Genomic DNA, 57671 nt, shown 5'->3' on the forward strand with positions numbered 1-57671 from the left:
CACGTATGCGGCTGGTCGGCACATTCCGGCATCCGCTGGCAGTGGCGGCCTCCCTGCACCGCCGCAACGGCTTGACAATGGCGCAGGGACTGGAGCTCTGGCGCGAATATAATTCGCGTCTGGTCGAGGCCCACCGGCGCACGCCATTCCGGTTGATTGCCTACGATCTTGCTGATCCGGGGGCCTATCGGGCTGCGCTGGCCAAGCTTGCCCGTGCGGTCGGCTTGCGCCCGTCGCGCTTTGGTTTGTGGCGGTTCGTATCTTCTAGATTGGATCACGAAGTGGCCGCGCGCAATGCGCAGGTTCCCCCAGCCTGCGCGGCGCTTTACGACTATCTGTTGCACCATGCGGGTCCGCAAGAGAGTTCAGCATGATTCCGGATCGTCTCCGCAAACGTCTCGAGCGGGCAATCGACAACGGCAAGTGGCGCTATCGCATGCTGCCCCGCTGGCGTCCGGAAGCTGCGCCCGACATACCCATCACCATCCTTGTGCGCAGCTGGAACCGGCCGTTGCACTTGTGGGCATCGCTCGACTCGCTGTGGCGCGAGTCATCGGCCTCCTGCCGCTTCATCCTGATCGACAATGCGTCGAGTGACCCGCTGACGCACAAGGTCATCGACGCGTTCGAGCGCCGGGGCATGTTTGTCGCCGTATATCGGATGTCGGAGAACCAGTCGGATAACCAGCAGGTCATCTACGATCGGCACCGGGCCGAATTCGGCCCGTACGTGGTGCTGGCCGATGCGGATGTCATCTTATGCCCGAGCTCGGGCGATTGGGTGCGGCGGATGCGCCGCATCATGGCGGCGCGGCCGAGCCTGGCCTTGCTTGGATCGGTGGTGGACCCTGTAGATTTCGTAACGCTGGAGCAGGCGCGCGCCCTGGAACCAGACTTGCCCGAACCGGTCTTGCGCGAACTGATCAAGGCAAACAGCGCGGAACGACGCCAGCCCAGGCGCATGCTGGCATCGGTGATCAATCCATATCCCCCGGCGGGACGGCTGCTGATGGCCCGCACCGCCGTGCTGGACCAGACCGGCGCAATCATCGGAGCCCGGCGGCTGTGCGAGGCGATCGAAACGACCGGCCATGATGTGGGAATTACGCCGCGGGTGGTGCACCGCCACCTCTCGCTGCTCAATCTGTTCGATTATCCCGCCTACGACTACGATCAGCTCTATCAATATCTCGGCCATGCCGCACCGGACAGGCAGGCAGGCTAGCCATGCTCCCCAATTTCCTGTGCATCGGCGCGCAGAAATGCGGTACGACGACGCTCTGGCACATGCTAGATGCTCATCCTGATATCTGCATGGCGCGCCCGCGCGAAACCCGCTTCTTCAGCGAGGATGTGCGCCATGCCGAAGGCGTGCCCGCCTATGAGCTCCGGCACTTTGCCCATTGGCGGGGTGAGCGCGCCGTAGGTGAGAAGTGCCCGGAATATCTCTACCTGCCGCATGTGCCGGAACGAGTCCTGCGGGCGCTGGGCGGCGAGCTGAAATTCCTGATCTGCCTGCGCAGTCCGGCACAGCGGGCCTATGCGCATTATCGGCACAATATCGCGCAATTGCGCGAAGCCCGGCCTTTTGCAGATGTGCTGGAGGATGAAGTGGCAACAATCCGCGCCGGCGGCTTCGTGGCACCACCGTTCGGCTATATCGGCAGGGGCGATTATGCGGCGCAACTGGAGCGTTATTTCGATCTGTTTGGCCGCGAGCGATGCTATGTCATCAACTTCGAGGAGATTGTGGCCCGTCAAACGGCCGTGGCAGCCGGCGTCTTCCGTTTTCTTGAAGTGGAGCCTCGCGCGCTGCCGCAGCATTTTCATGCCGGCCATGCCTCGTTCGGCGACATGCGCCTCTGGGTTGACAATCTGCAAGGCGCTCCGCGTGTGCATTTGTTGCAAGGTACGAGTGCGGTGACCAGCGGCGGCTTGCGGGGACTCTGGCGCGCATTGAGCGGGCATGGCGCGGTTCCCGGCGCGCCCGTGCAAGTGCGCGCGCCATCTCCGGAGCTGCAAGCGTTCGCGGGCAACTTTGCAGCGTTGCGTGAGCTCCCCAGACGGCTGTCGCAGGACGATGAGTTGCGCATTAACCAATGCTATTTTTCCGAAGCGATAGAGCGATCAGCGGCCCTGCTCGGCACTGGCTTCGCGCGTTGGCTAGAGGCGGGCGAAGCGTGGGTGGATCGTCCATGACCGGTCCGTGGACTTTCAACATCATCTACACGCCGGGCACGGTGGCCTATTTGGCGCCGTTGGTGCATTCGCTACTGCACCACTCGGATGCCTGCTTCCGCCTGGTCGATAATGGGTGCATGCCGCCCGAGCGCGACTTGTTGGCGGCGCTGGCTGAGGCTTCGCCGCGATTAGCATTCCACGAGCTCGGCGCTTCACGTTGCCTGCCCCATGGCGAAGTGCTCGACGCCCTACGGTTGCTGCCAGTCACCGGTCCGTTCGCATTTATGGATTCCGATATCGTGGCTTCAGGCCCGTTCATGGCGTCGCTGCATGCGGGGTTCGAGGGATCTTCAGCGGTGTTTTCCGGGCCGCCGGTGTGGCTGGGAGAACGTGATGGCGTTTTTCGGAAGGGCTATCGCCGGCTTGATGGCGAATATCTGTGGCGGCCTACGGGTGAATGCCTAGGCTGCACGTATGTTGCGGCCTACCGGCCGGACGCGCTGGCCGGGACGATTTCCCGCCATGGCGCGGGATTTGCCGAAGCAGCATGGCTGGACCTTCCTCAGGAAACCCGGCAGGTACTGGTTGGGCGCAGGCTAGAGGCCGGACATTTCGACACTGGCAAACTGGTCAACGCGCTGCTGCCGGGCACGCTGACGATGGCCCGTACGCCGACGCTGCACCATATCGGCGGCTTCAGCTTCGTGGCAGGGACACAGCCGAATAGTGGCAGCAAAATGCCGGGCCTGCTCCGAGCGTTGCTGGGCGCATGGCGCTATCGCCACGGCCGCAGTCAGCGCGAGGCCGTGGAGACGGCCCGCCGCCGGATCGATCGCCGCGATCGGGTGCGGCGTTATTTCGTTGAATTCCTGCGCGCGCAGGCCTGCGGAGCGCCCGAGCCGACACCGCCTCCGAACTTGCCCGCCGACATCGCCACGCGCCTTCACGAGGCTGCCGATGCGCTTCGTGCCAACCATATTCTGGCGCAGGAACTGCGCCCATGACGCCACTCAGCCGCCATATCGCTTATGGCCTGCAGATCGCCTCGGAGATTTCATGGCCATTGCTGGCGCCGGGCGCGGAAGGCCCGGCCGATGTCATTGTGAAGGTGGGGCGGGGGCCACGACCCAATCGTGCAAACTTCTGCGCACCCGTCTATCGCAGCCCCGGCCATAACGCCGCTGGCATGCCGTATCTAGACGTAGCCATGGCTGACGCGGAGGGAGGTTCACCATGGCTCATCAGACACCATGGAGAAGCCGGATCGATAGATTTCCTGCTCGATGCCGGCAACTCGATTACAGTATGGCGCGATACTCAGGTGGCGCCCTGTGATCTTGCCGCCTATTTCACCGGTCCGGTTTTGGGCCATCTGCTGCGCATGCGGGGGCAGGTTGCGCTGCACGGCGGATTTGTCTCGCATCGCGGCCAGGGGGTGGGCGTATTGGCAGGCAAGGGCGGTGGCAAATCCACGCTGGTGGCAGCTCTCGCCAAGACCGGCGTGGCGGTGCTGGCTGACGACGTCGGCGCGTTGGCCCGCGATGGGCATGGCGGATGGCAGGTGGCATCGGGCTATCCATGCCTGCGCGTCTGGGACGATACGCAGGCTGCAGTTGGCTTTCAGCCCGACGAGCTCGCTGGCCCAGTCGTCACTTTCGAAGCCAAGCACTATGTTGCGTTGGACGAAGCACCACTGCGTTTCGAGGCGAACTCCCGACCGTTGCGGGCGTTGGTCGTGCTTGGCGAGCGCCAGCACCGCGAGGATGCAGTGATCAAGCGACTGGCGCCGGGGCCGGCGATTGCCGCGTTACTGGCCAATGTCTATGCGCCGCGGGCGGGCGGCATCGCCATGCGCGGGCGGGATCTGGCCTGTGCGGGGGAATTGAGCCAGTCGATCACGATCTGCAAGGTCTCGCTGCCTGAGGGGATTGGCTGGTTGCGACAGCATGCCGCTCGGCTGCTCGACAGGGTGCTGGGTCATGGCTGAGACCAACGGCTGCGCCCACCCCGAACGCGCCGGGGAAGTCGTGCTGGCACTGATGTCGCCAGTAGCGCCGCTGATGCAGGCAGATATCGATGTGCTGGAAGAGGCCGACTGGGGTGAGATCGCGCGCCTGGTCAATGCGCATCGCCTGCAACCGCTGCTCCACTGGTCGCTGGAAAGCTACCGGCCAGCACTGGTTCTGCCGGAAGCCGTGGTCCGCGACTGGATGATGGTGCGGCGGCAGCAGGCCATGCGGGCGCTGGCGATCAAAAGCCTGCTGGGGCGCATCGCCAGCCTGTTCGACACAGCGGAACTGCCTTGGCGAGCACTCAAAGGTGCATATCTCGCCTTTCACACTTACGATGCGCCGGAACTGCGACCGATGCGCGATCTCGACCTCCTCGTGCCCGAATCGCGGGTCGGTGAGGCATTTGCAATGCTCCTGGCCAATGGAGGCAGTCGTTTGGCCAACATCGCTGGTGAGCCCGAGGCATTTCTGGCGACCAATCGCAAGCACATGCCGCCGATCCTGTTCGCCAAGGCCGACATTTGTGTTGAACTGCACACCCATCTGCTTGCGCCCGCGCAGGCAACGCCAGGGCTGGCGAGCGAGGCGGTACTGGCCTGCGCGCCCCTTCGCGAGGCCAGCGATCCGATCCCTTATATCGATCGCGAGCGGCTCGTGCTGCATCTAATCATCCACGCAGTCTATGAGCACAAGTTCGACAATGGGCCACTGGCCTTCACCGATATCGCCAGCGTCGTCGGTAGCCAGCCATTCGATTGGGCGCGATTCTGGCGGATGTGTCGCGAAGGAGAGCATGAGCGCGGCGCCGTGCTCGCGCTCCGGATTGCCGAATATATCTGCGGGCAGCCCCTAATCGATCGGACTCTGGACGACGCCCCAGATCGCGTCGCCCTTCCCGACGTTCCAGATTCATGGATCGTCCGGCTACTGCCCGCGCTGACCCGGACCCAGGAAGATCGCGTGGAATATGCGTTGTCCAACCAGATCAGCGGCGGGAACGGGAGTGCATCGGCCGCGCGCATGCTCAATGGCCGCCTGTTCCGCAGCCGCCAGGAACTGATCTCGGAATTCGGCGAGGACGGATCGCGCTATGTCGTGCTGTGCGCTCGACTGTGGAGCCGGCTGTTGCTCAGCAGATTGCCCAGCATCTGGCGCTTCATTCGCCGCAGCAACCACGCCCCCCGGACGGTACGGATGCGCGAAATCGATGCCTGGCTGGCCGGCGGTGCGAGCGAGCCGTCGTGACCGCCCGGCCGCCATTTCGGGCTCGGCTCGATGCGTCCGAAGTCGCCGCGGTCCGCCGCTGGCCACCGGCTTCGGGAACGGGGCAGGTCCCTTTGATCTCGGTGATCATCCCCTGCTTCCGCGTCACGCGGACCATCGCCGGCGCGCTCGACAGCATCGAGACACAGCGCCTGCCGAGTGACGTCGCCATCGAAGTCATTCTCGTTGTCGATGGATTGAAGGCAGATGCCGATGCCATTGCCGGCCTGTTCGATGCTCGCGCTACGCCGTATCGGTTTGCTGCAACGCTGGCGATACTGCGGCGAAACCTGGGGGCGGGCATGGCCCGATCGCATGGTTGGGCGCTGTGTTCGGGCGAACTGGTGGCGATGCTTGACGACGATGATGTATGGTATCCTGACAAGCTGGCTCTGCAATTGGCCCTGCACCGAAGCTATCCCGAGCAGATCGCGAGCGGGCACCAGTATGGCAGCCGGCCTCCTGGCTTGGCGGGGATCTTGCCCCGCATCATGCATGCGGGCAGGCCGCAGCCGGTGTCGTTGCGACAGTTGTTGTGGCGCCCGCGCTTCATCCCCACCACGGTGATGATCCGGCGGGCGGCATGGCCGCGGGGGCCGGAGCGTTTCCGGAACGGTGAAGACATGCTGATGAATTTCATGATCGCGGCGCACCAGCCGATGCTGGGGCTGGCGATCGATCTGGCTGGTCGATCGCCGCATGCGCCACCCGCCCACGCCGACCGGGACAGCCTGTCGCGCCGCCGATTGCGATCCCGACTGAGCCAGATGCGCAATTACGTCCTGCTCGTCTGGCGCGGCCAGCTCAATCCGTTGGTGCTCCCACCCCTGCTGGTCTGGAGCATAGCTCTCGGGCTGCGGCGCTATCTGCTGGATGGGGCCGAGTTTATCGGACGAATCCTTGCCCGAAACTGGGCACGGCCGGATGCTTGACTCGCTTGGGGGTGGGACCTAACCGAGGTCTGATCATGACCTTGCCTCTCCAGTGCCGTCCAAACCCCATGGTCCTTGCCACGATCGTCAAGAATGAGACGATACTGCTAGACACCGCGCGCGAGCATTATTTCAGCCTGAATGCAGTGGGGGGGCGGTTCTGGTCGCTGATTGCCATGGATGGATCCTCCGAGCGGGCGGTGGCCTGCATCGCGCAGGAATTCTGCGCGGATGAAGCGGTGGTGCGCGCCGATCTGGTGCGCTTGTGGGACCAACTGTGCGCCAACGGCCTGGCCAGCGCGGCTTGCGAAGACGGTCGCGAAGACGCGCGATGATCGCGAAGCCGTCTGCCTTTCCCGACAGTGTTCGCGGCCTGGCGCTGCGGCTGCTGGGCATCGGCACGGCACCACGGAATTTCGTGGTATTCATTGGCAATCCGCGATCCGGCACGACCTTGGTGCGCAGCCTGCTCAATGCCCACCCGAATGTGGTGATCGCCAACGAGTTCAATATTCTTGCCGCATTCCAGCAAGGGGAGCGTGACTGGCGCCGGGTACTGGGCGGAATACGCCGCCATGCCGCTTGGTTCGATGCCAAGCCGGTCTGGCAGGGGTATGACTATCGCATAAATGCAAGGCGCAAAACGCCTGCCAGCGCGATCCGGGTGATCGGTGACAAGAAGGCGGGGCGCACCACTTTGCTGTTCGCCCGGCATCCCGAGCTGCTCGAGGCGTTTCTGGCATGGTGCCCGGTCCCGGTGAAATTTATCCACTGCGTACGCCATCCGCTCGACGTGATCGCCACCAAGACCGCGCGCAACGCGATGACGCTCGATGAGAACATCGACCTCTATTTCCAGCGCGAGGCGGAGACCGCGCAGATTTGCGAGCGAGTAGGGCCGGACGCTTGTCACAGCGTGTATCTGGAGGAACTGATTGCGCAGCCCCGGCGAACGCTGGCCGAGCTCGCGCGGTTTCTGGGAATCGTGGCCGATGGGCGCTATGCGGAAAGCTGCGCCGGGCTGATTTTTGCAGATGCGCGGCAGACCCGCGAGGGCCTATCCTGGTCGCCTGACCAGCTTGACCGGATCGCTCGGGATAGCGCGGCCATCCAGGCGCTGGCGGGTTATGCGATGCCCGTGCCGGCTGGCATCGAAGCATCGAGCCAGGTCGACGCCAGCGAGCCCGGACGCGGGCGGGAGGTCTTGTGATGACGATGCCCATCCCGCTGTTCAAGCGGCTGCTTGTGGAATTGCAGTCAAACTGCAATCGCAACTGCTTTTTCTGCAATCGTGAATTCGACACCTCGGGCAAACGGTATGACGCCGATCGCCGCAAGGTCATCCGGCGCATGCCGACCGAACAGGCGATCTCGATCCTCAACCAGGCGCAAGCCATGGGCTTCTCCGGAAATGTAGCCTTTCACCACTATAGCGAGCCGTTTCTGGACGATCGCATCATCGACATGGCTCATGCCGCGCGGGAACGGGGCATGGTGCCCTATGAGCACACCAACGGTGACGTGCTGCGGCAGGACAAGGCACTGAGCCGGGCCGCAGCCGAAGTGTTCGATCACATCGTAGTTGGCCTCTATGACTACAAGTCGGAGGACGAACTGCGCGAGGAGATGGCATTCTGGGAAGATCGCCTGGCCGGGACGCGGTTGCGGTTCAGCCTCGGCGGGGATGTGTTTCCCCGGGTGATGACCCCGCATGACACGCGCATGTTCCGGGAAAAGCAGACGTACCCGGGCGCGCCCTGCCTTCGACCGCTGATGCGTTTGATCGTGCATTACGATGGCATGGTGCCGCTCTGTTGCGAAGACATGGAAACCCGCTTCGACCTCGGCAACGCCTTTTCCACGGGCATCGCCGATCTGTGGTTTTCCGATCGCCATGTCGAGATCGTCAAGGCGCTGAAAAAGGGGGAGCGCCACCGTTTTGCCTTGTGCGCGCAATGCCCGATCCCGCCTGTCTCATCGCCGACACTGCTGTCCCGTCTGCGCGGTCGGGTCAAGGCGGCACTGCCTGCGTTTGTGGTGCGGCACTGACATGCGGGGCAACTTGCCCGCCTTGCTGCGCGCGCCGGGGCGGACGGTGCTGCGCACAGGCCAGCTGGCGCTGATCCTTGGCGTGCATGCTGCCATACATCGGTTCGGACTTGCGGCGGTGCGCGGTCTGCTGGAAAAGTTCCATCCCTTGGCACCCGCGCTCACGACCGAGCGCGAGGCTGAGATCGTGCGAGGACTTGCCTTACATTGGCGCTGGGTGAGGCAGCGCGCACCTTCTCGGTTTCGTGGCAACTGCCTGTCCCAATCGGTCACCTTGTGGTGGCTGTTGCGCTTGCGGGGAATCGATACGAAACTGTGCATCGGCATTGATCGGCGGTCGGAGCAATTCAGTGCCCATGCCTGGGTCGAACATCGCGGCCTGGCCCTCAATGCGGGCGCTGCGGTGCGCGATAACTTCGCGACTTTCGGCCATGATTTCGCCAAAGGGTAGGCCCTTGCCGCGGCCTAGGGCAACATGAGCCTGCTGGGGGTCAGTGCCGGCCCAGACGGGGCGGTGCTGGAAATCGAGGCCGCGTTGGTTGCCGCGCAGGGTCTGCATGCATCCTATCGCCTCGCCGAACCATTCCCGCATGTGGTCATTGATGATTTCCTCGATGCTACCCTGGCTTATGCCCTGCACGCAGCATTTCCGCAGCGGGAACGAGCCAGCGTAGTGCGCGAGGGGGCTATGCAGAACGGCAAGTTCGGATACCGGCCCAAGACCCTGGCGGGACAAGAATCGTTGCGCTTGCTCGAATTGTGCAATTCCGTTCCGATGGCCCGCTTTCTCCAAGCATTAACTGGCCATCGCGATCTTCGACCCGATGCCGAAGCGATTGGCGGCGGGTTTCACGAGACAGTGCAAGGCGGGCACCTGTCCATTCATGCCGATTTTAGCAAACACCCCAAGCGTCGGCTGGCGCGTCGGATCAACCTCCTTGTCTATCTCCAGCCCGATTGGGACGAAACTTGGGGAGGAGAACTTGAATTGTGGCATCCGGATATGCGCGGCCTTGCCGCGCGCATCATGCCGCGCTTCAACCGGGCCGTGATCTTCGACACTACCGCCACTTCATTTCACGGCCATCCGCAACCGTTGACCTGCCCCACCAACCAGTCCCGCAAGTCGCTGGCACTCTATTTCTACAATCATCCAAAGTTTTGCGAGCGCTTGACCACCCACACACTGTGGCGGCCTTGAGGTGGCAGGCCGGAATTTCTGATGACGGGCTAACTAACGATGTGCTGACCGGTGCGGACATGGCGACCATGACCGACGTAGCGCTGCGGCAGAGGCTGGACAGCGTGAGCGTTTGCGCTCGGATCATGCCTGACCAGAAGCTGCGGCTGGTAGAGGCGTCCAAGGCACAAGGCGGCATCGTGGCGATGACCGGCGACGGGGTGAATGACGCGCCATCGCTGAAGGCGGCGCATATCGGCATTGCAATGGGCGGACGCGGCACTGACGTCGCGCGCGAGGCGGCTTCGGTTGTGCTGCTCGACGATGATTTCGGGTCGATCGTGACCGGGGTTCGCATGGGGCGGCGCATCTACGACAATTTGCGCAAGGCGATGGCGTTCATCGTTGCGGTCCATATCCCGGTGGCGGGGATTGCACTGTTGCCGCTTGTCACCGGCCTTCCGTTGTTGCTCGGGCCAATTCATATCGCGTTTATCGAAATGATCATCGACCCGGTCTGTTCGCTCGCATTCGAGGCGGAGACCGAGGAGCGAGATGTGATGACACGACCGCCGCGTGCCCGCACGACGCCGCTGGTTTCGCGCAGCCTTATCGCCTGGTCGGCGCTGCAGGGGATCTGCGTGCTGTTGATGAGCGCGTTTTGGACCGCCGCGCTTGTGCGCAGCGGAGCGGGTCAGGAGGTGGTGCGCGCAGGCACGTTCATGGCGCTGGTGCTGGGCATCATAGGCCTGATTTTGGTGAACCGGCGTTTCAGTCCTTCGGTCAGCGCGGCGCTGGCCCGGCCCAATCCGGCGCTGGCATGGGTTCTGGCCGTGGTCGCGGTCATTGTAGCGGCGACGCAACTGGTGCCGCAAATTGCAGTGCTTTTCCGCTTTGCGCCGGTGGGCTGGCCGGTGATCCTGCTGATCGTGGGCAGCGCCCTGGCCTTGCTGTTCGGGCTGGAGCGGTTGAAGCGGCTGTGGCGTGGGGGACTGGTGGCCTGAAACGGTCAGAACGGAGTTTGTCCTGGCGCAACGGCGGCCCATTGAACCAGCCCAGCACAAAACCATCGCTGCACTGCAATATAAACGACCCCAACCTGCAACATCGGCCTCCTAATTGCGCGGCACTTCGAGTCCGCAGGGGAATTCATTGTGCGCAAGGGTCAGTTCAATCCGTTTGTTTCGTCCGCAGCTATTGCCTGCGCCCTTCTCTATCCCAGCCTTGCCCTGGCCAACGATGCAGAGGTTGCCGAGGCCTCGGTAGATGCCGAAATCGTCGTTGCCGGCTCCATCAGTGAATCGCAGGCGGCATCGGTCGAGGAAAAGCGCAAGGCGCTCAATCTTGTCGATGTGGCTGCCGCCGATGCCGTCGGGAGGTTTCCCGACCAGAACTCTGCAGCCGCCCTCTCGCGCCTGCCGGCAGTCGCGGTGCAACGCGATCAGGGGCAGGAGCGCTATATCCAGGTTCGCGGTGCGCCCAACCGTTGGACCTCCGTGATGATCGACGGCGTTCCGATGATAGGCGTGGACGAGGGCGGCGATTCCCGCGCTTTCCGGTTCGATGCGGTGCCAGCCGTGCTCCTGTCGTCCATGGTGATCAATAAATCCCTCACCCCGGCGCTTCAGGCCGATGCCATCGTCGCGACAATCGATCTGCAGACCTATTCGCCGCTGGCCCGCAAGGGCCTGCACATTGATGGCGACATCGGCTACGGCTTCATGGACCATGGCAACGGCGAGCAGCGTCAGGGATCGTTGCGGCTGAGCTGGGCCAACGATGTGGTCGGGATTGTTCTTGGCGGTTCGCACTATCGCAGGAAGCAGCTTACCGACAACCGTGAAGTAGGCCTGTATGACGAGCCGACAAGTCCGTCCGACACCACCTTCGGCCCGACCGAGATCGATATCCGTCAATACCAGATCGAGCGATGGAACAACGGTCTGTTCGCCGGAATCGAGTATGAGCCGGCTGCCGGTCAGCGCATCTATGCCAAAGCTATCTTCACGGAATTCAGCGACGACGAACAGCGCAATCAGTATGAATTGCGGCTTGACCGGGCCGCTTCCGGCTTTCGCAACCTTTCCGCCGGTGACCTCGTATCGGTGCCGGTGCGCGGCTCGTTCAATTACGGCGAGTACCGGAACCGGAACTATATCGGCACGATCGGGGGCGATCTGGAAACCGACAGTGGCCTGAAGGTTTCTGCCAAGCTGAACTACGCCCGCACCGATAACCAGACCTACCTGCCGCTGGTGCAGGCCAGCACTGGTTCCGGCTTGGGCTCACCCTCGCTTACCTATGACCGCAGCGACCCGCGCTTCCCCGTTGTCACGTTGTACAACACCATTGCGGGGCCGACTGCAGGCACCTTCGCCCGGGGCACCGCAGCGACGGGCTTCAACCAGCGCAGCCTTTCCGCGGCCGGTGCCATCATGATCGCCGCCCAGCAGCAGACCGTTTCCGACAGCTACACTGTGAAACTGGATATCGAGAAGCAGTTGGGTAACCTGACGCTATCCGCAGGCGGCTTGTTTGCTGACCGCACGATCGCAGGCAATAACTTCTCGTTCTCAAACGTCGCTGCGCTGGGTGCGCTGGGCAGCGTGGTCAACCAGCCTTTCGACGTAAATGCCTATGTTACCGACAAGCCGTGGAACACCCAGTTCCCGCTCGGCTTTGCGCTGAACTACATCGATAACCGGGGCATGCGCCGCGACATTGACAGCTTGGTGGCAAAGCTTGTGGCCGCCGGTCGCTTTGATCCCGAAGGCAATATTCCCCTGACGGACCGCTACAGCCAGACCGAAAAGACCTATGCCGGTTATGTCATGGCATCGGCAGACCTTGGCAAGGCCTCGATCACCGGCGGCGTCAGGGTCGAACACTATGTCCTTGGCAATCGCGGCACCGCACGGATTGGCGCGGTAAACACCCCGCTGGCAGACCAGCGCAGCTACACCGACCTGTTCCCCAGCCTTAATGCTCGGATCGAACTGGCCGATGATCTGGTCTTCCGGATCGGTGGGCAGCGCGGCGTATCGCGTCCGGCCTATGGCGCCATCAGGATCGGCAGCTCGATCAACGACACGGCATCGCCGGGCACGGTCGGCGGGGGCAACCCGGCTCTGGCACCGGAGTATACCTGGGGCTTGGACTCCAGCCTTGAATGGTATCTTCCGGGCAACGGCATTCTTGCCGTTTCCGGGTTCCACCGCTGGGTGAACAATGTCTTTTACCAGAACACCCAGGCTGTCGGATCCAATGTGTTCAACAGCGGAGGGGTGGATCGCTCGAGCTATCTGCTGACATCCACTTTCAATGGCACCAACGGTCGCCTTTACGGCGTGGAGATGAACTTCCAGCAGCGGTTCACCTTCCTGCCTTCGCCGCTTGACGGGTTCGGGTTCCAGGGCAACCTGACGCTGCTTGGCGGCAAGTTCGATACGCAGCTGGTAAACGGCAGCCAGCGCAAGGGCATTCCCTTTCCCGGCCTTTCGGACACGATCGCGAACGCATCGCTCTATTTTGAGAAGTACGGCCTCTCGGCACGCGTCAGCTATCAGTGGCGAGGCGACTGGTTCGATTCCCTCGGCGGCTTCGGCAGCGGGGAATCGCGCAGGGGCTATGACAACCTCGACGTTTCGCTCCGTTACAAGGTCACGGACAATTTCACAGTCTTTGCCGATGCTTCGAACCTGACCAATGCGATGTACGTCGCGTACGAGGACTCGATGGATAAGCCCACCGAAGTCGAGCAAATCGGGGCTCGGTACATGTTCGGCGTCCGGTTCAACTTCTGAAGAACCGGAATGAGCTTTCACCATAGCCCCTAGTCGCTTGTGCCGAAGAGGCCCCAGAAATCGATTTTCCCTGAAAGGATGCTTCCAGTGAACACCAACGCCAGAGCACGCAGCCTTGTTGCAATCTGCGCCTTTGCCATTGCCATCGCCTCTGCGCCGGCTGCCTACGCGCATGGTCGCCATGTGCCGTCGCCTGCGGAGGGAAGCTCGGCACCTGCGACCGTCTCCAGCGATTTGCCGGTTCCGAAAGATGCGCGGTGGCTCGCCGGCGATCACCATGTGCACAGCCGCTTCAGCGTCGGCTACGATGCCAAGACGACACCGCCGACGCCCATCATGGGAGCGGACGCAGCCTATCCCATTCCGATGAACGCAGTGATGGCGCGCCGCCATGGCCTGTCGTGGATGGTTTCTACCGATCACGGCGGACCGCTTCACAGCAAGGTCAATCATGACCACGCCTACCCCGAACTGCTGAGCTCGCGCGCTGCCGTGCCGGACCTCGTGCAATTCTTCGGAATGGAATTCGATAGTCCCGCCGCCGACCATTCCAGCATCGTTGTTCCTGCTGGTCCGGACGAGGCTGCTCGACTGCGTTCGATCGAGGAGGCCTTCAACGCCCGTGAAGCGTTTCCGTCCGACCCTGCGCGCGACACCGAACCGCGCATGGTCGAAGCACTGAAAGCGATGGATGCGCAAAGACCCAAGCCTGTCCTGTTCGCACACCATCCATCGCGATCGGCGACCGCGCTGGGGCAGTACGGTGCAACAACACCGGCAGAGCTGCGCAACTGGAACGATGCTGCTCCCGAGGTCGCCATCGGCATGGAGGGGGCGCCAGGTCATCAGGCAGCCGCGCAGATGCGCCAGCGCTTCGGCGCATCGGCCCATGCCGCCTTCTTCAAAGGTCGCCCGCGCGGTGCCTATGGCAAGTTCCCAACCATGGGCGGCTATGACCAGATGACTGCCCGCGTTGGCGGTTTCTGGGACTCGATGCTGGGCGAAGGGCGCCGGTGGTGGATTACGGCCAATTCGGATTCGCACATTCACTGGACCGACGGCGGCGCGGATTTCTGGCCCGGTGAATATTCCAAGACCTATGTCCTTGCCGAAGCTACGCACGATTCAATTCTTGCCAGCATGCGGTCCGGACGCATCTTCGTAACGACCGGCGACCTTGTCTCTCGCGTCGATTTTTCCGCGCATGCGGGCTCGTCGAGCGCGATTACGGGTGGCTCGCTCGCCTTCGAGAAGGGTAAGGATATTGTCCTGAAGATCAGGCTTCGCGATCCTTCCGGTACCAACGCGAACGGCGACAATCCTGTGCTCTCGCGGGTGGACGTGATCCTTGGCCGGGTCAAACAGCCGCTGGCGGATCGCAGCGTGGACAGCAATCCGACGACTTCGGTTGTTGCCCGCTTCACTGCAGCGAACTGGACCCGTGACGGCGAGGACATCGTCATCGAACACAAAATCCCCGGCCTGTCCGGTGATGCCTACGTCAGGGTTCGCGGCACGAACACGAACGAGCTTGAGCCGCAACCGGACACCGAAGGTGAAAGCCCGTGGGCAGACCTGTGGTTCTATACCAACCCGATCTTCCTGAAGGTCGCCAAGAAGGGCTGATCGCCTCGTGCGAAGGGGCGGACTGCACCTGCATGTCCGCCTCACCCCTGCTTTAGTCAAGCGCCTTACGTGTCTGCAGCACCGCTTCGAGGCCAAGGTGATTGGCCAGAGCCGAAAGGTCGCGTTGCACGGCTTCAACCGCAAGGGCCGCGGCGTCCGGAGCCAGCTCCAGAACGAGCGAATGGGCCGTCCGTGTCAGGTCGCTCGCCCGGATCAGCGGAAGGGCGCAGCCCGTCAGGCGTCGGCACAAGCGGATGGCGAGGCCAAGTGTTACAGCCTCCTGTAACAGGCCGGCCGGCACCAGCCGTGTCACGACTTCCGGCAGGCTGCGATCACAATGCGCCAGGAGGCACGCCGCGAGGGCTGCCCGCTGCGCTGTGTCCAGGCTGATCCAGCGCTTGTGCAAGGCCCATTCGAGGATCGTATCCGCCCTGAGGTTCGGTTCGATCCGCATGGAAGCCAGCGCAAGGGAAATCGCCGCGGAAGCGATAGGGGGCGGCATCTGCCGCTCCGCATCGAATAAGGGATCGATCCATCGCGTGAATGCATCGGAAAGATCGCGGGAAATGCCGAGCTGGAGCGTGAAGGCCTCTACTCCGTCGAGCAGGGGATCGCGTTCCCTCATCTTCGGCGAAAGAGTGGCATGGACCAGCCCCTCGCGAAGCCCCCATGCGGAAAATATCAACCGGTGGGGCTGCAATGCCTGGATAAGCGCAGCCAGCAGAGCGGCGGCCTGCGGCACCATCGCCAGCCGGGAAGCGGAGACGCCGGGAACCGAAAGCTGCGACTTCGACCGCACCAGCCTTCGGCACGCGGACAGGGCCTCTTCAGGATCCATCCCGAACCCGTGCGGATCGTCCAGCGGCAAGCCCCCCCGATGCATGACATGGCGCGCAAAGGCGCGGAATGTTCCGCCAACAAGGTAGAGTGTCTCGCCGCTTCGACCACTCCAGCCCTGCCCCGAAAGCTGCTTCGTCAATCGCTTGCGGAACCCTTGCTGCCCCTGCGCAAGCAGGGCCGGCAATCGCAGCGTACCGAACGGCATGGTGATGCCCTGCTTGCAGCCCTTTCCGCCAAGGCGGACGAGTTCGAGGCTTCCGCCGCCAAGGTCTGCGACAATACCGCACGCGCGCGGGAATGCTGCTGCAACGCCGCTGGCGCTGGCAAAGGCTTCCTCCTCCCCGCTCAACTGGCAGGGCTGCAAACCGAGCGCGGCTACTGCCGCCAAAAAATCGGCGCCGTTGGCGGCGTCGCGGGTCGCGGCCGTGGCGACCGTCGTAATCCGCGTTACGCCGCGCGCGCGAAGGATGACAGCATAGCGCGCCAGCGCCGCGAGCGCGGCGTCCTTGCTCCGGCCGGAAATCCGGCCGTCTTCGGCCACACCCCGACCGAGGCGTGCAGTGACCTTTTCGTTAAACAGGACGACAGGCGAGCGGGGCGGGCCTCCGAAGATCACCAGCCTGACGGTATTAGACCCGATATCGATTACGGCCTGTTCTTCACCCATGCGAGGTCTGCTCCGGGTATGTAGGCTCGGCCGTGGCGCAGCATTCATGCAGGATCGCGCTTGAGTGCCAACTTGGGGACTTGCCGCCCATTTTCCAAGGCCGCTCCTCTGCCCGAAAGCGACGGGTTTGTCATGAAATAGCGGTGCAGGTTGAAGGGCTTTTCCACCTTCCCAACCCGGCGATAGCGGCCATCCGGTTCAAGCACCCAACTTTGCTCCGTATCCAGCAGGTTCGCCATCATCACCTGGTCGAGCACCTGATCGTGCACCGTGCGGTTGCGGATCGGCACGAGAAGTTCGACCCGGCGATCGAAGTTGCGGGTCATGCCGTCGGCCGAGGAAATGAAGATCTTTGCACGCGGGCTCGGAAGCCGATTGCCGCAGGCGAAGGCCCAAATGCGGCTGTGTTCAAGGAAACGCCCGATGATCGATTTGACGTCGATGTTTTCGGACAGCCCGGGGACACCCGGGCGCAGACAACAGATGCCGCGGATGACCAGATCTATTTCCACCCCGGCTGCACTCGCGGCGTAAAGTCGGTCAATCAGGCGCGAGTCCGTCAGCGAATTGAGCTTTGCCCAGATCGCAGCCGGCTTGCCCTTCCGGGCGTTCTCGATCTCCTTGTCGATACAATCATAGAGCTTTTCGCGCAGACCGATCGGCGAGATCGAGAGCAGTTCAGTACGCGGCGGTTCGACATAGCCGGTGATGAAGTTGAACAAGCGTCCGGCATCGCGGGCAATGACCGGCACCTCAAGCATGCCAAGCAGCTTTGCCGCCGCAACCCGACCGTGGCCGGCAACGATATGTCCGGCATCGTCGACCAGAACCGGGTTGGTGAACCCGAAACGTTCGATACTGCTGGCAATCTGTTTCTGCTGCTTGCGCGAATGGGTTCGCGCGTTCCTCTTTGCGGGCTTTAGCTGATCGAGCCGGCGCATCTCGATCCGGCCATGGATCTGGGGTTGGGAGGCGGTCATCGGGATCTCCTGCTTCAGCGACCCCTTAAGATTAGAAAATCGATTACTTTGGCGTCAAGCGACTGAAAAAAGATGAAAACGACCTTCTCAGAACCTTCTCAGAACCCTCTTAGAGGCGCGTGACTTAACGATACTTTAGCTGTATTTTACGCTATACAATCTCGATCGAAAATACATATGGCCGAGGCGCGCATATCCGGCAGTTCAAAATCGCGCCTAAAAGTGAAAAATATTTTCAACATACCATCTATATCAACGGAAACATAAATCGGGCCAAATATAGGCGAAGTGACTGCAAGTAATGATGCGCAGAAAATCCGTCATCGATGCCCGGTGCCGACACCGGAACATAATGTGATTCGCGGGCGGTCAGGAGCGGCCCCAGCCGTGCTCCAATAGTTGCTCACCAATCCCACCCTTGTCCCGGGTGGGGCAACGATCGTCCCGCCTTGCACGCCCTCTGTCCCAAGAGATTGGACATGCATCCCGGGTAGCGCGATTACCGTCCCGCTTCTGCGCTGCTGAATCCCGCACAGCAGCCTGCCAATCCCACATTTGCTGACCGGAATCCCGGCTTTATTGCCTGAATCCCGGGTAAAGGAGCTGGTTTGGCGCTGTCTGATGCACTGGCCTCCCTGCTCCGGTGGTTTCAATTCCCTGTTCGCGCAGCATGAACTCCCTGTTCCTGATGCAACGGAATCTCCTAAGAACGACAGAAATCTGCGGCTTAAGGCGGGAATTCGGCCGCAACGTGTGCGGAAGAAATGCGAGAATTCCCTGTAAATAGCGCGGAACAGGGAAAATCAGGCGTGAGACCCGTTCGCTCGGGACTGCGTCGCGCACCAGTCATTCAGCAGAACCTGCAGCCGAAATGGTTTCCCCTTTGGGGGCCGATATCTGGGCGACGTTTCCGTCGGTTACGAGCCGGCTTTAAGCGCCTGCGGTCAAAGTGGTCTCAAGCGGTCAATTTCAAGATCAGATCCAGACTGGGTATCTCGGCTGGAAATTCGGCTGACCGCAGTTGCTGACAAAGCTTCTGTTCGCGTGCTCGAGAGCACTTCACGAAACCGGTCGTTTGGCACTCAGGCCTCTCAGCGAATCTAGCTACCTCCTAAGCATCCGGACGAACGGATGCGTTTTGATCTGCATCAAATTTATTGCGAATGACTTGCAATAGCGAAATAGGGTTGCTAGCCGCCCCACACATTTTCGCTAATCCGAGGACACTCTCTTGAGTCATTCGTTCAAGTTCGAACTGCTCGTTTCCGCCGCCGCCTTGATGCAGACACCTGCGATGGCGAAAGCCGCCGAAGAACAGGCGCTGCCCGCTTGGGAAGCGGATGCAGATGAAGCGATCGTCGTCACTGCCGCACGCACCATCTTGCCGGCCAATGCATTGCCGCTGACCGTGGACGTGATCGGCAAGGATGATCTTGACCAGCAGGTTTCGATCTCGGGTTCGGTGACCGATGCGGTTGCCACGCTCACCCCGTCGTTCTCGCCGACCCGCCAGAAGCTTTCGGGTGCGGGTGAGACCCTGCGCGGGCGCTCGCCGCTCTATGCGATCAACGGCATTCCGCAATCGACCCCTCTGCGCGACGGCAGCCGCGACGGCTTCACCATCGACGCCTTCTTCGTCGAGCGGGTCGAACTGATCTTCGGTTCGAATGCGCTCCAGGGCATCGGCGGCACGGGCGGCATCGTCAACCAGGTCACCGTCGGTGCCCCGCGCGAGGACGGCATCAGCGGTCGCGTTCTGCTCCAGGGCACCGCCGGCACTGGCTTCGCAGGCGATGGCATCAGCGGCAAAACCGCCGGGCTCGTCCAGTATAAGAGCGGGCGCTTCGATGCGACGGTCGGCGCTGCCTATGAAAAGCGCGGGGTCTTCTACGACGGCGAAGGCCGCCGCATCGGCATCAACCTGACCCAGGGCGAAACGCAGGATTCGGCCTCACTCTCGCTGTTCGGTCGCTTCGGCTATGCGCTGAGCGACACGGCGCGGCTCGACCTCATCGCCAGCCGCTTCGAATTGAAGGGGGACGGCGATTTCGTCGCGGTCAACGGCAACCGCACAACCGGCCTGCCGACCAGCGCAGCCCTTGGAACGCCTCCCGGTGTCCCCGCCGCCAACTTGACCGAGAGCCTCGCGCTGTCGCTCACCGACAGCGCGCTGTGGGGCGGCAACCTTGTCAGCCAGGTGTTCTGGAATCGGAGCCGCGACACCTTCGGCGGCGAGATCGCGCCTATCGCAACCTTCCAGGACGCGCTGATCGCCCCTGTTGGTACGCTGTTCGACCAGTCGCAGAACCGCAGCCGCAAGTATGGCGGCAAGATCAGCTACGAGCGTGAGATGCCCGGCTTCGAGGCGCTGACCACCATCGTCGGCTTCGACGCGCTGTGGGACAGTACCGAGCAGCGCCTGATCGCCACCGACCGCGTCTGGGTGCCGCCGACGGACTTCCGCAGTCTAGCCCCCTTCGCCCAGGCCAACCTCGCCCTGTTCGACAAGGTCCTGCGCCTTGCTGCTGGCGTGCGGTACGAGGACGTGCGCATTACCATCGATGATTACACGACGCTTGCCACGTCGAACCGCGTGCTCGTTTCGGGAGGCAGCCCGCGCTTTTCCGACACGCTGTTCAATGGCGGCGTGATCGTCGAGCCCATTCCCGGCATCCGCGCCTATGCCAGCTATGCCGAGGGCTATACCGTGCCCGACGTCGGCCGCATCACCCGCGCGGTGAACCAGACGGGCGTCGACATCGACACCTTCCTCGACATCAGCCCGATCGTATCCAACAACCGCGAAATGGGCATCGAGGTGAAGCAGGGACCCCTCGATGCCTCTGCGACCTACTTCTGGTCCTCGTCCGACAAAGGCCAGCTGCTCATCGCCCGGCCTGACGGCATCTTCGACGTCCAGCGCCAGCGCGTGAAGATCGAAGGGATCGAAATCAACCTTGCCGTACAGATGCCGATCGAGGGACTGAAGCTGAGCACCGGCTATGCCCATCTTTCTGGCCGTTATGACAGCAACGGTGACGACATCGTCGACACCGACCTTGACGGCGCGAACATCTCGCCCGACCGGCTCAACCTCGCGGCCAGTTATGTGAAGGGGCCGCTTTCGGCACGCGTGCAGACGCAGGTCTATTTCTCGCGCACGTTCAAAGGGCTGGTGCGCGATGCCCGCGCCGACTTTGGCGGCTACACGCTAACGGACGCCAGCCTGCGCTACCAGACAGGCTTCGGCGCGCTGACCTTCAGCGTGCAGAACCTGTTTGACCGCCAATACATCACTTACGCCAGCGACACGCAGCGGCCGACCGACAACACCTTCTACTTCGCCGGGCAGGGCCGTACTTTCACGCTCGGCTGGGACTGGCGGTTCTAAGCAGGTGAAGCTGCTTGACCTTTTGCATCGCTGGGGCGGCGGCGTGCTAGGACTGATCCTGGCGGTGCTGGGCCTCAGCGGCGCCATCCTGGTTCACAAGGAAGAGTGGATCGGCTTGCCGCACGTTGGAGATGCCCGGGTGAGCGACCCGGCGCAGCTTGGCGAACTCGCCGACCGCCTGCTCGCCGGGGCGAACGGGGGCGAAAGCCTCGTCTTCGCCAGCGACCGCTTCGGCCTGGTCCAGTTGCGCGAAGGTACCGGCGGGCTCTATGCCTCGCAAACGGGTGAAACCGTCGCCCGCTGGTCGAGTCAGTGGGAGCGGCCCGAACTGTGGCTGTTCGACCTGCACCACCACTTGCTCACCGGCGATGCAGGCGAAACGGTGATCGGTGTTGCCGGTCTTGCCGCGCTCGTCTTCATCGTCACGGGTACGATCCTGTGGTGGCGTACGCGGCGCACTTACAGGTTCCGTCTCTGGCCGGCGCGGATGACGGGCCCCGCCATCCGCATCCATCACCGTGACCTTGGCATCATGGCCGCGCCCTTGCTATTCGTCGTCGCCCTGACCGGCACGATGATGATCTTCCGCCCGGTCGCCGGTGCGGTGCTGGCGCCGTTATCCTCCCCGGCGGCAATCGAGGCCGATCTCACGGCCCCGCGCTTCAAGGCCGGCCCTCTTGCTGCTGATCTGGACTGGCAGGCGATCATCATCGCCGCGCACCAAGCCTATCCCGATGCACAGCTTCGCATACTTGCCGTGCCTAAGAAATCCGGCGACCCGGTGACGATCCGCATGAAGCGCGCCGCCGAGTGGCTGCCGAACGGGCGCACCATGCTGTGGTTCGATCCGGCGAGCGGCGCCTTGCTCGACAGCCGGGATGCGCTGAAGATGCAACCAGGAACCCAGGCGTTCAACATGGCCTACCCCATCCACGCCGGCAAGGTTGGCGGGCTGGCGTACCGCCTGTTGCTCACCGTGGTCGGGCTGGCCCTGGCGATCCTGGGGGCATTGTCGGTCTGGAGCTTCTGGTTTTGCAGACGTTAGAAGACTGCTCTCGCTGACATAGCGGTCGTGCAAGGCTCATTTCGGTGGCACCGAAACCGATCATACATTCACTTTGGCCCATCCACTGATGAAAGACGGGGTTTGGGACAAAATTGCCATTCCTCGTCACTGTTCGAACGGCAATGTTGGCTAGAAGCCGACGTCAGATCGAAGCCCGTTATGGCTATCCCGTGCGACGACCGGGAAAGTAACCTTGCAGGTTCGGAATAAGCAATTGCGTATCTGGTTTAATCCCGCGGGTCAGCTCAACGCCCAGATGTGTCGTCTTCCCCGTCCACGATCGCCTGGAGGCTCTGAGCCAGCCAGCGAAGCGAATGCTCAGGCATCGGTCCGGGATATAATCCCTGCATCTGAATGACGAAGCCCGTGGTCAGCGCGAACAGATTCATCGCGCGTTCTTTCGCGAACGGGGGACCGAGCCAATCCGCCAACGGCAGGATCATTTGCTCACGTGACACGCGGCGAACAATGTCTCTGGCTTCAGGATCGGCAAGCGCGGTGACCAGCATTATGGTGATTTCGGTATTGCTTTGCTCGGAAATAAGCCGAGCCATTGCTTCGCCGAAATCCTCCTTCTTCCGGGTAAAGACGCTGTTCGTGCGCAGGACGTGGATCAAGGCCTCCTCAAACAGCGCGGCCTTGGTTCCGTAGTACCGGCTGACAAGCGACGGGGCGACAGCGGCCAGCTCACCGATTTCTCTGAGCCCTGCGTTTGCGTAGCCCGAGCGAGTGAAGACCTCTCCGGCGGCCGACAGGATCCGGGTTTTGGTCAACTCTAGATTGCGACGCTTTGGTGGGGGCTTCAGCTCCATCACCTTCGCCTATCAGAGCGTCTCGCATTGACAAGCCCCGCTAAGTGGGCGATTGACCACTTAGCGGGGCGCGAGGAGAGAAGTGGCGTGTCACACACGGTCAGCAAAAAGACCTATTGCCGCATCTGCACCAATCAGTGCGGCATGGTCGTGGATATCGAGCAAGACCGCATCGTCAAAATAAGGGCAGACCGAGAGCACCCTCTTAGCAAGGGCTATTCCTGCCCCAAGGGACGCGCGATCGGCGGGATCCACCATCATCCCGACGCGATAACGCGCCCCATGATGCGCAAGAACGGGACGCTGGTCCCGGTCAGCTGGGACGAGGCGCTCGACGACATCGCCGCCAAGCTGCGCAAGCTGATCGGCGAGCACGGGCCCAACTCCATCGGCGTCTATTTCGGAAGCGGACTCGGCATGGACGCTTCGGGCTACCGGCTGGTCGACACGTTCTACAAGGCCTTGGGCGCCCCGCCGAAGTTCTCGCCGCTGACGATCGACGGAACCGCCAAGCTCCTCGTCGCTATGCTGGTTGGCGGCTTCCCGGGGCTCCATCCCAAGACCGACAACGCCGACTGCGACATGCTGGTCTACGTCGGCGTGAATCCCATGGTCAGCCATGGCCACAACACGGGCATGTTCAACCCGGCCGGTCCGATCCGCGCCATGGCGAAGCGCGGCGAGGTCTGGACGATCGACCCGATCGCCACCGAAACCGCAAAGTTCTCGACGCGCCATATCCAGCCCTATCCCGGCAAGGACTATGCGATCCTGGCCTGGCTCGCCCGCGAGATCATTGATGGCGGACCGATGACGCCGGCGCAGCCGATCCAGGGGCTGGACGAGCTGCGCGCCGCCCTCGACGGATTCGACCTGGCCACGGCCGCGCGGATCGCGGGCGTCCCGGAACAGGACCTGCTGGACTTGCTGGCCGCGGTGCGCAGGAAAGGCGGCGTCGTGGTCGAGACCGGCACCGGCGTGACCATGTCGAAGAGCGCCAACGTCACCCAGTGGCTGGCGTGGGTGCTGATGATCCTGACCGGCCGCATGAACCGCAAGGGCGGAGCATGGTTCCACCCCGGCTTCATCACCCAGTACGACAGTTTCGAACTGCCGGTGCTCGACAACCCGTTCACGCCGGGAGCGCCGACGATGCCGGAGGTATCGGGGATCTTCGGCGACTGGCCCTGCGCGGCGCTGCCCGGAGAGATCGAGGCGGGCAACATCCGCGGCCTGATGAACTTCGGCGGCGCCATCCTTCGCTCGTTTCCCGACGCGAACGTGCTGGCCCCCAGGCTTGCCGAGCTCGAGCTTAACGTCACGCTGGAGATCATCGCCAACGAGACGACCGCGCTTTCCACCCATGTCCTGCCGACCAAGGATCAGGTCGAACGGCCTGACATCGCGTTCTGGGATACGCTGAGTGGCAGCCTTTCGATGATGCACACGCCGGCGTTGCTGGAACCACAAGGCGAGCGTCGCTCGGCCTGGTGGGTGATCGCCGAGATCATGCGGCGGCTCGATATGCCGCTGCCCGACTACGTGCCGCACAGCGATCTCGATGAAGGTGCCGACAATGCCATGCTCGCAGCATTGATGTCCGGCGCGCGCGCAGGATACGACGAGGTCGTGGCAAAGGGAGCCGTCATCTTGCCCATGGATTTCCCGGGACAATGGGTGGACGATCATGTTGATCGTATGGGCGGCTGGAAGCTCGCCCCCCCGGCGCTGGTTGCCTTCTGGCAGGAGCTGAGGGCCGAGGACGAAGCTGCGCTCAGCCAACCACGCCCGCTATGCTTCATATCGAGGCGCCAGCGGCGGAAATTGAATGCCGCGCTCAGCTTCCTGGGCAGCCCGGCCGATATCATCCTGCATCCGTCCGATGCGCAGGCCAACGGCATTGTTCACGGTGAACCAGTGCGCGTCAGCACGACGCGAGGCGAGATCGTCCTGACCGCTAACGTCAGCGACACGATCCGACCGGGCGTCGCCTCGATCCCGCATGGCCACGAAACGGCCAACGTCAACCTGCTGACCAGCGTGGAGAACGTCGACCGGATGACCGGGATGGTGCTTTACACCGGCATACCGATCAACGTGGCTCCGGCGAACGCCTGAGCCTTTCCCATGAATTCCAGACCTTTTCGAGGCGAGACATGAAGCCTTATCGCGTGATTCAATGGGCCACCGGCGCCGTGGGCAAGGTGGCCATCCGTCACTTTGCCGAAAACCCGACTTTCGAACTGGTCGGCGTCTGGGTGTCGAGCGATGCAAAGGCCGGCAAGGACGCCGGCGAAATCGCTGGCATCGCGCCGCTGGGCGTCGCCGCCACGACCGACATCGACGCGCTGGTGGCAATGGATGCGGATTGCGTCCACTTCACGCCGGCTCTCCAGGATATCGACCTGATCTGCCGCCTTCTGCGATCAGGGAAAGACGTCGTATCGCCGATCGGACCGTACTATCGCACAGAGCGTTTCCGTGCAGACTGGGAAGCCATCGAGGCGGCTTGTCAGGATGGCGGAACCTCCTTTCACGGGTGCGGCATACACCCCGGCTTTGCTGGCGACCTCCTGCCCCTGACACTCACCCGCATCATGGAAAGGATAGACCACATTCACGTGTACGAGGTGGTCGATCATCTCGAGAATCCGTCCAACTACATTCCCTTCATGGGCTTCGGACGCGAGTGCGAGGAACTGCTGGCCAATCCCAGCCGCTCCGCCGACGCGCCCCTGTTCTTCGCCCAGTCGATGGCGCTGGTGCTCGAGAGCCTGGGCTGCTCGATCGACGATCTCACCACCTCGCTCGAGGTGGCGGCAGCGACGCAGGACATCGAATATCCGGGCGGCGTGGTGAAGCAGGGCACCGTTGCCGGGCAGCACTATGAATGGACTGCAAACGTCCAAGGCGTTGCCAGAATGACCTACCACTGCTTTTGGGTGATGGGGCACGAGCACCTCGAGCCGAAATGGGATTCCGGTCCGAGCGGGTATCGTGTGCGGTTCGAAGGCAATCCACCGATGGAAATTGCTCTGGGCCGACCGAGAAACGGGCAAGGCGCAAGGGGCTCCAACGGTATGCCCTGGACTGCGATGGCAGGCGTGAACGCCATCCCGGCGGTATGCGATCATGCTCCAGGATTCACAACACACTTGGATCTCGGCGTGTTCGGTCCGCGTGGCCTCATACGGAGCCGGGCAGGTTAAGAAAGGGCAAAAGCGCGGTTTGCCAGGTTCCGTTGTTCCGGCTGACCTTGGCGCACCCACCCGCTAACCGGAAGTCGCCCCGGATATCAGATCACCCACCGGCTCTGGGCGACACCCGCCGGTCTTGGCCCGTTTGCTTTGGGACTTCGATGCCGTTCCCAAGTCTCCCGTCGTAAGGCTGGGTTTCCCCTTTGGGAGCCGGTATCCGAGACGACACGGCCAATCGCCGCGACCCTTCGGAACGGCAGATCCTGAGAAATCCCGACATCATCGCAACCGTGCGGTGGCATGTGATCGTAGACCTGCTAGGCAGGGGTTGCATGACCAACATCCACAAGCTTTCCGGTATCGTCGACGTCGACGGGGTTCAATATGAGTGGGAGCTGCGGAGCGAGCCGCGCTGGAGCGAGTTCGAAGGCTGGAAAGGCATGGCAGTCAGCTTGCTGCGCAAAAGCACCCAGCGCGGCGCCTTGCTGGAATTCCCCGCGCCAAAACGCCTGATGAAAGGCTTGCCGCGAAGCCGCCTCCAGATCAGCGACGCCGTTGTGATCAGGGGCATTCAGGCAGCGCTGAACGCCGGCTGGGAACCGGCTTCAAGGGGCAAGCCGATGGTTTTCGTAGTCGATGCCGATGGCAACTAGCCCTCGTCCAGATCGCCGCCACGGCAGGGGCTAATTCATTCGCCTAACCACTGACTTGCGATCTCGCCCTCATGGCCTTCGGGGGCCAGCGCGGCGCGCAGGGCTTCCAGGAGCGGCGGCAAGGCCTGGGTGAAGGCGTAGGGCGGATTGACGATGAACAGGCCGGCGCCGTTGTATATTCCGGGCTGATCTTCGTCGTAGAGCCAGTGCTCGATGCTCAGAAATTTCGGGATGCCGAGAGCGCGAAGCTTGTGTTTCCACTGCGCGTGCGTGGGTCGCTCCTTCAGCGGAAACCAGATTACCGTCACGCCATGCGCCCACTTGCGATAGGCCGCAGCGAGCGTGGCGGTGATGCGGGCGCGCTCGTCCTGCTGCTCATACGGCGGGTCGACCACCACGACGCCGCGAGGCGTCCGGGGCGGGACCATCGCCAACCAGAGCTCATAGGCATCACGCTGATGCACCGCAGCGGACGTGTCGCGCATCGCGGCGCGCAGGGCGCGGGCGTCTTCAGGGTGCTTTTCGTTGAGGATCAGGACATCCTGCGGACGCAGAAGCTGGGCCAGGAATCGCGGCGAGCCGGGGTAGAACTTCGGCTCGGCGCCGGCATTCACCGCCTGCACGGCAGCGCGGTAATCGCTGAGCAAGGGGTTGGGCTCGGCAAGCGCCTGCAGCACGCCCTGCGCAGCCTCGCCGGTACGCTGGGCTTCAGCGCCACCAAGGTCGTACAGCCCGCAGCCAGCATGGGTGTCGATCAGGGTCAGGGGGCCTTGTTTGATCTGCAGCGCCTTCACAAGAGCGATCAACAGACTGTGCTTCACGACATCGGCGCTGTTGCCGGCATGAAAGGAATGTCGATAATTCATTGCGATCCAAAATCCCGACGATCTGCCTTTGCCCGAACCTTCAGGCGCAAAAGCTGCGCGCGTGGCCGTCGAAGCACCCAATCCGGCGCCCGTATACCCTGGGGCGGAAACCTTCAAAGCACTTCTGTGCCAGGCGCGATGCTCGCGCTGCCGGCGAACTCCGAAAGCACCTCTGCTTAGGAGCGGACGAGCGCCGCGCCGGTCAACGATCGCCTTGCCGGCAGCGTCGGCTACCGCACCCTGCTCGCAACGACCGGGTCTTTTCACGATCGTATTGTGCCTGAAGCGCTTGGGCATCGCGCAGGAGCCACAGCCGGTCACGCAATGCTTGACGCAGTTCGATCCCGCTGGCTCAGCTGCCCCGCTGGCTCAGCTGCCGCACGCTCTTCTCATTTGCGTTTCGGCAGGTGGACCGTGGCAGTGCCGGTGCACATGGCGGTCCCCTTCTGGTTCGTCATCCTGTGCTTCAGCTCCACCAGCGCACGACCATCGGCATCGATCGACTTGCCGGTCACCTCTGCGGTCTGGATGGTCACATCCCCGGTCAGGGCCGGCCCCCGGTAGTTTGCAACCGAATGGACAAGCCGTCCGTGTTCACCGGCCCAACCCGCAACATAGTCGATCACCCAGGCACCCATCGATGCGCCGTAACCATAGGCCCGCGGCATGCCGATGCGGCGGGCATATTTGGGGAAGAGATGCCCGCGCGAAGGACCGTAATAGGCGCCGTCCGTCAGCGTCGGATTGATCTTGAGCATGTCTGGATCGTGTTCGTATCCTGCCATGTCGCCAACGAAGCCGAGCCCGGCCATGTCCAGCTTGCGCACGTTCATCGTGCCCCAGATGGATACGATGAAAGAGCGCCATTCCGTCGTGAAGCTGGCGACCGAATGCGGCCCGAAAACGCGCTCGGGAAGCACAGCGCCAACCTCCACGTCGTCCCACCAGCGCTCACCGTGGCCCAGGTCATGCAGTTCCTGCACCCAGGCAAACTTGCGCTCTTCAAGCGCAGCCAGCTCTTCATCCGACCAGTCCGGCTCTTCGAACTCGTCCGCATTGACACTTTGCGTACCGGCTTCAGCGAGATAACGGATCCCGGTAGAACGCTGCTTGGCGATCAGCTCGCCGTTCTGGTTGCGATAGAAGTTGTCGCCGCGCTGGAAGCAGGTCGGCCCCAGGCTGGTTTCCTTGACCGTGTAATCGAAGGGGATGCGTTCGTTGGCGATGAAATCCCCCGACACCACCGGGACATTCTCGAACCACCATTCGTCCCCGCCGAACAGCAGGTGCGAATTGGGGATATGGCCCGCGCAGGCGGGGGTGGCGCCGTTGCTGTCGTCAGCGGCGACCGGGAAGCTCTGCGGCGCAACGATCCGGCCCCACTTGCTGGCTGCGGCATAGTCCGGATCGAAATGCAGCAGGTTGGCATAGTGCATGCCGTGCACCCAGCGGCGGATGTCATTGTTGGAAATCGGCTCGCGCAAGGATGACGAGGCGAGAACCTTGCCGATCTGGCGTTCCACATCGGAGCAGTCGAGAATACGATTTGTCATTTTCAGGAATCCGTGGTGCGGAGTGGCGAGGTTATTCGGCCGCGTCGTCGAATGACACGGGCCAGCCCTTGGCTTCAGCTCCGGCAAGGAAGGGCGGTTCAAGCTCGACACCGACCGAATTGAGCAGGGTTGCGACATTCAGGAAGCAGCCGATCAGCATGATCAGTTCGATGATCTGCTTGTCGCTGAAGTGTCGGCGCAGCACGTCCCAGGCGTGGTCCGACAATTTGCCGCCGGTGCATATGTCATCGGTCGCAAGGATTACGGCCCGGTCTTCCGGGGGGAAGATTTCGTCGATGCCGTTCCTGGCAAGCGCAGCGAAATGTTCGTTGGTAAGCCCCGCACCGGCACCGCCGTAAAGGTGGTGCACCCATTCGTACTGGCAGCGGCGGTGCCATGACAGGCGCAGGATCGCGATTTCCCGCGCGCGGGCGGAGAGCACGAAACCCTTCACGGCGGCCAGGTTGAAGTGGAGGAACGGCACCGAGATTTCCGGATGATGCGCCATCATCAGGAGCGAGTTGAAATCCGACCCCTTGAATGGCGATCCCGGCTGCTCGAGGATCGGAAAAATCGCCTCGACCGCCGGCGTCCACTCGGACTGCGGCAAGGCCGCGATCTTGGGCCCCTTCCCCATGGATTACCTCATTTATCTGCGGATTGAAGATGCGAGCCCCGGCCGGAGGGGAAGCCCACCCGGCCGGGAAGCAGTAAAAGTGCGGGATTAGGCCGGAGCGTGCTGCTCGCCTCGGATCAGGCGGCCCGGCAGCGCGCCGGTCGGCTCGCCATTGCGATAGGTCACCTCGCCCTTGACGATCGTCGCGACATAGCCGGTGGCCTTCTGCAACAGGCGCGGTGCGCCGGTCGGCAGGTCATGCGCGACATAAGGGCGCTGCACCCAGAGGTTGTCGAAGTCGATCAGGTTGATGTCTGCCCGCATGCCGGGCGCAATCACGCCGCGATCGAAAAGACCGACCGCCTTGGCGGGTACGGACGTCTGAAGCCGCACGATCTCGGGAACGCCAATGTCGCTGCCCCAGGTCTTGAGCGAGGTGGTCTGGAACGTGGCATCCACCACCTGGCCGACGTGAGCACCGCCATCGCCCAATGCGATGATCGCTCCGGGAAGCGTCAGCATCTCGCGGATCGCGCTGTAGTCGTGCGAATGGTAATTGAGGATGGCGCTGAAGATCAGGTTCTTGCCATCGTCTTCAAGCAGCAGGTCATAGATGACCTCGTTCTCGTCGCGTCCTTCTCTCTTGGCGATGGCGGCAACCGAGGTTTCCGGATCGAGTCCGTAATCCGGCTTTTCACCAAGCGGGAAAGTCCGCGAGCCGGCGAGGACCATGCCGGGAGCAGCGCCGGACTGATCGGCACCTTCGCGGCGCAGTTCCTGCGGCCCCAGCGAGGCTTCCTCCAGCGCCCGCTTCCGAAACTCGGGGGTGCGCATGATCGCGACTTTTTCCTCAAGGGTCTTGCTCGCGATTTCACGGAAGCACTGCAGCCCCATGAACGGATGGGCCGAAGTGGAAAGGCCGAAGATCGCACCCACCGGACGGGGCGCAACCTGGGCGTGCATGTTGAGGCCCTTTTCGCGGCCCTTGGCGATCATCGCCATGTGCTCGCGCCAGCTGTCCGGCTCGTGGTGGAACTGCACGACCGAGATCGACATCGGGCGGCCCGAAGCCTCGACGATGCGGTGGACCATCGCATACTCCTGCTCGCGCCCTTCTTCCTTGAAGTCGCTGATGAGCTGGAGAACGCCCTTGCCCGCGTCCTTGACGCCGAGTGCGATGCCGGTGAGTTCCTCTTCCTTCGAATGATAGGAAGGGGTCGGCACGCCTTTGACCGACTTGTGCGAGATCAGGCGCGAGGTGGAGAAACCGATGGCTCCGGCCTTCATCGCATCGCGGGTGATTTCGCGCATCTTCGCGATGTCTTCCGGTGTCGCATCCTCATGCCGGATGGCGCGATCGCCCATGACGTAAACGCGGAGCGGAGCATGAGGCAGTTGCACGGCCAGATCGACGTCCCATTTGCACACGTCGAGTGCGTCCATGTACTCCTCGAAGGTCTCCCAGTTCCATTTCAGTCCATCGTGAAGCACGGTGCCTGGAATGTCCTCGATGCCTTCCATCAGTTCGATCAGGCATTCATGATCCTTCTCGCGGACCGGCGCGAAACCGACGCCGCAGTTGCCGGAAACCACCGTGGTGATGCCGTGCCAGCTCGACGGTGTCAGCCGCTCTGCCCAGGTTGCCTGTCCATCGTAATGGGTGTGAATGTCGACGAAGCCCGGAGTTACCAGAAGGCCCTTGGCATCGAGCTCTTCCTTGCCGCGGCCCTTGACCTCGCCAACGGCAGCGATGCGACCGCCCGAGATGGCGACATCGGCGAGAAACGGTTCCGCGCCGGTTCCGTCCACGACCTTGCCATGGCGGATGACGATATCGTATTCGTGTTCCATAAAGCCTCTTGGTTCTGAAGCCGCACCGTGCCCCTCCCGGGGCGATCGCCGGCATTGAATGGAAAGCGTCAGGCGCTGAAGCCTGCCCTCAAACGGTGATCCGCATTTCGTCGGAAACGTTCTGGTCGGTCGATTCCAGCTGGCCGAGACCGTAGTCCCCCATGATCTGGGTGCGGTCCATCGTGCGCGATGCATCGACAGGGACGCCGCCGGCAGCGTGGAGCATCCGCCAGTTGTCCCACAGGACCATGTCGTTTTCCTGCCAATCGTGGAAATACTGGTTTTCGGGCTGCAGGCAGAGGCTGCCCACTTCGGTCAGGATTTCATCGCTTTCCTCGGCCGACAGGCCCGGGATGTACTGGGCGAAATAGGGCGACATGTTCAGCACCGGCCGCCCGGTCTCGCGCTGGCGATAGACCAGCGGGTGCCGCACCAGCGGATACTGCGCGGCTTGGCTCACCAGCTTGGCATAGAGCTTGGAGAGCTTGAGCACCTTGAGCGATTCAGGCCGCCCGAAGCGCATCTTCGTGACGTCCATATCGAAGTGATAGACCACCGACAGGCCTTCGATCCGCTGCTGCATCGCAGGGCTGAGTTTTTCATAGAGCTTGATCTTGTCGACAAAACCGGTCTTGCCCCCCGCATAGGGCAGCACGACCGGACGCAGGATCGAGCCGCGGCTCACCTTGTCGAGGTAGATCAGGTCCTGGTGCCAGGGCAGCCACCCCCCCAGTACTTGCCCATCCACTTCGTAGATGTCCGCATTGTCGGGATCATAGGAGATCTGGACAATCTCGGAGATCGGATTGTCGGGATTTTCGGCAGCATAGGGGTGCGGTTGCACCTCGCCGAAGCACTTGCTCAGCGCTACCTGGAACTCTCCGCCCTCGACGTTGCGGAAAACGATTACGCCATGCTCGATCCATGTATCCATCAGCATGGCCCGGACTGCCGGATCGGAAATGTCAGCGGGAGTGAGGCCGTGTACCTCGCAACCAATTCCATTGCCGCCGGCGATTGGTTTTACCTCGATCATCTTTCACTCCACGTCTGGCTTCGCGAAGCGCTTCGGATGGAGAGGACAGCCCGGCACGCACTTGATGGCGTCGCGGGAACAAAAATCCTCTCCCTTGCCGATTCACTCACTGAGCAAGTTCTATTTCGTCATGGTGGTAGCTAGTGCGATTCGTGTCAATACAGACTGCACTCGGCCCCAGGAAAACGCCGTGGCGGGCTTGGTTTGCCTATGGTTTCCGGTGCGGATGGCGGATCAGCGGCTTGCTGGAAGGCATCGGTATGGCCAAGGACCTTGCCGGGACTGGCGGCGGGCGGCATAGTTTGGTGGCGAGACCACCCCACAGGTCCGAAACGCATAAAGGTCGGCCGTCCGTTTCGGCACCGGGTGAAAGGGTTCGAAGATGCCAGGCACGGCGGCAAAGCCATTGCGCCCCATGGGGCAACGCGGTTCCGCCAACTGGCTGTCCATGCTTGAGGCCGCGGAAGAGATCCTTCGCGAAGAAGGCTCAAGGGCGCTGACCACCCGGCGGGTCGCCGAAAAGCTCGGGGTCAAGCAGCGGCTGGTCTACTATTACTTCAAGACCATGGACGATCTCGTCGTGGAGGCCTTCCGCAAGGTAGCCCATCGCGAGATCGAGCGTCTCGAACTGGCCGTCCGTTCGGATCACCGGCTGCAAGAGCTTTGGAAGGTTTGCGTCTATACTCTCGATCCGCGTCTGATCGCCGAATTCATGGCCTTGGCCAACCGCATCGAGGCGCTGCGCGAGGAAGTGGTCGACTTCATCCGGACGTCGCGCAAGTTGCAGGTGGAAGCGCTGACCAGCGCACTGGCGAGGAAGCCGGAACTGACCCGCATTCCCCCCAAGGCGCTTGCCATCCTGGGCTCAAGCGCTGCGCTGAGCATTCTGCGCGAACGCGACCTTGGCATCGACCTGGGTCACGAGGGCACGCTGGCAATGATCGAAGGCTTCCTCGCATCGGCGGACACCGGCTCGAACTCGATGTGAAGGTCCGACATGCTGCGGAAGCTGTAGGTCGGCTCGTACCGATACCGGCGTGCTCCTGCGGGACCGTGATGTTCTTCGGAAATCCGGATCGACGATGTGCGCGACAGGATCCGTTCGATCGCCACCCGCGCCTCGATCCTGGCCAGAGGGGCACCAAGGCAGGCATGGGCCCCGCGGCTGAAGGCGAAATGGTCGCGCAGGTGTTCGCGGTCGATATCGAAGTTTCGCGGATCGGCGAACCGGGCCGGATCATTGCTTGCCGCCGAAAGGGTCGCCCCCACGAGTGAACCTGCCGGGATTGCAGTGCCGCCAATATGCGTATCGTGCGTCGCCAGCCGGTAGACGACCTTCACCGGCCCGTCCCAGCGCAGCGCTTCCTCCAGCAGGTCGGGAATGCGCGAGGGTTCGGCGCGAATCCGGGCCTGCAGTTCCTGGTCATCGCCGAGTGCGCGCAGCGCCATCGTCACCAGCCGCGAGGTCGTGTCCTGACCAGCCCCGAACATGAAGCGGGCAAGGTTCGAGATAGTCTCGAAATCGGGCTGCCGGCCATCCTTGTAGCGCGAGGCGACGAGCTCTGACATCAGGTCGGCGCAGGGGTTTTCCTGCCGCTCCCGCAGATAGCCGTCAAACCGCTCTTTCAGGAAGATCAGGGGATCGGAGCCGACGCGGTGCACCGCCTCGCCCTCGATCTGGCTCGGCGGAACGCCCAGCAGCTCGACGAGCTCCCAGCGGTCCGCCTCGGGAATGCCCATCAGGTCGGAGATCGCGAAGGTGGCGACGGCATGGGCATATTGGCTGGCGGCGTTGCACTTTCCGCCTTCGATGAAACCATCGAGCACCCGGTCAGCCAGGCCGACGAGGTACTCCTCGTTGGCCTTCAGCCGCTTGTAGGTCAGCAAAGGGGAAAGCAGCGACCTGTGCTCTGCATGCTTGCGGCCATCGAACGTGGTGATGTGCGCAGACCACGGCATGTCCCCCCGGTGCTGTTCGATCTCGGCGGAAATGTCGCCGCCGTTCACCGCGAACGGCAATGGCGGGATCGGACCCAGCACGGACATCGCGGACGAGAATGTGCCGTCATTGCGCGTCAGGACCTCGGTCACTTCCGCTGCGCCGGTTACCATGAACACGCCATAATGCGGCTCGCGCCATACCGGCGAGAGCGCGCGGATCGCATCGAAATAGGGGTGCGGATCGCTGACTATCGACAGATCACTGAAGTAATCCTTTTGGGTAACGTCCATGCACCTCTCCAGTATATTTCGTCACACTGGTAGCGATTGGGCGCACAGGCGTCAAGGCACGCCCGCCCCGAGGGGCGGATCGCACCGGTGCCCGTTTCGACTGCTCCGGACAGCCCAGGGATTCAGGCGATCGGCTCTTCTCCAACCAGGGTCGTGCGGCTCAGCAGACGACCGCTGTCGGCCGGGTAGGCTTCAACGCGGTGCATGACGCCGGTGTTGTCCCAGATCAGCATGTCGCCCACCGTCCATTCGTGGCGATAGACGAACTGCGGCTGGGTGGCCCAGGCCTGGAATTCGTCGATGATCCTGCGCCCTTCCGCTTCATCCATGCCGTCGATGCGCCCGGCGGTGAGGCCCAGCAACAGCGACTTGCGGCCCGAACGGTGTGTCCACACCATGGGATGAACCTGTTCCGGATGCTCCCTCCAGCGCGCCAGCTGCTCTTCGCTCGGGTCGGGATGCATGGCCCGCTGGATATATTCCTGCGAATGGACGACCCTCAGCCGGTCAGCGAGAGCCTTGCGATCAGGCGGCAGCGCATCATAGGCGGCATAGGTGTTGGCAAATTCGGTCTGCCCGCCCACCTTTGACAGGACGCGCGCCGTCAATATCGAGGCGCGCGTCGGGACCATGTCCTGCGCGCCATCGACATGCCAGTGTACCGTGGCATGGAGGTAGTCCGCAGTGTCGTTGAGACTGCGATCCAGCGTGATCTTGTAGATGCCGCGGATGCCCTGATCGATGACCTCGCCGATCGTCTTGGCGAACTCGAACTGCTCCTCGTCCGTGAAGTTGAGCTGGCGCACCAGAAGGACGCCGCGCTGCTCAAGAAGTTCCCGGATCTCCTGGCGAAGGTTTCCGGCCAGCAGCTGCTCCTTGGTGGCCAGCATTTCCGTGCCGACGAGCGGAGAAAGGTCACGCGTTTCAAATTCCATGGTCGTCTCTCACATCCTGATACGGGGTTTTCATCAGACGAATTCGGCAAGAGCTTCTGACGAGAATGGCACAAGCTCGCCCAGCCTTCCATCGCGAACCTTGACCGCCCAATCCGGGTCCGTAATAAGTGCGCGGCCAACCGCGATCATGTCAAATTCCTCGCGGTCCATTCGCTCAAGCAGGTCGTCGATACCTGCGGTCTGGGAGAACTGGCCCTTGAACACGGCAAGGAAATCGCCGTCGAGGCCAACCGAGCCCACGCTTATGGTGCGCGCTCCCGTCAGCTTCTTGGCCCAGCCGGCAAAGTTCAACCCGTCATCGCCGTCGATCTCGGGGAACTCCGGCGTCCAGAACCGGCGCTGCGAACAATGCAGCACATCGACACCGGCTTCCACCAGCGGCAGGAGCCAGGCCTCCATTTCCTTGGGCGTGTGGGTAAGGCGGACCGAGTAATCCTGCTGCTTCCACTGGCTGACCCGCAGGATCAGCGGGAAATCGGCCCCCACTGCCCCACGAATGGCGGCGACGATTTCCGCGGCGAAGCGGGAGCGTTGCACCAGGCCGGGCCCGCCATACCGGTCGGTGCGCAGATTGGTGCCGCCCCAGAAGAACTGATCCACCAGATAACCATGGGCACCATGCACTTCGACACAGTCAAATCCCAGGTCCTTCGCATCACGGGCGGCCTTGGCAAAGGCTGCGACCGTATCCGCAATGTCTTCTTCCGACATGGCCTTGCCGCGCCCCTCGCCGGGCGCATAGAGGCCCGACGGGCTTTCCACCGGGCTGTCCGGCTCCCAATCCATCGTCGAGCTGCGTACCGCTCCGGTGTGCCAGACCTGCGGCGCGATCGCGCCGCCGGTTGCGTGGACTGCCTCGACAACAGGTTTCCAACCCTGCAGGGCCGGGCCGTAAAACTTGGGAACATTCGGTTCGTTGCGGGAAGCAGGCCGGTCTACCACGACCCCTTCGGTGACCAGCAGACCAACGCCGCCCTGTGCCCGGCGGCGATAATACTGGACGTGGGCATCGCTCACTTCGCCATCGATCGCAAAGCCGCGCGTCATGGGCGCCATGACGATGCGGTTGTCGAGCTTCATGGAGCCGATCTGAAGCGGCTTGAACAGGCTGTCGGTGCTTAAGGCCATGTGCAGGATCCCGAGAAAAAGTCTGGCCGGCTGATCCTGCACAACGGCGCCCGGGCCAAGTCGATATTGTTTAACCCCTTAATCAGTCTGCCCTGGGAGCCGGATCGAAATCCCTTGCCATGAAGGTATGAAGCTCTGCCCCGATCCGGCTCAGGTCATCGCGATCAGCCTGCGGCAGGCGATGAAAATGCCGGATAAAACGGGCGCTCCGCTCAAGGTCGACGCCGACTTGCTTCACCTTTGCGCGGCCAGCCGCAGTGATCTCAAGCAGCCTGGTCCGCCGGTCGTCCGTGGATGCCGTGGCATGCAGCAGCCCCATCTGCGAGAGCTTGCGGACACGCGGCGACAATGCGGCATTGGTGACGTTGAGGGCATGGGCAAGGTCGGTTGCGCGCATGGCTGCGGGGCCGGGCATCATCAGCGCGGCCAGAAGGTGGAAATCGGCGATGCTTATGCCGCTGCGCTCGCTGATGGCGTTCAGGTCCGTGGCCATCAGCTGCCCGATCTTGAAGATATGCCAGATCGCCCCGAAATGCCGGACGTCGAGGCCGAGATTGGAAAAGAACGCTTCGCCGGCCAAAAGCTGTTCGACTGGCTGAACGGGCTTCTTCATGGGCAGTCTCCACAGCGGGCGCGCCGGATTGCAGCACCCGCAAGGGCACAGCAGGTGCCGCAGATCCCTGTAGCTTGCCCATTCCGGCTGGCAAAGCTCCTGTCCGCCGCCCTCCCCGTGGATTGACAGTCCGGTGGTTCGTCTTAGTGGTAGCGACCTGCAACGGGCGATCAACCTCACCGCCCTCGCCCGACCGTTGGCGGAAATAGCGCCAAGGTACAGTCAAGAACCGGGAGACGAAGCTTGGTCCAGATCATGAAGGGCATCCGCATCCTCGAGGTTGCCCAGTTCACCTTTGTTCCTGCGGCCGGCGGCATCCTGGCGGACTGGGGCGCTGACGTGATCAAGATCGAACACCCGCTGAGGGGCGACACGCAACGCGGTTTCATCAACATGGGCGGGGTTCCGGTCGATGCCGACCGCAATCCGCTGATCGAACATCCCAACCGCGGAAAGCGAAGCGTCGGGATCGACCTGTCAACGTCCGAGGGGCAGGAACTTCTCTATCGCATCGCGCAGGCATCGGACGTTTTCCTGACGAATTACCTGCCTGCAGTGCGCCAGAAGAACCGCATCGACCTGGAACACATTCGTGCCGCCAACCCGCATATCATTTATGCACGCGGCAGCGCCTATGGCGACAAGGGCCCCGAGCGCGAACTTGGCGGCTATGACCAGACGGCTTTCTGGTCTCGCAGCGGGATCGCCTATGCCATCACGCCACCCGAACTCGAGGGCGTGCTGGGCCAAGGCATGCCCGCTTTCGGCGATTCAATTGGCGGAATGAATATCGCCGGCGGCATCGCGGCAGCACTGCTCCATCGCGAGCGGACCGGCGAGGCGCTCGAGGTGGACGTGTCGCTGCTCAGCAGCGCCTGGTGGGCCTGCGGGGCCAACATCACGCAGGGCATGGAAACGGGTGTGGTGATGCGCAACACGATGCCCGGCCAGGGCGGCGCGGCCAAAAACCCGCTTTCCGGCAACTTCTTCACATCCGACCGCCGGGTGATTGCGCTGTGCATGCCCAGCCCCGGCCCGTTCATCGAGGATACGTTCCGCCACCTGGGGCTGACGGACCTGCTGGGCGACCCACGCTTTGCCAACCTGCACGCGCTGATCGAAAATGCCGCCGAAGCGAGCCGGCGCATCGCTCAGGCCTTTGCCGCGCAACCTTTCGCCTACTGGCGCGAACACCTCAAGACGATGCGAGGCCAGTGGGCCCCGGTGCAGAGCCTGCTCGAACTGACTGAGGATGACCAGGCCCTGGCGAACGACATGGTGGTCGATCTCGAACCTGCCGACGGCGGCCAGCCATTCCGCGTGGTGCGCGGCCCGGTCCAGTTCAACCGGGAACCGCAGACAGCAGTCCGCGCGCCCCAGGCAAACGAGCATACCGAAACATTCCTGCTCGACCTGGGCCTTGAATGGGATGAGCTTGAGGGGCTGAAGGAAAAGGGCGTTATCGCCTGATTGCCCGCGGCCGCCCGCAGATCAGGTACGGACCACCTGGCCCTGTTCCGCCAGCTGCGGTTCCGCAGCGGCAAGGAAGTTCTCGATCAGCAGGAGGACTTCATCATGTCCCTCCGTCACACCCAGCTCGCGTTCGCGCAGCAGGCTGAGGGCCGTGCTGGTTGCCAGGACAGCGAGCACTTCGGGATCGGCACCGGTCAGCCCGGGAACCCTGGCGATCGCCGCGGACAGGGTCTGAATTTGCAGGCGGCGCGATTCCTCGATGAAATGGGTAACTTCCTTGCGCAGGCCATCGATGTGGTGCGCCAGGGCCATGAACTCGGTAATCAGGCGGGGGTGCATCGTGTGGATGCAGGCGTCCCAGATTTCGCGCAGCGGCTTGTCCGAAGCGGCGGCATCGGCGATGCGCGCCAGCTCGCGAACCGAAATACGGCGAAAGGTCTCGACGATGAGATCATCCAGCGTCTGGAAATAGTAATACACGAGCCTGCGCTTGATCCCCAGTCGCTCCGAAACCCGGGCGGCTGTCAGCGCGGCGACGCCTTTCTCGAGCAGGGCCTCTTCCGCAGCGTCGAGCATCGCATGCCAGTTCTCCGACCCGACCGGCCCCAGCCGCCGTGTTGTGGCGTTCTTCTCCGCGCGTCTCATAGCGGTTCCCTACCCTGCGTTCCGGGGCGCGTAAAGCGAGGCAGAGGATGGCCTTGACAGCCAACCGTGCCGCGCTACCATTGTGACGAAATAACCGAAGTCCAAGGGTGAGGATGCATGAACGCTGCAGGCGCAGACGTCAGAGACACGAAAGTCATCGCTTCGGGCCTTTATCTTGAGGGCCTGGCAGTCGACTATGGGCGTGACCTCGTCTGGTACAGCGACTGTATCGCCGGCGGCGTGCACGGCGTCCGGCCGGATGGCACGCCGGTGTTCTCTCTCAATCCCGAACGGATGTGGACCGGCGGCATCATGATGAACGCCGATGGCGCGGTCCTGTCATCGGGTCCGGGAGGCATCATGTGGAATCGGCCCGAGGACGGCACCCGGGGCTGGCTGATCCGTGAAGTGGACGGAAAGCCGCTGATCGGAGTGAACGAGATGACCCCCGACGGGTCGGGCGGCATCTATTTCGGCACGGTTGATGTCGAGCAGATCGAAAAGGGCGAGCAGACAAGGCCTGCCTTGCTCTACCACCTCTCGGCCAGCGGCGAAGTTCGCCTCGCCACGGGGCCGGTCGGCTTTGCCAACGGCCTGATGCGCAGCCTGGACGGCACCCGCCTGTTCTTCAACGACACGTTCGATGCGACTTACGTTTTCGACATCCTCGACGACGGACTGCTGGGCGAGCGCAGATGCCTGCTGAAGAAGGAAGACTGCGACGGCATGGCCATGGATGGTGACGGCAACGTGCTGGTCACCGGCTACAAGTCCGGCAGCATCGTCCGCATGGCTCCGGACGGCTCGATCCTCGGCATGCTGGATACGCCTGCCGACGCGGTGACCCAGCTGCGCTTTGGCGGGGCGGATCTCTGCGATGTCTATTTCAACTGCGTGCCGCTCGATGCCGGCGATGGCCTCAAGGAAGGCGAAGCCCCCACCGAGCAACGGTCCTTCCTGATGCGAGGGCGCGTAAACCGGCCTGGCCTAGCGATCGCGCCGGCGCAATTCACACTTTGAATACGAAAAGAGAGAACATGACGAATCCGGGGAACAGGCTGGCGGGCAAGGTGGCAATCGTCACGGGTGGCGGCCAGGGGATCGGCGAAGCGATTGCCCTTGCCTATGCGCGCGAAGGCGCCAACGTCATCATCACCGGCCGGACGAAGAGCAAGCTTGACGAAGTGGCCGGCAAGGCAACCAGCAGCGGCTCGACGGTCCTTGGCATGGAAGCCCTCTCCGGCAACCGCGAACACGCCGAACAAGTCGTGTCGGAGGCCTTGTCGCGCTGGGGCCGGGTAGACGTGCTGGTCAACAACGCGCACACCTTCACCGATTACCTGCCCCTCGATGACCCGAAGATGGAAGAAAACTGCCTGATCGACATGCAGTCCGCCTTCATCGGTTCGTTGCAGTTGATGCAGCTCTGCTATCCTTCGATGCGGGACAACGGCGGCGGCTCGGTAATCAACATGGGCTCCAGCTACGGTGTCCGCTGCGAGCCCGGCTTCCTCGCCTATGCCGCGAGCAAGGAGGCCATTCGCGCCCTGACGCGCACGGCGGCCCGCGAATGGGGCAAGGACAAGATCCGGGTCAACACGATCCTGCCTGCCGCTCTCTCGCCCAAGGCCATCTGGTACATGAAGGAGAGCAATTCCTACGACCATGAACTGTCGAAGGTGTCGCTTGGCAAGTTCGGTACTTCGGAGGACATCGCGCCAACGGCCATCTTCCTGGCGAGCGATGAATCGAACTACGTCACCGGCCAGACCATCGGCGTCGATGGCGGATCGACCATGTTCTGACCGGCAGCCGCAAGCCCCGGCCCCATCCACCCCTGAATTCGGAAAGTATCGCATGGCAGTCGCCGACGTAACGGGAAAATCGATAGCACAGCTGGTGTCGCTGGCAGGCAAGACCGCCGTGGTCACGGGCGGCGCGCAGGGGCTTGGCAGGGCTATTGCGAGCCGGCTGGCCGAGGCCGGCGCGACAGTCGTGATCGGAGACCTCAACCTCGATGTCGCCACTGCAGCCGCCGCAGAGATTGCGACCGCAACCGGCAGCAAGGTTAGCGCCGCCCTGCTTGACGTGACAGACGCGGACTCGGTTGCCGCGACGGCGCAGATGGCTGCCGGCCTGGACGGGGGCATCGACATCTGGGTCAACAATGCAGGCATCTACCCCAACGTCCTGCTGGAAGACATGACCAGCGAGCTCTGGACAAAGGTGATGGACATCAACCTCAAGGGCACGTTCCTGGGCTCGCAGGAGGCGGCTCGCCGGATGACCGCTGCCAGCAAGGGTGGCGTGATCGTCAACCTGGTCTCGACTGCCGGTTTTGGCGGGATGGCCCCCGGCGTTTCAGCCTATGTCGCATCCAAGCACGGCGTCCTGGGCCTTATCAAGCAACTGGCGGTGGAACTGGCACCGAAGGACATCCGGGTGCTGGGCGTCGCGCCGACCTTCTGCACTACGGAAGGCAATTCGAAGGCCCTGGCGGAACTGCCGGACCGGGTTCGTGAAGAAATCTCGGCAACTTTGACATCCCGGCTGGGACGAGTGGGCGTTCCTGACGACATCGCCCGGGTGGTGCTTTTCTGCGCCTCCGATTTGTCTATGTTCATGACCGGCAGTACTCTGCTAGTGGACGCCGGGGAGGTCTCGGCCTGAGAAACGCAAAATGCGTCGGGCTCTGATTTGCCTCGAAAAGTTTTCGGGCCGGAAAAAATTCGGCCTTTGGGAGGAGAGGAAAATGATTTCATATCGTAGCCTTGCGATTGCAAGCCTGTCGCTTGCCGCCGTGGTGAGCGCGCCCGCGTTCGCTCAGGAAGCCCAGTCCAATGACGGCGCTGACGAGGGCGACGACAGCATTGTCGTTGTCGGCACCCTGATCCGCGGCAGCGAGACGATCGGCGCACAGACCCTTACCGTTACGCCCGAAGCGCTGACCGCCAAGGCCGCCAACTCGACCAACGAGCTGCTCGCGCTGGTTCCGCAGATTTCCAACACCTTCAACGGCCGTTTCGAAGGCGATCCGCGCGGCGTGAGCGCCGGCATCTCGATCACCAAGCCGAACCTGCGCGGCCTGCCCGGCGCGAATGCCAGCTCGGGCGGCACCACGCTGGTCATCCTGGATGGCTTCCGTTTCACCCCGGTGGGCGTCAACCAGTCGTCGATCGACGTTGACATCATCCCTGCCGCCGTCCTGTCCGGCATGGACGTGATTACCGATGGCGGCACCTCGCTCTATGGCGCGGACGCAGTTGCCGGCGTGATCAACTTCCGCACCATGCGCAAGTTCGAAGGCATCAAGGTCGATGCAAACTACGGCATGGGCACGACGATCAAGAACTTCGACCAGTGGGACGCCCAGCTGACCGTCGGCAAGAGCTGGTCGACCGGCAATGCCTATATCTCGGGTGGCTACGCCAGCCGCGATTCCGTCCTCAACAACGAAACCAGCTGGGCTGGCGGCCAGATCTTCAGCCCCTCCATGGTGCCGAGCTTCACCGGGACCCAGTGCAACACCCCGGTCGGAACCGAAACCCGTTGGAAGTACGTTGCCAGCGCCGGCGGCGTCTGGACCAATGACGCGCGCGCTTCGGGTGCGGGCACCTTTGCGGTCGGCACGGCTTGCGACAGCGTCGGACCGAGCGCCTATCTTGCCGGCCAGAAGCGCTACAACGTCTTCGGTCAGGTGACCAACGACTTCAGCGATACCGTTTCGCTGCGCATGACGGCCTATTACACCAAGCGCGATCAGAGCCTTCCGGTCTTCCCGCGCGGCGTAACCTCGGCCGGCAGCGGAATCACCAGCGGCTCGCAGGTGCTTGCCCTTTATGGCCGCCCGGCGTTCAACACGATCCAGGCGATCACCGAAGGCATCGGCTTCTCGCTGGCGCCCAACGCGGCCTATGTGAACACGCCGAGCAAGGTCGGCTTCGAAACCTGGGGTGTCACCCCCGAGCTGACCGTGAAACTGGGCAGCGACTGGCAGGTCCGCACGACCGCGCACTTCGGCCGTTCGTTCAACTACCAGAAGTTCCCGGGCATCAACACGGTTCTGGCCCAGTGCTACATCACGGGCTGCACGGCCGCCGCTTCGCCCACCGGCGCAGCGATCGCTGCCGGCCAGCTGAACCCGCTGAACGCTGCGGCGGCCAGCGCTGCCGTGATCACCGACCTGATCGACTACGAGAACGCCCAGGAAACCGAGCAGCAGCTGTTTGTTGCCCGCACGGTTGCCGACGGCCCGCTCTTCGCGCTGCCGGGCGGTGACGCCAAGGTCGCCGTGGGTGCCGAGTACCAGGACAACCAGGCCAAGAGCCACCTTCTGGCCGGTCGCGTCGATGCGGTGAAGGCCCTGCCCTGGCAGAGCTACGGCCGCCATGCCTACTCGCTGTTCGGTGAACTTTCGCTTCCGGTCCTGACGTTCCTCGACCTTTCGGCCTCGGTCCGTCATGACAAGTACAGCGACTTCGGCTCGACGACGAACCCCAACTTCGGTGCCACGCTGAAGCCGACCAACTGGCTGAAGATCTTCGGCCACTGGAACAAGTCGTTCAACGCTCCGACGGCCGTTGACGGTCTGGGCCTTGGCGTTGGCCGCTTTGCCGCCGCTTACGGTTCTAGCCGTCCGTACGATCCTTATACGCCGAAGAAGGATAACGGCCTTGGCACCTTCGCCATGATCGCCGAAGGCGTGAAGGCGGGCATCAAGCCGCAGACTGCGGAAAGCTGGGCAATCGGTCTCGAACTGACCCCGCTCGAAGGGCTGCGCGTCGGCGGCGAGTTCTACTCGATCGACTTCCGGGACGTGCTGGGTGCGGTCAACCCGCAGAACCTCAACACCTACATAACCAACCCTGATCTCTACATTTACAACGCCCAGCTCACCGGTCCTGCAACCACCAGCGGCTTTGCGAACCTCTACGAGGAAATCCTCGCCAGCCTGACGAACGGTGCCGCCCTCAAGACGCAGCAGAGTGCCGGAAGCATTGGCCTGTTCGTTGACCGCCGCACCTCGAACATCGGTTCGGCCAAGCTGCAGGGCGTGGACTTCCACGTGTACTACGATGCCATCGTGGGCAACGGAAACCTGTCGCTCGGCCTGGCTGGAACCAAGACCACCAAGTCGACCGCCAACTTCGGCGTTCCGACGGACGAACTTGGCAACGGCGGCCCCGAATTCACCTTCATCAGCTTCGTGGGCTACAAGACCGGCGGGTTCTCGAGCAGGCTGACCTGGAACTATTCGGGCTCGTACAAGGACTCGGCACCGAACGTTTCGGGGCTCATCGGCCAGGCCATTAACCCGTTCCAGACCTTCAACCTGGCCCTCGGTTACGAGTTTGGGGAATCGGCTGGCGCGCTTTCGGGCACCACGCTGCGCCTGAATGTCGACAACATGTTCGATGCCAAGCCGCAAATCACGCCGCGCGGCCAGGCCAACCTGGTGACCTACGCCGGCTGGACCCTTGGCCGCATGCTCAAGATGGGCATCAGCAAGAAGTTCTAGTCCGCTCGCAATAGCGAACTGGCAAGCGGCCCGGCTCCTCCCAGCCGGGCCGCATTTTTTTTGGCAAGCCGGAGCGCTGACCGGCGCCATTGCCCTCGAGAGGACGAGGGCAGCACGATCGCGCCCCGGACCAACGCACCGACCAATGTTTCCGGGCGGAAATACTATCCGCAACACCCGATGCTAGCCTCGCGAGCGGAGGCGGATACCTGAACCTGAGGATCGGGGCCTGCCATCCGTCAACGATAAAATTGGGAGGCTGCCATGAAAGTCCTGCTCACTTCGACCGTGCTCGCTGCGGGAATGCTTTTGCCCGCGGGTCCGGTACTGGCCCAGACTGCCGAGGACGGCGTCGAAGCACCGGCGAACAGCAACGAGATCGTCGTATCTGCCCGCCGCCGCGACGAAGCGCTGCAAGAGGTGCCGCAGACCGTCAACGTGGTGACCTCCGAGCAGATCGAGAAGCTCAACCTGCGCAATTTCACCGACATCCAGGCGCTCGTCCCTGGCCTGACGCTGTCGGGCGGCGGCAGTTTCTCGACCTCCGCCACAGTCCGCGGCGTGGCCTTCAATCCCGAAGCGAGCGGCAACAACGCCACGGTCGAATTCTACCTGAACGAGGCGCCGATCTCGTCGAACTTCCTGTTCCAGTCCTCGTTCGACGTGGGCCAGTTCGAACTGCAGCGCGGCCCGCAGGGGACCTTGCGCGGCCGTGCATCGCCCTCGGGTTCGATTACCGTGACGACGCGCAAGCCCAACCTCCGGGAGGCAGGGGTCTCGTTCAGCGCCACGGCAACCGATACCGATGCCTACAAGGGCGATTTCGCGCTGAACGTTCCTGTGATCTCCGACGTGCTGGGCATTCGTCTTGCCGGCGTGATCGACGAGAACAAGGGCAACCTGATCCGTTCGATCAAGGAAGATGGCACCTACACCCCGGCGCCGTTCCGCAAGACCAAGGCCCTGCGCGCCAGTGCCCGGTTCGAGCCGGCGGACTTCGCCTCGTTCAACTTCATGTACCAGACCCTGCGCAGCCGGCAGGTCCAGTACGGTTCTGTGGAATCGGCCACCTTCGTCACCGGCCTGCCTTCGGTGGCGACACCGGTGATCAAGCCTTACGACCGGCTCAGCCTTGAGGATTCAGGATCGCGGCAGGGACAGGACCAGCAGATCTACGTTTGGAACGGGGAGCTCCGTTTCGCCGGGCAGAAGTTCAGCTACACCGGGTCTTATAACAAGCAGGACTTTCTCTCGCTGGCCGCTTCGGATGGTGCCGACTTTTTCGGCCCGCCGCGTTTCTCGCTTGTGGAACGAGCCTTCCGCGATCCCACGGGATATGAAGCGGTGTGCAGCGAACAGGGCCGGCGCGCCAACCTGACGCCAACCAACCAGGCCTATTTCCAGTGCACCCACGGCACTGCCACTCGCAAGTCACACGAACTGCGACTGGCCTCGGACGAACGCGTATTGGGCATCTTCGATTATGTCGCCGGGTTCCTGTATGACCGCAACAACTCCCCGAGCCGGTTGACGCAGGAAACGCCCTTGCTCAACAGCACCGGCACGGCGGTATCGTCGATCAACCTCACCTCGATTATCCGCGACGCCAATTCCACGGAAAAATCCTGGTTCGGCAACGTCATCGCCCATATCGGCGAGCGTGCGGAAGTATCCGGCGGGCTTCGCCATATCAATTACCGCAACTTCTCCAGCTTCCTGCAGAACGGCAACCGCACGATTCCCGACCGGAACAATACGGTTGAGGCAACCGTCTGGTCGGCATCGGCGAAGTACCGCTTCAGTGACGACTTCATGGTCTATGGCACGGTCGGAACCTCGTGGCGGCCCGGAGCATTCGCCGTCGGCGATTTCAACCTGCAGCCCACGGTTCGTGAACGGTCGTTCTTCGACCTGCCGCCGGAAAAATCAACCTCCTACGAAATCGGCATGAAAACGTCCTTCCTCGACAAGCGCGGCCGCTTCAATGTCAGCCTCTACAAGCAGGACTACGACAACTACGTTTACCGCGGGGCCGGGGTCTACTTCATCAACTATGCCCTGCAGGGCGGCGTGGTGCGGTCCTCGGTCAGCAACTTCAATTTCGTCGCTGCGGTCCCGGCGACCGTGAAGGGTGTCGAAGTCGAAGGAGCCTTCCAGATCACGCCGCGCTGGTCGGTGAGCAGCAATTTCAGCTACGCCGATGGCAAGATCAAGAACGGTACCATCGCCTGTAACGACCTCAATGCCGACGGGAAGCCCGATACCAATGCCGCGCTGCCGACGGTTGCGGCTTTGCAGGCGGCAGTCGGCCCGGGCGAAAACGTTGCCCAGTGCGTCTATTCCGGTCGGACGCTGACCACGCCCAAATGGTCGGCCAACCTGCAGTCCGAATACAGCTTCCCGGTGTTCGATGCGGCAGGCGGGTTCGTGCGCGCGCTGGTCAACTATACGCCGCGTAACGAGGGCGATCCGAACAACACGAATGACGACGTGTCTGCCTATGCACTGGCCAATGTCTATGCCGGGCTCAGGGCATCAGACGGATCGTGGGAACTGCAGGCCTTCGCCAAGAACGTCTTCAACACACGCCGCATCCTGAGCCAGGGCGGGGCCCCGCTTTCGAGTGCAATCCGCACATCGACCGGCGGCACGATCAACTATGTGTCGGACTACTACAGCGTTTCGGTCAATTCACCGCGCGAGGTGGGGATCAGCCTGCGGCTGGCGATCGGTTCGCGCTGATTTAGGGTCGGGCCTGGCTGGCGGAGAACCTCCAGTCTCCTGCGACCAGGCCTGGCACCTGCGGCCCGCTGCGAGGCGGGCCGTTTTTTTTAAGCGCGGCCCCGGGGCAGAATTACCCGCGCCAGCAGGCCACCGTCAGGCGCGTTCTCGATCGTCAGCGATCCGCCATGCGCCTCGGCAATCGAAAGAGCGATTGGCAGGCCGAGACCGATACCGCCCGTGTCGCGATTGCGCGATCGTTCGGCGCGGAAGAACGGCTCGAACGCCCGCGCCAGATCATCGGGTAACATGCCCGGGCCGTTATCGCGGATTTCCACGGTGGCCGTTTCTTCATCGCAAGCCAATCGCACTGCGACCTTTCCGGCGTACTTGAACGCGTTTTCGATAAGGTTGGTGAACAGGCGCCTTAGCATCACCACATCGCCTTCGATCCGGGCCTCCACAGCATCGATGCTGATGTCGCGCCCGAGATCGCCGTTGTCGTGCACCAGGCTTTGCAGCAGCGAGGTGAGGTCAATGGTCTCGATCGCAAGCGCCTTGCCGTCCGTCTCGGCATAGTCGAGGATCGAGCTGATCAGCCGGTCGAGTTGCGAGATGTCCGATTCCGCTCCCGCCCGTATGGCCTCGGGGGCGTTGGCAATTCGGAACCGCAGGTTGTTGAGCGGCGTACGCAGATCGTGCGCTATTGCCCCGACAAGCGTCGTGCGCTCGCGAATGAAGGCGCCGATACGGGCCTGCATCTCGTTCAGCGCGACGGCGGCGATGCGCGTTTCATTGGGCCCGATCACAGGGACCGGATATTGCTGGTGCCCGTCTCGCACACGGCTGGCCGCCTGCGCAAAGGCGCGGACGGGGCGGGCAATGCGGGTGGAAAACCACATGCTGAACGGCAGTATGATCAGGCCGCCGATCCACGGGCTGGCACGCAGCAGAAACCAGATGTCGACAAAGCCGTTTCCGCTCTCTCGCTTGAAGGTCCGCCATGTGCCGTCGCCTTCGCGCACGTGGGCAATGATCGTTCCGCTGATGACCGGACTTGCCCTGCCGTCACGATCATAAGCATCAAGCTGGCGTTCGACGTAATCGAAATATCGGGCTGAACGATTGCCCAGATAGACGCTTACGCCGTCGACGGAGCGTCCGGTCTCCTCTGCGAGAAGCCTGGAAATGCGCTGCTCGACACTGGTCGTCGGCATTGCCGGAGCGATCGAGCCGGATTGTGAAAACTCTTCGACAATTGACGGGCGCACCGTGTCCTTGCCAAGGATCACGCGTCCCACGTCATAGACCGATATGGCCGAAAGGCGCGGCGGCCCGGCGACTTCCACCGCGACCATGCTGACGGCGGTCAGCAGTGCGATGACGCAAAAGGCGAAGCCTATCATGTAGGCCTGCATGGAATTGAGCCAGAAGCGGGCCCGGCCCATCATGAGCGACCTACCACGGGGGCAAAGAGATAGCCTTCACCCCGCACCGTGCGGATGGCTTCTCCGTTCAGGCATTGGCCCAGCTTGCGGCGCAGGCGGCTGACCTGCACGTCGACTGCGCGGTCGAATGCTTCCGATTCCTCACCGCGCGCCAGTTCGAGCAACTGGTCCCGGCTGAGGACCTGTCCCGGGTTCTCGACAAAGGCAAGGAGCAGTTCGAACTCGCCTTCGGACAGGCTCACCACCAGCCCGGCACGATCGCGAAGCACCCGGCGCACCGGGTCGAAGGTCCAGCCTTCGAACGAGAAGCCGGTGCCCTGAACCCGGCCGGCGCGATCGCCCTGGTATCGGCGCTGCACAGCCCTGATCCGGGCGAGCAGTTCGCGCGGGGCGGCGGGCTTGGGCAGGTAATCGTCCGCACCCATTTCGAGACCGCTGACCCTGTCGGCCTCGCTACCACGGGCGGAAAGCATGATGATCCCGATGTCGCCAATGTCGCGCAATTCCCGCGCCAGCGCGAGACCATCGTCCCCGGGAAGCATGACGTCGAGAAGGACGACCGCAATCTCGTGCCTGTCGAGCACGCGGCGCATTCCCGGCCCGTCGGCTGCAACGTGAACGCGATAGCCATTGGCCGTGAGAAAATCGGAAACCGCTGCCTGCACGGAGGGGTCATCATCAACGATAAGGATGGACGGTCCGGCGGGTTTGTCTGGCATGGTGTTTTCCACGATGTCGCATTGCTACATCCATTGGCAATGGAAAGTATTGCTCGCCGGAAATGAACCGCTCCGGCGCGGCGGTTTGTTGCTGGAGTGAAATACGGACGGCGCACGGACGAGATAAAAGCCCAGCCACCAGAGCCGAGCGCCCTCAAGGCCCGGAATGGCAAGGGCTTTGGGATTGAGAAGCAGGTATGATGTCGCCCGGGGCATGATGTGCCATAATCGGGCCGCCCGTCAGACAATTGCGCAAGGAGTATGATCCTGATGAAATCCGCCACGATCTGTGCGGCACTGCTGGGAACAGTCACCCTGCCGCTCGCCGCCGTCAGCGCACAAACGCCCGCCCCTGCAACGGCACCGCAGATCGCCGGGCCGGTGCTGATGGTAACCGATCTCGAACGCTCGCTGAAGTTCTACACCGACGGCCTTGGCCTGCAGGTGGCCTCGCGCATTCCCGGAAAACCCGGGCCGGGTGCGGTGCTGACGGCACCGGGAACGACGGGCTCGCCCTTCATCCTCCTGCGCCAGCGCAGCGCCGAGACCAGCGTTACACCGCCAGTCGTCCTGGGTGACGGCCTCAGCCGCATCATGATCAGGGTGCCCGATGCCGCGCAGGCTGCTGCGCGCCTGACCGCGGCCGGCTTTGCGGTTCCGGACCTCGCCGGAAAGCGCATCTTCTTTGTGACCGACCCCGACGGCTACCGGTACGAAATCATGCAGGTGCCCGCAGGCAAGTGATCTGCCGCCCTGCCAACCCGCTACCCACTTCATCCTGGAACCCGCAAATGCTTCATAACACCTTCCGCTTTTCCGCGACCTTTGCCTTGCTGGCCGCAGGTATTGCCGCCCCTCTCGGTGCCGAGCCGGGCACCGCGGTTCCTGCCACTTCCCAGCCCGCGACAGTCAAGGTCGATTTCAGCAAGTCGCGCGGTGCTTTCCTGCACCCGGAACGCTACAACAACCTCAGCCGTGCGCGGACCTTTCCCGAACAGCGCGATGCCGACGTCCAGTTCTTCAATGAGCAGGGGCTGCATGGCCACACCTACAAGGTCTGGGTGGATGCCCACCTGATCTTCGATGAGGCAAAGGGCACCTACACCTACGACGCCATTGCCGATTACCTGTCCGACGTCAGCCGGCTTTCAGACAACCTGCTGATGGTCATGGATACGCGGGTCATGATCCGCGACGGCAAGGCGACGCCCGACAAGGTCAAGCCCGTCATCCTGAACATCATGCGCGAACTGAAGCGCCGATATCCGCAGATCAAGTACATCGAAGCTTTCAACGAACCCGATCACAACCTTGCCAAGGTGCTGACACCGTCCGGCCTCTATGACTTCTACAAGGTCTATTACGAGGCCGTGAACCAGGTGAATCGCGAGTTGAAGCCCAAGGTTCCGCTCCAGCTTGGCGGGCCCGGCTTCATGCAATACTCCAACGAGTGGCTGAACCCGTTCCTTGACCGCTACAAGGCGGATCCGTCCCCGGAAAAGCGGCTCGATTTCATTTCCTGGCATGGGTACGGTCGGTTCCCCGAGGGAACGGGCGCAACCAACGGTCCGCGCGCCTATCACTTCTACAAGACCGATCCGAGCGAGGTCGCATCGGAGCGTGGCATGCTGGAGGCGGCACTGAAGGCACGCGGGCTGGATACCCGCATCCCCGGCTTCATCACCGAAACCGGGATCTACCCCGGCCCATCGTTCGACAATGCAAGCGATGCCCGTCCCGATTACCTGATCGGCGCTGCGGGCGTGCCGGCGCTCCATTACTGGTACATGGAAAGCCCGCGCATCGTGCCGTTCAACTGGGTCCTGCGCCACTTCAGCGAAGAGCGAAAGGACCAGCTGATCACGCGCGGCGGTGCTGACCGCAAGACCCCGCTGACCAACACCTTCACCCCTTATGGCAATGCCATGGCGATGATGGCCAAGCTCAAGGACGTGCGGGTGCCGGCGCAATCGAGCGCGCTGGTGAAGGGCAAGGGAGTTTACGCCCTGGCCACCAAGGACAAGAGCGGCGTGGCGGTGATGGTCTGGAACTACCAGCATGTCGGCACGCAATCGTATCAGGTCAGAATCGACATGGCCGCGCTTCCCGCCAGGCTGGCAGGCAAGCCGCTGCGCCAGCGGATGTACCGGATCGATGACAAGATCAGCAATTACTGGGCCAACCCCGCCACGGCGAACCTGCAACAGGTCGGCGAAAGCGTGGTCAAGCCGGGCCGCCGGCATGATATGACGGTGACGCTGACGCCCAATGCCCTGCAGCTCATCGTTCTCGAACCGGCGGCGGGCCGCAAGTAATGGCTTCGCGTTTTCTGCCCGGATGGGCGCTCGCCTGCCTGCTTTCGCTCGTGCTGGGGCCCTTTGGCGCGCCCGCACGGGCGGAAGAGGTTTCGGTCAGCCATGATGCTGCCAATGTCCAGGCGAGCTATGCCGCCGCGCAGCTGCGTGCCGCACTCGATCGCCGGAAGGTCGCGGTGGTTGAGGCCGGTCAGGTCGGAAGCTTCCCGATCGTCCTGTCGATCAAGACGGGCGGGCTCGCCCCGCAAGCCTATGCCATCGATGCCCGGCCCGGTTCGCTGACGATCACGGGCGGTGATGGCCGCGGGCTCATCTATGGCGCGCTGGCGGTCGTCGAACAGCTCGACAAGGGCGTGCCGGTCCGCAGGATGCAAAGCGCAAGCGAGAAGCCGACCGTCGCCTTCCGCGCGATCAAGTTCGACCTCCCGTGGGATTCCTACCGCGCCAGCGCCGCAATCGGCCAGCACAGCGATACCGTCCGCGATCCCCGCTACTGGGAAGCGTTCTTCGACATGCTGGTTCGCAACCGCTTCAATGCGATTACGCTGAGCAACCTGCATCCCTGGCCCTACATGGTGCGGACCAAGGGCTATCCGGCGGCCAACCCTTTCGACGATCGCCAGCTCGAAGAATGGAAACAGCTCCACAAGACGATCTTCCGCCTAGCCAAGGAACGCGGAATCGACACCTACCTGCTGCCCTTCAACATCTTCGTCAGCAAGGAATTCGCCGAGGCCTATGGCGTCGGCAAGCTGAACACCTATCCGCGCTACAACACCAAGGGCGAGAAATCGCCGATTGTTCGTGACTATGTCCGCGCGAGCATCGGGCAGGTGCTGGAAGAATATCCGGACCTGACGGGCCTGGGCATCAACCTTGGCGAAGGCATGGGCGAGATGACGGCGGCCGAGCGGATCGGCTATGTCAACGACACCTATCTTGCCGCCATCCGCGATGCCCGAAGGCCGGTGAAGCTGATCTGGAGCATCAACTCCGTCGAGACCAAGGAATGGCAGCAGACCGGCCATGATCCCAGGATCGACGAGCAGATGCTGCGCGACACGATCGAGAAGATCGATTTCGTCGACGGCCCGATCCAGATCAACTTCAAGTTCAACTGGTCGCACGCGCTGTCGACCACCCGGCTTGCCCAGATTCATGGCGGCAGAATGGGCGATACCTATTTCAAGCCGTTGCCGAAAAACTACCGCATCAACTGGATTGCTCGCAACGAGGACGTATTCGCCTTGCGCTGGGGCGTCCCCTCCTTCGTCCGTGAGCACGTGAAGGCGAACGGTACGCCCGCCTACGTCGGTGGCTATACGGTGGGCAGCGAAACCTACATCCCGGCACGCGACTATTTCACCGCGGCCGACAGCCACGCCCAGTGGACCTATGCCTTCGAGCGGCAATGGCTGTTCTACATGCTCTGGGGCCGGCTGCTCTACAATCCGGATACGCCGGACAAGGTGTTCTCGGACGAGTTCACCCGGCGTTACGGCGAAAAGGGGAAGAGCTTGCTAGGGGCCTTCGAGCACGCCTCGGCGACGCCGCTGCGCCTGGCCTCGCTGTTCTATTCACAGTGGGACCACACGCTCTATAGCGAGGGCATGATGTGGCTGGACGGCCGCACGATGCAATACATCAGCGTCGACGATCTCATCAGGCAGCCGGTGCTTGATCCGACCTATGTCAACATCGCAGACTATGTCGCCACGACGGCGAAGGGGCAGTCTTTCCCCGCCGGACGGATGACACCGCCCATGATCGCCGATCGCCTTGAAGCTGACAGCCGCAGGGCCCTGCAACTCGTGAAGGACATTGACCCCGGCAAGGACCTGGCGCTGCCCTACGAGGTGGCCGATGTGCGGACCTGGGCCCACCTCGGCCTGCACCTCGCCGCCAAGATTCGCGGCGGCGTGGCCTTGCAGACCTTCCGCACGGGCGGCGATGCTGGTGCGAAGCAGCAAGCGGTCAGCCAGCTCGAGACGGCCCTGGCCGAATGGGACGAAGTGGTGAAGATCACCACTCCGCTCTACAGGCCGATGCTGCTCACCCATTTCACTGGCCAGAGTTCAGCCCTGAACCCGGATGCAGAGTTCCACTGGAAAGGCCTGCGCCAAAGCGTGGCAGCGGACGTGGAAGCCGCGCGAAACGCATCTCCTGCGAGCGCCAAATAGTCTCGTCAAAATGTGGAATCCCAGTCCACATTGAGGGGCAAGAGATCGGCTAAGGCAGCGCCGGCCGGTAATGGCCGGCGCTGCTACCGGGCTGATCGCGGTATCGGACGGGAATGCGTTTCCCCGTTCGACTCTTATCGCCGGCAGGCCGGGTTGTTCGCTTGCGGCAGGGCGATGAAGTTGACGCTGAAGGGAGCGAGGTCGATCTTCCCTGATGTGGCCTTGGGTTTCATTGCCGGCAGGCGATCATCCTTGCCGACCGCCAGTTCCTTGCCGTTCAGCAGAACTGTCTTGCCCTGCAACTCCGGCCCGGTGAGCGCATAGACCTGCGCCTGGCCCTTTACTGCAACCGCATAGGCGCGGTCCTTCATGTTCAGGGCCAGCAGGGCGACACCGCCGCGGCTGCCCCTCAGGCAATGGGCATAAGTATGGAGCCCCTCCTCGGTCGGGCCTGCATCAAGGATGCGCGTGCCCATCAGTCGCCGCCAAAGCACCGCACCCCAGTAGCTGGCGTTGGGATCGAACGTCTTTTCGTCGATCACGCCATTGTTGCCGCTGATCAGCGCATGGGTGAAGATCGCATCGAGCCCGTTCTTGGCAAGGCGCGCTCCCGTGTCGAGATAGCGGAACATGTCGAGGAAGGTCGGCTGCCACTGCAGGCCGCCACAGGCCGCGCCTCCGGTTTCCGTCAGCCAGATCGGGGCGCCGGGTGCATACTTGTCACGCAGGGTCCTGATCTTGAGCAGCTGCCGCTCGGGCCGGGCAAGGAATTCGGGATCGAAGGCCTTGTCCGCGGTGATGCTCTGCGGTGAATTGGCAGGCGCACAGCGCTGTGAAAGCACCGGGTAGAAATGGTAGGAGAAGATCCCGAACTTCGGCCGGGGCTGTGCCTGGGCATAGTCCTCCGGAGTGGGCTTCATGATCGATTCGACGCCGGGGATACCGAGCATCGCATTGCCCGGACCGGCAAGCCGCGTGGTCGGCGCGGCCTTGCCCATGAATGTGCTGAACGCGGCAAAATCCCGGCCGAACTGATCAACGCTGTAGCCCTTGGGCAGCTCGGGATATTCCGGCGCGTTGGGTTCGTTATAGAGTTCCGCGGCGTAGAGTGAGCGACCGATGGAGCGGGTATAAGCCATCCACGGTGCCGCCATGGCGGGCGTCCAGTCGTGGTTGGCATCGCGGACCCCGGTGGAGATGGTGAAGGAGGTCACGACCTTCGCATTGACCGCTGCCGCGAAATCGAGCGCTTCCTTCCAACGCTTGCGCGTAAGCACCACCTTGAAGCCCTTGGGCGCCTGCTCAAGCTTCGGCAGGTCATTGTCCTGGAAATAGACGTTGTTGGCCGTCGTACCGCTGTAGCGCAGATAGAACGGCGCCAGTGCGGAAGTCAGGTTGCGCAGGCGGCGATTGGTCAGGTCCGTTGCGGCCCTTGCCTCTCGCGCGTCGGAAACCGACTTGGCCGGCTGCCCGCCCAATTTGTCGAAAGACTTCCAGGTTTCCCCGCCCGTCAGGTGCGAGAAACCGATCTGGTAGGACTGGAAGCGCTCGTCGGTCTGGCGGACGAAAGGCAGGCTCTTCGCATCGACAATCCGCGCCGGTTGGCCGCCATTGGCGATGGCCGGATTGTGTGCGGCAATCGCCCAGGCCAGTGCCCCGGTCGCCGAAATCATTGTCAGGCAGGTTGCAGTTCGCACGTTCGGATTCTCCCGGGAAATGATTCTTTCGGAGCCACAGCTATCACTGTTGCGCATTCTGGTAAAAACTTTTATCCAAAATTCCGGATGGGGCAATAGCGCCCGGCCGGACTGCCTGCGGGCATGGGCAGGCGAAGTTGATTGGGAATGCGTGACGACAGTCGAAACCGATGTAGCCGGACACTTGGCGGCCAGTCCTGCCGGGCTTGACGGCCGGGCGAGGAAGCTGCTGCTGCAGCTGTTCGATGCGGCGGTGGCGGCTGCCGATCCGGCCAAGGTGCTTCCCCAACACTTGCCGCCAAAGCCCGCCGGTCGTTGCGTCGTCGTCGGTGCGGGCAAGGCTGCGGCTTCGATGGCGGAAGCCGTTGAAGCGGCCTGGGCTGATGTCGCCATTTCCGGCTGCGTGGTTGCGCCATACGGATATGGCAAGGCCTGTACCCGCGTCCGCGTGCTGGAAGGCGGGCATCCGGTGCCGGACGAGAATTCGGTCAAGGCGGCGCGGGAAATCCTCTCCGCAGTCAAGGGCCTGGGCAAGGACGATCTTGTCCTCGCGCTGATCTCCGGCGGCGGCTCGGCCGCCATGTGCCTGCCGGCCGAGGGCTTGACCCTTGCCGACAAGCAGGCCGCCAATCGCCTGCTGCTGGCATCGGGTCTTGATATCCGCACGATGAATGCCGCGCGCCGCCGCCTGTCCGCAATCAAGGGCGGCCGCCTTGCCGCTGCCGCCGCACCGGCGCGGGTGGTGACCCTGGCAATCAGCGATATTCCGGGTGACAACCCATCGGCCATCGCTTCCGGGCCGACGGCGCCGAACGAAGATGGCGCGCTTGACCTGAGCCATGTCGTGCAACGGCTGGGCTCGGCGTTACCCGCCCCGGTCGCGCGGCTCCTGCTCGATCCGGGACCGCCGGTTGTCCTGTCCAATGCCGATCCCGTCAGGCTGGTGGCAACTGCGGCGTCATCGCTGGAGGCGGCGGCAGTGCTGGCGCGCGGGCATGGTGTGGAGCCGATCCTGCTCGGCGACGACCTGGAAGGCGAAGCTGCCGAACTGGGCCGGGCCATGGCGCGGCAAGTGGCGGCAACCACCGGACCTGTCGTGCTGATTTCGGGCGGCGAGACGACCGTCACCGTCGGCAACGGACCTGCTGGACAGGGCGGGCGCAATACCGAATTCCTGCTCGCCCTTGCCGGCGAGCTTGCCGGCAACGCCCATGTCTGGGCGCTTGCCGCCGACACCGACGGCGAAGACGGCGCCAACCTTGGTGCTGCCGGAGCAATCTACACGCCCGATACGCTTGCCCGCGCAAGGGCCGCCGGGCTGGACGCGCGCGATGCGCTTCAGCGGCATGACAGCGGGGCATTTTTCGATGCCCTGGGGGACCTTGTCCGCACCGGGCCGACTTTCACCAATGTCAACGATTTCCGGGCGATTCTCGTCCTGCCGACCCCGCT

47 protein-coding genes (2 of these 47 running past the window's edge) are annotated in these 57671 nt (G+C 62.8%); 31 read left to right on the forward strand and 16 right to left on the reverse strand.

Translation table 11 applies throughout. From position 1 onward, the window contains the following. The 15 genes from C0V78_RS07215 to C0V78_RS07285 all read left to right on the forward strand — a co-directional run. On the forward strand, positions 1-374 hold the 3' portion of the coding sequence (locus C0V78_RS07215; RefSeq protein ID WP_101797100.1) for a hypothetical protein. It extends 370 nt beyond the left edge of the window; 374 of the gene's 744 nt are visible here — the last part of the coding sequence; its start codon lies off the left edge, out of view; its stop codon occupies positions 372-374. Further along, positions 371-1225, forward strand: a complete 855-nt coding sequence (locus C0V78_RS07220) for a glycosyltransferase family 2 protein (protein ID WP_101797101.1) — start codon at positions 371-373, stop codon at positions 1223-1225. Before C0V78_RS07215 ends, C0V78_RS07220 begins: the two co-directional genes overlap by 4 nt. A gap of 2 nt (positions 1226-1227) precedes the next feature. Then, positions 1228-2199 (forward strand): sulfotransferase, encoded by a 972-nt coding sequence (locus C0V78_RS07225; RefSeq protein ID WP_101797102.1) that lies wholly within the window; start codon positions 1228-1230, stop codon positions 2197-2199. Next, positions 2196-3185 (forward strand): hypothetical protein, encoded by a 990-nt coding sequence (locus C0V78_RS07230; protein ID WP_101797103.1) that lies wholly within the window; start codon positions 2196-2198, stop codon positions 3183-3185. Before C0V78_RS07225 ends, C0V78_RS07230 begins: the two co-directional genes overlap by 4 nt. After that, complete coding sequence (locus C0V78_RS07235) at positions 3182-4168, forward strand: hypothetical protein (RefSeq protein ID WP_144039851.1); 987 nt, start codon at positions 3182-3184, stop codon at positions 4166-4168. The genes C0V78_RS07230 and C0V78_RS07235 overlap by 4 nt, the downstream gene beginning before the upstream one ends. Continuing rightward, on the forward strand, positions 4128-5438 hold the full coding sequence (locus tag C0V78_RS07240) for a nucleotidyltransferase family protein (RefSeq protein ID WP_101797105.1): 1311 nt from the start codon (positions 4128-4130) through the stop codon (positions 5436-5438). The genes C0V78_RS07235 and C0V78_RS07240 overlap by 41 nt, the downstream gene beginning before the upstream one ends. A gap of 101 nt (positions 5439-5539) precedes the next feature. Then, positions 5540-6388, forward strand: a complete 849-nt coding sequence (locus C0V78_RS07245) for a glycosyltransferase family 2 protein (RefSeq protein WP_254049933.1) — start codon at positions 5540-5542, stop codon at positions 6386-6388. A gap of 68 nt (positions 6389-6456) precedes the next feature. Further along, positions 6457-6723, forward strand: coding sequence for a PqqD family protein (locus C0V78_RS07250; protein ID WP_158241495.1), 267 nt, complete (start codon positions 6457-6459; stop codon positions 6721-6723). Next, on the forward strand, positions 6720-7598 hold the full coding sequence (locus tag C0V78_RS07255) for a sulfotransferase (protein WP_101797108.1): 879 nt from the start codon (positions 6720-6722) through the stop codon (positions 7596-7598). Before C0V78_RS07250 ends, C0V78_RS07255 begins: the two co-directional genes overlap by 4 nt. 5 nt (positions 7599-7603) lie before the next feature. Beyond that, positions 7604-8437: a radical SAM/SPASM domain-containing protein gene (locus C0V78_RS07260; protein ID WP_158241496.1), complete on the forward strand. Its 834-nt coding sequence runs from the start codon at positions 7604-7606 to the stop codon at positions 8435-8437. 13 nt (positions 8438-8450) lie between these two features. Next, the gene (locus tag C0V78_RS07265; protein ID WP_158241497.1) at positions 8451-8888 is read left to right on the forward strand and encodes a lasso peptide biosynthesis B2 protein; all 438 of its coding nucleotides are present in this window, start codon (positions 8451-8453) and stop codon (positions 8886-8888) included. A 24-nt stretch (positions 8889-8912) separates the two neighbouring features. After that, entirely contained in the window at positions 8913-9638 is a 726-nt protein-coding gene (locus C0V78_RS07270) for a 2OG-Fe(II) oxygenase (RefSeq protein ID WP_101797111.1), read from the forward strand. Between the two features lie 41 nt (positions 9639-9679). Continuing rightward, positions 9680-10621: a cation-translocating P-type ATPase gene (locus C0V78_RS07275; protein WP_256385678.1), complete on the forward strand. Its 942-nt coding sequence runs from the start codon at positions 9680-9682 to the stop codon at positions 10619-10621. A gap of 150 nt (positions 10622-10771) precedes the next feature. Continuing rightward, on the forward strand, positions 10772-13420 hold the full coding sequence (locus tag C0V78_RS07280; protein WP_101797112.1) for a TonB-dependent receptor: 2649 nt from the start codon (positions 10772-10774) through the stop codon (positions 13418-13420). 87 nt (positions 13421-13507) lie between these two features. Further along, on the forward strand, positions 13508-15046 hold the full coding sequence (locus tag C0V78_RS07285; RefSeq protein WP_216822164.1) for a phosphoesterase: 1539 nt from the start codon (positions 13508-13510) through the stop codon (positions 15044-15046). A 52-nt stretch (positions 15047-15098) separates the two neighbouring features. Here the strand turns inward: C0V78_RS07285 and C0V78_RS07290 are convergent, their stop codons facing one another. Further along, a complete protein-coding gene (locus C0V78_RS07290) occupies positions 15099-16553 on the reverse strand; it encodes an exopolyphosphatase (protein WP_101797114.1) in 1455 nt (484 codons plus the stop codon). Between the two features lie 44 nt (positions 16554-16597). Then, positions 16598-17533: a ParB N-terminal domain-containing protein gene (locus C0V78_RS07295; RefSeq protein WP_101797115.1), complete on the reverse strand. Its 936-nt coding sequence runs from the start codon at positions 17531-17533 to the stop codon at positions 16598-16600. Between the two features lie 1279 nt (positions 17534-18812). On the opposite strand from C0V78_RS07295, the gene C0V78_RS07300 reads away from it, so the two are divergent. Continuing rightward, positions 18813-20924 (forward strand): TonB-dependent receptor, encoded by a 2112-nt coding sequence (locus C0V78_RS07300; protein WP_101798245.1) that lies wholly within the window; start codon positions 18813-18815, stop codon positions 20922-20924. A 4-nt stretch (positions 20925-20928) separates the two neighbouring features. Further along, positions 20929-21969, forward strand: coding sequence for a PepSY domain-containing protein (locus C0V78_RS07305; protein WP_101797116.1), 1041 nt, complete (start codon positions 20929-20931; stop codon positions 21967-21969). A gap of 266 nt (positions 21970-22235) precedes the next feature. Here C0V78_RS07305 and C0V78_RS07310 read toward each other — a convergent pair whose 3' ends face one another. Beyond that, complete coding sequence (locus tag C0V78_RS07310) at positions 22236-22802, reverse strand: TetR/AcrR family transcriptional regulator (protein WP_101797117.1); 567 nt, start codon at positions 22800-22802, stop codon at positions 22236-22238. Between the two features lie 87 nt (positions 22803-22889). Here C0V78_RS07310 and C0V78_RS07315 point away from each other — a divergent pair, with 87 nt between their 5' ends. The 3 genes from C0V78_RS07315 (at position 22890) to C0V78_RS07325 (ending at position 26652) form a co-directional block, all read left to right on the forward strand. After that, positions 22890-24920, forward strand: coding sequence for a molybdopterin-dependent oxidoreductase (locus tag C0V78_RS07315; protein ID WP_216822165.1), 2031 nt, complete (start codon positions 22890-22892; stop codon positions 24918-24920). Positions 24921-24958: 38 nt separating this feature from the next. After that, complete coding sequence (locus tag C0V78_RS07320; protein ID WP_101797118.1) at positions 24959-26011, forward strand: hypothetical protein; 1053 nt, start codon at positions 24959-24961, stop codon at positions 26009-26011. A gap of 320 nt (positions 26012-26331) precedes the next feature. Beyond that, complete coding sequence (locus tag C0V78_RS07325) at positions 26332-26652, forward strand: hypothetical protein (RefSeq protein WP_101798247.1); 321 nt, start codon at positions 26332-26334, stop codon at positions 26650-26652. A 35-nt stretch (positions 26653-26687) separates the two neighbouring features. Here the strand turns inward: C0V78_RS07325 and C0V78_RS07330 are convergent, their stop codons facing one another. The 5 genes from C0V78_RS07330 to C0V78_RS07350 all read right to left on the reverse strand — a co-directional run bounded on the left by C0V78_RS07330 (position 26688) and on the right by C0V78_RS07350 (position 32574). Beyond that, positions 26688-27518: a 23S rRNA (adenine(2030)-N(6))-methyltransferase RlmJ gene (locus C0V78_RS07330; protein WP_101797119.1), complete on the reverse strand. Its 831-nt coding sequence runs from the start codon at positions 27516-27518 to the stop codon at positions 26688-26690. Between the two features lie 389 nt (positions 27519-27907). Continuing rightward, the gene (locus C0V78_RS07335) at positions 27908-29071 is read right to left on the reverse strand and encodes a MaoC family dehydratase N-terminal domain-containing protein (RefSeq protein ID WP_101797120.1); all 1164 of its coding nucleotides are present in this window, start codon (positions 29069-29071) and stop codon (positions 27908-27910) included. 31 nt (positions 29072-29102) lie between these two features. Continuing rightward, a complete protein-coding gene (locus C0V78_RS07340; protein ID WP_101797121.1) occupies positions 29103-29708 on the reverse strand; it encodes a carboxymuconolactone decarboxylase family protein in 606 nt (201 codons plus the stop codon). Positions 29709-29795: 87 nt separating this feature from the next. Next, a complete protein-coding gene (locus C0V78_RS07345) occupies positions 29796-31538 on the reverse strand; it encodes an amidohydrolase family protein (RefSeq protein WP_101797122.1) in 1743 nt (580 codons plus the stop codon). An 88-nt stretch (positions 31539-31626) separates the two neighbouring features. Then, entirely contained in the window at positions 31627-32574 is a 948-nt protein-coding gene (locus C0V78_RS07350; protein WP_101797123.1) for a TauD/TfdA family dioxygenase, read from the reverse strand. Between the two features lie 382 nt (positions 32575-32956). On the opposite strand from C0V78_RS07350, the gene C0V78_RS07355 reads away from it, so the two are divergent. Continuing rightward, a complete protein-coding gene (locus tag C0V78_RS07355) occupies positions 32957-33562 on the forward strand; it encodes a TetR/AcrR family transcriptional regulator (protein WP_254049850.1) in 606 nt (201 codons plus the stop codon). On the opposite strand, the gene C0V78_RS07360 is transcribed toward C0V78_RS07355, so the two are convergent. The 4 genes from C0V78_RS07360 to C0V78_RS07375 all read right to left on the reverse strand — a co-directional run bounded on the left by C0V78_RS07360 (position 33493) and on the right by C0V78_RS07375 (position 37503). Next, positions 33493-34806, reverse strand: coding sequence for a cytochrome P450 (locus tag C0V78_RS07360; RefSeq protein ID WP_101797125.1), 1314 nt, complete (start codon positions 34804-34806; stop codon positions 33493-33495). The two genes, C0V78_RS07355 and C0V78_RS07360, sit on opposite strands and share 70 nt — an antisense overlap. A gap of 122 nt (positions 34807-34928) precedes the next feature. After that, positions 34929-35741, reverse strand: a complete 813-nt coding sequence (locus tag C0V78_RS07365; protein WP_101797126.1) for a TauD/TfdA family dioxygenase — start codon at positions 35739-35741, stop codon at positions 34929-34931. 33 nt (positions 35742-35774) lie between these two features. Further along, positions 35775-36890, reverse strand: coding sequence for an NADH:flavin oxidoreductase (locus tag C0V78_RS07370; RefSeq protein WP_101797127.1), 1116 nt, complete (start codon positions 36888-36890; stop codon positions 35775-35777). Between the two features lie 82 nt (positions 36891-36972). Then, positions 36973-37503: a MarR family winged helix-turn-helix transcriptional regulator gene (locus C0V78_RS07375; RefSeq protein WP_101797128.1), complete on the reverse strand. Its 531-nt coding sequence runs from the start codon at positions 37501-37503 to the stop codon at positions 36973-36975. 243 nt (positions 37504-37746) lie between these two features. On the opposite strand from C0V78_RS07375, the gene C0V78_RS07380 reads away from it, so the two are divergent. After that, complete coding sequence (locus C0V78_RS07380; RefSeq protein ID WP_216822166.1) at positions 37747-38973, forward strand: CaiB/BaiF CoA-transferase family protein; 1227 nt, start codon at positions 37747-37749, stop codon at positions 38971-38973. A gap of 21 nt (positions 38974-38994) precedes the next feature. Here the strand turns inward: C0V78_RS07380 and C0V78_RS07385 are convergent, their stop codons facing one another. Next, on the reverse strand, positions 38995-39621 hold the full coding sequence (locus C0V78_RS07385; protein ID WP_101797129.1) for a TetR/AcrR family transcriptional regulator: 627 nt from the start codon (positions 39619-39621) through the stop codon (positions 38995-38997). 117 nt (positions 39622-39738) lie between these two features. Between C0V78_RS07385 and C0V78_RS07390 the strand changes: the two genes are divergently transcribed. The 5 genes from C0V78_RS07390 (at position 39739) to C0V78_RS07410 (ending at position 47881) form a co-directional block, all read left to right on the forward strand. Further along, positions 39739-40641: an SMP-30/gluconolactonase/LRE family protein gene (locus C0V78_RS07390; protein WP_101797130.1), complete on the forward strand. Its 903-nt coding sequence runs from the start codon at positions 39739-39741 to the stop codon at positions 40639-40641. A gap of 17 nt (positions 40642-40658) precedes the next feature. After that, positions 40659-41426 (forward strand): SDR family NAD(P)-dependent oxidoreductase, encoded by a 768-nt coding sequence (locus tag C0V78_RS07395; RefSeq protein ID WP_101797131.1) that lies wholly within the window; start codon positions 40659-40661, stop codon positions 41424-41426. Between the two features lie 52 nt (positions 41427-41478). Continuing rightward, complete coding sequence (locus tag C0V78_RS07400; protein WP_101797132.1) at positions 41479-42291, forward strand: SDR family NAD(P)-dependent oxidoreductase; 813 nt, start codon at positions 41479-41481, stop codon at positions 42289-42291. 82 nt (positions 42292-42373) lie between these two features. Next, on the forward strand, positions 42374-45139 hold the full coding sequence (locus C0V78_RS07405) for a TonB-dependent receptor domain-containing protein (protein WP_158241498.1): 2766 nt from the start codon (positions 42374-42376) through the stop codon (positions 45137-45139). 264 nt (positions 45140-45403) lie between these two features. Beyond that, positions 45404-47881 (forward strand): TonB-dependent receptor, encoded by a 2478-nt coding sequence (locus C0V78_RS07410; RefSeq protein ID WP_101797134.1) that lies wholly within the window; start codon positions 45404-45406, stop codon positions 47879-47881. A gap of 89 nt (positions 47882-47970) precedes the next feature. Here C0V78_RS07410 and C0V78_RS07415 read toward each other — a convergent pair whose 3' ends face one another. Both C0V78_RS07415 and C0V78_RS07420 read right to left on the reverse strand, forming a co-directional pair. Further along, positions 47971-49311: a HAMP domain-containing sensor histidine kinase gene (locus C0V78_RS07415; protein ID WP_101797135.1), complete on the reverse strand. Its 1341-nt coding sequence runs from the start codon at positions 49309-49311 to the stop codon at positions 47971-47973. After that, positions 49308-50027: a response regulator gene (locus tag C0V78_RS07420; RefSeq protein WP_101798249.1), complete on the reverse strand. Its 720-nt coding sequence runs from the start codon at positions 50025-50027 to the stop codon at positions 49308-49310. Before C0V78_RS07420 ends, C0V78_RS07415 begins: the two co-directional genes overlap by 4 nt. A 270-nt stretch (positions 50028-50297) precedes the next feature. Here C0V78_RS07420 and C0V78_RS07425 point away from each other — a divergent pair, with 270 nt between their 5' ends. From C0V78_RS07425 to C0V78_RS07435, 3 genes are read left to right on the forward strand one after another with little or no spacing between them, the layout of a single operon-like run. Beyond that, positions 50298-50771 (forward strand): VOC family protein, encoded by a 474-nt coding sequence (locus C0V78_RS07425; RefSeq protein WP_158241499.1) that lies wholly within the window; start codon positions 50298-50300, stop codon positions 50769-50771. A 47-nt stretch (positions 50772-50818) separates the two neighbouring features. Beyond that, positions 50819-52342 carry a hypothetical protein gene (locus C0V78_RS07430; protein ID WP_101797137.1) on the forward strand — a complete coding sequence of 508 codons (1524 nt, stop codon included), beginning with the start codon at positions 50819-50821 and terminating at the stop codon, positions 52340-52342. After that, positions 52342-54522 carry a glycoside hydrolase family 20 zincin-like fold domain-containing protein gene (locus tag C0V78_RS07435; protein ID WP_216822167.1) on the forward strand — a complete coding sequence of 727 codons (2181 nt, stop codon included), beginning with the start codon at positions 52342-52344 and terminating at the stop codon, positions 54520-54522. Before C0V78_RS07430 ends, C0V78_RS07435 begins: the two co-directional genes overlap by 1 nt. 134 nt (positions 54523-54656) lie before the next feature. On the opposite strand, the gene C0V78_RS07440 is transcribed toward C0V78_RS07435, so the two are convergent. Then, a complete protein-coding gene (locus C0V78_RS07440; protein WP_101797138.1) occupies positions 54657-56195 on the reverse strand; it encodes a hypothetical protein in 1539 nt (512 codons plus the stop codon). Between the two features lie 175 nt (positions 56196-56370). On the opposite strand from C0V78_RS07440, the gene C0V78_RS07445 reads away from it, so the two are divergent. Beyond that, positions 56371-57671, forward strand: the 5' portion of a protein-coding gene (locus C0V78_RS07445) for a glycerate kinase (RefSeq protein WP_254049851.1). It continues 22 nt past the right edge of the window; 1301 of the gene's 1323 nt are visible here — the first part of the coding sequence; the start codon lies at positions 56371-56373; the stop codon falls past the right edge of the window.

It is taken from the genome of Novosphingobium sp. TH158 (assembly GCF_002855555.1).
GTDB lineage: Bacteria > Pseudomonadota > Alphaproteobacteria > Sphingomonadales > Sphingomonadaceae > Novosphingobium.

What these genes read in the sequence shown, in the direction of transcription:
- C0V78_RS07405 (WP_158241498.1), top strand. Translation starts at nt 42,374, where the DNA reads ATGATTTCATATCGTAGCCTTGCGATTGCAAGCCTGTCGCTTGCCGCC.
- C0V78_RS07430 (WP_101797137.1), top strand. Translation starts at nt 50,819, where the DNA reads ATGCTTCATAACACCTTCCGCTTTTCCGCGACCTTTGCCTTGCTGGCC.
- C0V78_RS07340 (WP_101797121.1), bottom strand. Translation starts at nt 29,708, where the DNA reads ATGGGGAAGGGGCCCAAGATCGCGGCCTTGCCGCAGTCCGAGTGGACG.
- C0V78_RS07390 (WP_101797130.1), top strand. Translation starts at nt 39,739, where the DNA reads ATGAACGCTGCAGGCGCAGACGTCAGAGACACGAAAGTCATCGCTTCG.
- C0V78_RS07370 (WP_101797127.1), bottom strand. Translation starts at nt 36,890, where the DNA reads ATGGCCTTAAGCACCGACAGCCTGTTCAAGCCGCTTCAGATCGGCTCC.
- C0V78_RS07410 (WP_101797134.1), top strand. Translation starts at nt 45,404, where the DNA reads ATGAAAGTCCTGCTCACTTCGACCGTGCTCGCTGCGGGAATGCTTTTG.
- C0V78_RS07260 (WP_158241496.1), top strand. Translation starts at nt 7,604, where the DNA reads ATGCCCATCCCGCTGTTCAAGCGGCTGCTTGTGGAATTGCAGTCAAAC.
- C0V78_RS07420 (WP_101798249.1), bottom strand. Translation starts at nt 50,027, where the DNA reads ATGCCAGACAAACCCGCCGGACCGTCCATCCTTATCGTTGATGATGAC.
- C0V78_RS07395 (WP_101797131.1), top strand. Translation starts at nt 40,659, where the DNA reads ATGACGAATCCGGGGAACAGGCTGGCGGGCAAGGTGGCAATCGTCACG.
- C0V78_RS07330 (WP_101797119.1), bottom strand. Translation starts at nt 27,518, where the DNA reads ATGAATTATCGACATTCCTTTCATGCCGGCAACAGCGCCGATGTCGTG.
- C0V78_RS07375 (WP_101797128.1), bottom strand. Translation starts at nt 37,503, where the DNA reads ATGAAGAAGCCCGTTCAGCCAGTCGAACAGCTTTTGGCCGGCGAAGCG.
- C0V78_RS07320 (WP_101797118.1), top strand. Translation starts at nt 24,959, where the DNA reads ATGAAGCCTTATCGCGTGATTCAATGGGCCACCGGCGCCGTGGGCAAG.
- C0V78_RS07435 (WP_216822167.1), top strand. Translation starts at nt 52,342, where the DNA reads ATGGCTTCGCGTTTTCTGCCCGGATGGGCGCTCGCCTGCCTGCTTTCG.
- C0V78_RS07250 (WP_158241495.1), top strand. Translation starts at nt 6,457, where the DNA reads ATGGTCCTTGCCACGATCGTCAAGAATGAGACGATACTGCTAGACACC.
- C0V78_RS07325 (WP_101798247.1), top strand. Translation starts at nt 26,332, where the DNA reads ATGACCAACATCCACAAGCTTTCCGGTATCGTCGACGTCGACGGGGTT.
- C0V78_RS07335 (WP_101797120.1), bottom strand. Translation starts at nt 29,071, where the DNA reads ATGACAAATCGTATTCTCGACTGCTCCGATGTGGAACGCCAGATCGGC.
- C0V78_RS07425 (WP_158241499.1), top strand. Translation starts at nt 50,298, where the DNA reads ATGAAATCCGCCACGATCTGTGCGGCACTGCTGGGAACAGTCACCCTG.
- C0V78_RS07345 (WP_101797122.1), bottom strand. Translation starts at nt 31,538, where the DNA reads ATGGAACACGAATACGATATCGTCATCCGCCATGGCAAGGTCGTGGAC.
- C0V78_RS07235 (WP_144039851.1), top strand. Translation starts at nt 3,182, where the DNA reads ATGACGCCACTCAGCCGCCATATCGCTTATGGCCTGCAGATCGCCTCG.
- C0V78_RS07350 (WP_101797123.1), bottom strand. Translation starts at nt 32,574, where the DNA reads ATGATCGAGGTAAAACCAATCGCCGGCGGCAATGGAATTGGTTGCGAG.
- C0V78_RS07385 (WP_101797129.1), bottom strand. Translation starts at nt 39,621, where the DNA reads ATGAGACGCGCGGAGAAGAACGCCACAACACGGCGGCTGGGGCCGGTC.
- C0V78_RS07290 (WP_101797114.1), bottom strand. Translation starts at nt 16,553, where the DNA reads ATGGGTGAAGAACAGGCCGTAATCGATATCGGGTCTAATACCGTCAGG.
- C0V78_RS07220 (WP_101797101.1), top strand. Translation starts at nt 371, where the DNA reads ATGATTCCGGATCGTCTCCGCAAACGTCTCGAGCGGGCAATCGACAAC.
- C0V78_RS07365 (WP_101797126.1), bottom strand. Translation starts at nt 35,741, where the DNA reads ATGGAATTTGAAACGCGTGACCTTTCTCCGCTCGTCGGCACGGAAATG.
- C0V78_RS07300 (WP_101798245.1), top strand. Translation starts at nt 18,813, where the DNA reads ATGCAGACACCTGCGATGGCGAAAGCCGCCGAAGAACAGGCGCTGCCC.
- C0V78_RS07310 (WP_101797117.1), bottom strand. Translation starts at nt 22,802, where the DNA reads ATGGAGCTGAAGCCCCCACCAAAGCGTCGCAATCTAGAGTTGACCAAA.
- C0V78_RS07295 (WP_101797115.1), bottom strand. Translation starts at nt 17,533, where the DNA reads ATGACCGCCTCCCAACCCCAGATCCATGGCCGGATCGAGATGCGCCGG.
- C0V78_RS07400 (WP_101797132.1), top strand. Translation starts at nt 41,479, where the DNA reads ATGGCAGTCGCCGACGTAACGGGAAAATCGATAGCACAGCTGGTGTCG.
- C0V78_RS07255 (WP_101797108.1), top strand. Translation starts at nt 6,720, where the DNA reads ATGATCGCGAAGCCGTCTGCCTTTCCCGACAGTGTTCGCGGCCTGGCG.
- C0V78_RS07415 (WP_101797135.1), bottom strand. Translation starts at nt 49,311, where the DNA reads ATGATGGGCCGGGCCCGCTTCTGGCTCAATTCCATGCAGGCCTACATG.
- C0V78_RS07230 (WP_101797103.1), top strand. Translation starts at nt 2,196, where the DNA reads ATGACCGGTCCGTGGACTTTCAACATCATCTACACGCCGGGCACGGTG.
- C0V78_RS07355 (WP_254049850.1), top strand. Translation starts at nt 32,957, where the DNA reads ATGCCAGGCACGGCGGCAAAGCCATTGCGCCCCATGGGGCAACGCGGT.
- C0V78_RS07225 (WP_101797102.1), top strand. Translation starts at nt 1,228, where the DNA reads ATGCTCCCCAATTTCCTGTGCATCGGCGCGCAGAAATGCGGTACGACG.
- C0V78_RS07360 (WP_101797125.1), bottom strand. Translation starts at nt 34,806, where the DNA reads ATGGACGTTACCCAAAAGGATTACTTCAGTGATCTGTCGATAGTCAGC.
- C0V78_RS07240 (WP_101797105.1), top strand. Translation starts at nt 4,128, where the DNA reads ATGCCGCTCGGCTGCTCGACAGGGTGCTGGGTCATGGCTGAGACCAAC.
- C0V78_RS07270 (WP_101797111.1), top strand. Translation starts at nt 8,913, where the DNA reads ATGAGCCTGCTGGGGGTCAGTGCCGGCCCAGACGGGGCGGTGCTGGAA.
- C0V78_RS07440 (WP_101797138.1), bottom strand. Translation starts at nt 56,195, where the DNA reads ATGATTTCGGCGACCGGGGCACTGGCCTGGGCGATTGCCGCACACAAT.